Source organism: Dyadobacter sp. 22481 (assembly GCF_052044875.1).
Lineage (GTDB): Bacteria > Bacteroidota > Bacteroidia > Cytophagales > Spirosomataceae > Dyadobacter > Dyadobacter endophyticus.
Window position 1 is genome coordinate 980414 of the sequence record NZ_JBQENV010000001.1, and the last position, 57671, is coordinate 1038084.

The window sequence follows — 57671 nt, forward strand, 5'->3', positions numbered from 1 at the left end:
CGTGCTCGGCGCTGACGATATTTACTTTGGTGCCTCTCGTAAAAAACGGCCGTGCACCGTTCGGGCCCGGACGCTGCGATTGCTGGTCGAGGTTGTCGTTGATAATTCCTTCCATATGAGGTGGTTGTTTAAGGATCGAGGTAGTTCTACAAGTTAGCAACTATCCCCGATCTACTCAATCGTTTGTTATTTAGCGGTAGGCGTGTGCCCCGATGTGTGAATTATCGGCCGGAAATGGCAGGTTTGGCACACTTTTGGCTTAATAACCGGTATAACCATCCAAACACCAAAGATGAAAGCTGTTATTTCGATGTTATTTGCTGCCTCAGTGATGGTAGCCTGTAACACGCAGTCAGACAAGCAGGAAGCACTCTTGAAACAACAACAAAAAACCATCGATTCCATGCGCGTAGCCATGGAAAAGCAGGCTATTATAGATTCGATGAGTGCCCTGCAAGCGCAACGAGAAGAAGCGCAAAAGTGGGAAGAAATCGAGAAAAATGAGGCAACACACCACACCCAGGCCGTTGCAAGCGCTCCTGCGCAGGCAGCTCCCGCTAAAAAGAAATGGAGCCACACCGCCAAAGGGGCACTGGTAGGAGCAGGTACAGGGGCCATCACCGGGGCGATCGTGAATAAGAAGCGCGTCGAGGGTGCATTGATCGGTACCGTGATCGGTGCCGGCGTGGGTGCAGGTACCGGAGCAATTGTTGACCACAGTGTCAAAAAACGTAAGCAACAATAATCACATACGCTATATAGATTGGGATTGCCGGTTGAAAGACCGGCAATTTTTTTTGTGGCGACGATTTGAAAACTTGTCGCAAATGACCCTTTTCAAAGACGTTCCGACACCCGCTTCGAATACGTTGGCTGCTCTAAATTTGCATTAACGAAATCAAAAACTAACCAACCATTAACTTTTCGGAAATCATGAGAAAGATCATCACCAACACCTTCGTAACATTAGATGGCATTATCCAGGCACCGGGCGGCCCAGAGGAAGACCGCGCAGGCGGCTTCGAGTTCGGTGGGTGGTCGTTTCACTACTGGGACGATGTGATGGGCCAGGTAATGGGCGAGGGGATGAGCCAACCGTACGACCTGCTGCTGGGCCGCAAAACCTACGATATTTTCGCGGCGCACTGGCCATTCATCGAAAACGACCCGACCGCCGATCAGTTCAATGCCTGCACTAAATATGTGGCTACCCAAACGTTGAAAGACGCCACCTGGGAAAATACCGTGCTGCTCAACGCCGATACTGTCGCGCAGGTCAAAGCGCTCAAAGCGAGTGACGGCATCGATTTGCAGGTGCACGGAAGCTGCGATTTCATCCAGACGCTCCTGCGCCACAACCTGATCGACGAAATGAATATCTGGATCTTCCCGCTAGTGATTGGTCACGGTAAAAAGCTTTTCGCTGATGGTGTTGTGCCTTCAAATCTCAAATTAGCCAAACACACCGTGTCGGGTACGGGTGTGATTATTACCACCTACGTGCCTGATGGCGAAATCAAAACGGGTTCGTTTGCATTGGAGGAGCCGAACGAGCTCGAAGCGAAGCGGCGGGAGGGGATTGCTTAAACGACCGTTTACCGATGTTTTACCTTGTAAATCTAATATCGGTTGTTAGATTTACAAGGTAAAACTGGTTGAAACAAAGCATCGAATGGCCTGGAATCCAGACACGTATAATCAATTCAAAACGGAACGATCAGCACCTTTTTACGATCTGCTGGCATTGCTGAGCGTGCAATCGGGTTTAGAAGTGGTCGATCTTGGCTGTGGTACAGGCGAGCTTACGGCCAAACTGGCCGAAGCATTACCTGGCGCAAATGTTCTCGGAGTCGATTCGTCGGCGGAAATGCTGGCGGGCTCGCAGCAAAGCAATGGGAGTACATTGAATTTTGAAAATAGCTCCATCGAAAACCAGCTGAACAAGCCACAGCAGTGGGATGTCGTATTTTCCAATGCAGCCTTGCAATGGGTACCGGATCATGAAGCGCTATTTCCTCAAATTATCAATAAAATAAAGCCCGGCGGACAGCTATTGGTACAAATGCCGGCGCAGCACCACAACATTACCAACCGTTTGCTCAACGAACTTGCCACACAGGGGCCTTACGCGCCGGTCTACGCCGGTTGGAACCGGTTATCGCCCGTGCTCGACATTGATCGCTATGCCGAGCTTCTCTTCGAAAACGGCAGCAAATCCATGCAGGTTTTAGAGAAAATATACCCGCTTGTGCTCAACGACGTGAACGCGTTGCTGACCTGGGTCTCCGGCACGGCACTGATCCCTTACCTCGAACGCCTGCCCGAACCGTTAACCAGCCGCTTCCGGGACGACTACCGCGCATTACTGGGCCAGCAGTTCCCGAAAGCGCCTGTTTTTTATCCGTTTAAGAGGATATTGATCGCAGCCCGGTTTTGAATACTATCCCTGATATGCCCCTGCGAACCGTTTCGCGAAATATTCCAGTTTAAAATTGCCCTTGATTTCCCCACGGTTTTTCCAGTAATCTTCCTGCATTGTGCCGTTTTGCAGCGCCTGGCCCATGTCGCGGTAGAGGCCCGCGAAGCTTTCGTTCAGGCCGGCTTGCAGCATGCCGTTGTAGGCGTCTTCGTCCGAGAAAGTAATCCATGGAGTTCCTTCCTTACCCACGGCTGCGCCGAGTACCGCGGCGATTTCGGAAGGGTGGCGCTCGTCGCTGGAAATGTAGATGATGGTTTGTGCTTCGGTAAATGGTGCGAGCAATTGCTCGGTGGCCACTTTGGCGATGTCGTCGGTGTCTGTAAGCACTAGTTTTTCCTCGGTACCACCGAAGTTACTGCCGGCAATGCCGGCGTTTTTGATCAGGCCGATTTGCGCGTACAGATTATTGAAAAAATAGGAGGGGCGAAGGATTTTTACTTGTAAGCCCGGGATTTGAGCCAGTTTTTCTTCCAGATAACCCAATGCGTCGATAGGTCCCGCGCCTTTACGCAGGTGCGCGCCTATGCTGCTCAGGAGCACGATGCGCGTGATGCCGGCCGATTGAATGGCTTGCACATATTTGTCGGCTACTTCCCGCTGGAATGCGGCGTAATCGGCCAGTGAAAAATCGCTTGGGATCATCAGGTAAGCAACGTCGCCACCTTTAAAGGCCGATTGAAGGAATGCCACGTCCTGTACGGAGCCAATGGCGGCTTCTGCACCCAGGCCTTCGATCTGCTCCTTTTTATTTGCATTGTTGCTGATAACCACTACTTCATGACCAGCTTTTACGAGATTTTGGGTAACAGGCAGACTAATATTGCCGAGTGACCCTGTGATGATGTATTTCATGTCTTTTCAAATTGTTTTTTGATGGGACAAAGCTATATTTGTACTTACTTTTTGACAAGTACTTACCCGAGAGTATGTATGACTAAAGTTAAGGAAAATTCTACCTATAATGCGAACCGCGAGATCGTAATGCAGGAATGCCCGGTTACGTATGTGATGAACAAGATCGGAGGCCACTGGAAACCGATCATTCTGTTTCACCTTCTGGCGGGGAGCAAGCGTTATAGCGAAATAAAGAAGGCTATGCCGCACATTACGGAAAAGATGCTTATCCAGCATTTGAAACAGCTGGAAAACGATCGGTTGCTCATTCGTGAAGCCAAAGCCGTGGTACCGCCCTACGTTACCTATACGCTTACGGAAGGCGGTCGCGAGCTGGAACCGGTAATCAACGCCATGGCGGAATGGGCTTACAAGGATATGAAGCGGAGCAACCTGCCGGTGGCCGCAGAAATGGCGGCGTAATCCTTCTGGCAAAGTTTTTAGGCATTTAGCTTTGTCTGCTGACATACCGTTGTCATCCCTGGTATTATTTTGCGTCGAAAAAAGATCAGTCATGAAAGTACATACCACCAACTACGAAAACACCTTCATCGAAGTCGCCGACGATTGTCCGGCTTCCGGCGGCGAAATACCGCCGATGAAAGGCGAGGCGAAGACTGTGGCTGGCATCCAGTACGAAATGATCGCCAGAAATCCCTACAAATTCACGTCGGACGATGTGTTGTTCAAGGTTTTTGCGGAGCGAAAGGATCTGACCGAAAGCGAGCTGGAAGAGGCCCGGAAGCAGTTCTTTTCAAAAGGCCAGGCATGTATGCGGTGCTCACCTTTGACCAAACGGTACGGCTGGGGCGTTCACAACGACCAGGATGGAAAAATCGCGCTGTATGCGTGCGACAGTCCGGAGTACCAGAACTTCACAGAACAAAGCGAGCTGAAAACCGTAAAGGCGATGAAGTCGAGCCGGTAGCATTGGCTGGAGTTATTTGTTATATTTACAGTGCTCCTCTAACCTGCGCCCATGAAAAGTCTCGTCTGCACTATTCTATTGCTGATCGTGGCTATATCCGACGATTTCGCACAACTTCAACTCGCCATCGAACCGGTCACATCCGGGTTTACCAGGCCTGTGAAGGTTACGCACGCGTCTGATGGACGTCTTTTCGTGGCGGAGATCGGCGGGAAGATCAAAATTGTTAAAAACGGTGCAGTCCTCTCACAGCCTTTCCTCGATATTGGGACGAAAATCAATGATCCCGATTGGGCAGGTATATTCAGCATCGCATTTCCGCCTGATTATCAGGTATCGGGCTTTTTCTACGTCCTGTATGTGGTAAAAAGCAAAACCGAAGTCCAGATCTCGCGGTTCTCGCGGCAGGCGGGCAACGCCGATCTGGCGGATGCGAACTCGGAGGTGAAAATTCTGACGATTCCTTACGAAGATATCCTGGGTGGGCATCGGGGTGGGGATATGGCCTTTGGCAAAGACGGGTTTCTGTATATCTCCACAGGTGATAACGGCCCCGGCTCCCGAGGCGTCCCTGGCGATCCCAACAATAATTCCCAGAATATGAGCAAACTTTTTGGGAAGCTGCTGCGGCTTAATACCAGTGAGGCCTTGCCCGGCGATAATCCTTTGGGAAAGATATTTGCACTCGGATTGAGAAACCCCTGGCGGTTCGGTTTCGACCGGCAGACCGGCGACCTGTGGATCGGCGATAACGGGCAGGATGGTTGGGAAGAGATCAACTATTTGTCTTATCCTTTCGGCGGGCCCCTTTCAAACTTCGGCTGGAACTGCCTCGAAGGTACCCAAACCTACAATTCGTCGCATTGCGCTCCGGGGACAACCTACATTGCGCCCAAACTCACATACGCTGGCTATACCAACAATGGCGGCAAGGACGCATCGGTGATGGGGGGCTTCGTGTACCGAGGCTCGCGGTATCCGTCGATGAAAGGCCACTACTTTTTCGGCGACTATTCGGCCGGGAAAATCGGGTATGTGGATCCGTTAGGAGTTACTACGCCCGACGCCGGGCTTACCTATCCCTCGCTGATCTCTTTTGGCGAGGACCAGGCCGGTGAGCTCTACACGTTATCATTTCTGAATGGCACACTGTCTAAAATTACGAACCCCGGCGATCCCCTTCCGGTGAAATTGCTGTTTGTCAGACTTACCAAAACCGACAGCCGCTTCCTGATCCATTGGAAGACCATACAGGAAAGCAAATTCTCGCATTTTGATATACAGCGCAGCCGCGACGGTCGCACTTTCGTTACGCTGGGAACCGTGCATGGTGAAGGCGCGGGGAACTCTTATGCATTCGCGGACGGCGAACCATTGCACGATACGGGCTACTATCGCCTGAAAATGATCGACGCGGACGGCACCTTTCAATACAGCTCCGTCGTGACGGGCACATGGAACGCGCGTGACCAATCCTTTATTTTTCCCAACCCGGGAGGCAGCCAGATTACCATCGGAGGGCTTGTGAAGGGCGATGAAGTGCGCATCTATAACACTTCCGGGCTGCTGGTTTATAGCCGGGACATCGTTTCGAACGGCGATTGGAAAGTGAATATGGAAGGTAAACCCAAAGGCGCTTACACTGTATTTATCGACAACATAAGTTCCGGCTTCTCTCAAAAACTGAAAATGGCGTACAAATAGGTGCTTTTTCGGGATGCATTTCCTAATTTACGGGTTACCAGCCGTGGTAACGCCTGAGTATTTGTTTATATCTACACCAATACAAAAAATGAAGAAGTTAGGTCTCGTAGGCGGTATGAGCTGGGTCTCGACCGTCGATTATTACCGTTTTATCAATGAGGGCGTCAATGCAAGACTGGGAGGGCTGAACTATGCCGAATGCATTATCTATTCTGTAAATTTCAATGCATTTGTAAGTAACAACACGGCGGGTAAGTGGGATGATACTTTCCATATTTTGCTGGATGCCTGCCAGAATCTCGAAAAGGCGGGAGCCGAGGCCATTGTACTTTGCGCCAACACCGCCCACGCCGTTGCCGACCGCCTGGAAACTGAAATTAATCTTCCGATAATCCATATCGTGACCGAGACTGCCGCTGCCATCAAAGAGGCAGGACTTCGGAAAGTCGGGCTATTGGGCACGAAGTTCACGATGGAAATGGATTTTTACAAAGACAAACTAGTCAGCTCCGGTATTGAACCGATCGTTCCGGCTACGCAGGAAAGCCGTGATTTTATCCAAAATACACTGCGGGACGAGTTGGGGAAGGGTATTATCAGGGAAGAGACCCGAAAGGGCTATCTGGCGATTATAGATGAACTGATTCGCCAGGGGGCCGAGGGGATTATCCTGGGCTGTACCGAAATTCCGATGATCATCAGTCAGGCTGACGTGCCTGTGTCCGTTTTCGACACCACACAAATCCATTCCGATGCAGCCGTGGCATTTGCATTGGCGGAGTAAATGCGAGTGTAAATTTTATTCGGCGGCTGTCCGTTTACAGGAACAGCCGCCGAGGCTTTTTAAATAGCCTCAAATGGTGTCTGACGAAGGTACCAGCCTGGCCTTTAAATCAGGCTCTTTCATATCCTTGTCTAAGGGGAACATCGGGCGTTTAATGCGTTTGTAAGGCAACCGTTCCAAATCCTGATCCACGCCGCCGGGCGTGAGCGACAAAATCCAGTCGGCGCGCATATTGTAGAGCTCGGGTTCGAGGTAGCCGATTTTTACGACTACGATATCCGATTTGCGCGGGTTCAGGCCAAGCCTGGTAAAATCGGCTTCCTTGTGGTACGGTTTCCGTTTTTTGGTTACGATCACACGTACGCTGCCTACTTTCACCACCACCTCGGTTTCGGCATTGACATCGCCGTGATGGATCGCCTCCACCTTACCGACCAGATGGATCGGTGGCGCAAAACGGGCATCCACTTTCGCGCCCGCATATGCATCGATTTTACCGCCGACGCCCGCTTTCACAGCGGCTTCTACCAGTTCGGGGCCGGGAATGGACGCATAAATGAGTGATGGGCCGTTTTCCGCTTTGAATTCAGGACGTTTCAGGATTTCGGTGATTGTCCAGGTGACGTCGCCCGCACCGCCTGCGGTAGGGTTGTCGCCCGAATCGCTGATAAAGAACGGATGCCTGTCACTTGCGAGGGCCTTGTTCAATGCGCCCTTGAGGTCGTCGGTAGGTGCCACGAATGCGAATTCTTTACGCACATCCCAGAAGTTCTTCGCAAGCATTTCAGCGCTTTCCGTCACTTTGGTCTTATCGTCGCCGGTGACCATCACCACGGCATGGTTACGCGGTTCGTCTGCCCATGCGTAGCCTACCCACATGGCCGCGTCGATCACACCCGGCTGCGCCGAAGCGGGCGCTACCTTGGCGTACAGCGACTTTCCGGGCTCAATACGGGTACTCGTTTTTTCGCCTGGAAGCAGGATCGGCACGGGTATCCACGCCTTGTAAGCCGGCTTGCCTTTCCCACTTTCGAGGCGGGAGAGCAGGTTCGCGACGGCCCGACGTTTGGATTCCATAGCATCCTCGTGAGGCGCCATCCGGTAGCAGGTGATCAGGTCGGTATGCTGCGCCAGGCGCCACGACACATTGCCGTGCAAGTCCATACAAGTCGAAATGAGTACTTTCTTGCCAACTACCTCGCGGATGCGTGTGATGAGGTCGCCTTCGGGATCATCGAGCCCTTCGACACTCATCGCGCCGTGAATATCGAAATATAGCCCGTCGTAGGGGCCATTCTTTTTCAACAATTCGAGCGTCTGCTTCACCAGCGATTCATATGCGGCGCGCGTCACCATCCCGCCCGGCAGCGATTTGCCGACAAGCGCCGGCAGCCATTCAGCGCGTTTGCGCAAGCTGGAATCCGCCGCCATAAAAGGGTAGGAGGTAAATATCTGGTCGCCATATTTGGCCTTAAACGCAGGTTCTTCCGTTCGCGCCGGTGAAAACGTGCTCGACTCGATACCAAGCCCGGCAATGGCAATGCGCGGAAGCGCTTTGGATTTTTTTTCTCCATCTGCAAAACACAGCATTTGTGCTCCGGCCAAAAGGAAAGAAATGATCAGGGAAAGTGTAATTTTCATATATTTTGTTTTAACAAATGTGCCTAGGGGCTCTATTTTGTTTAAACATAATGAAAAATGACGGAATCGAATGAAACGGAGCATTTATGCAAGTGCCGCTTGCATAAATGCTCCGTCGAAACTCAATTACTTATGAGCCGGTTTCGTGACTCCATAACCAGTTTTTCCATGAAACCAATTCGCACCCTGCCCCACGAGCCACAGATAGTAGTCCGAAGGCAGATCGGTTTCAATACCCACAAATTTCCCATCCGCATTCAACGGCGTATCGCCTTCTTTCCTGGTTTTGAAAATGGCGGTGCCTTCGTCGACTTCGTCGAACATGGCGACATACAGCGCCTCGGCTCCCGACATTTTTGCGCCGGCGATCTGTTGCCAGAGGAACTCGCCTCTATTGCGTGGAATCTGGTTGTAGAGCGATTTGTCGTTTTTGAGGTTACCCCAGCTGAACCCCGGGAAAACCAACGGCGCATAGTCGATCTTGTTCGTTTTGCACCAGGCAATGTCGGCAGGCAAGTTCGGACCGGCTACATTCAGGTAGGTAGAAGCATTGTAGCGGCCGACGGCCCAGGGCATGATGATGTCGGCTTGTTTGATGACCGTATGCAGCAGCGGTGAATTTTCGGTATCACGACCGAGTTCACGCCAGTAGTACGGCACGCCGAGCAGGATCGAGGCCTTTTTAGTCGGGCCTTTTACCTCTTCCATCAGTTTTTGAATGTCCGCAATGGTGTATTTGCGGCCGTCGTTGAAACCCACTCCCCAGATGGCGAGCAACGGGCGGCCGTTATGCCGCAGGTAGGTGGGATTTTCCTGTCCGTCGAAAAGTTTGAACTGCTGTTGGAGTTCTTCCCAGTCCTTCGCGATGAAATCCATATCTGCCGAGGTGGACCCGCTGAGGTCGTACATGATGCTGATTGCCCGGCCGTATTTTTTAGCGGCTTTCAGTGCATTGGCCAGCACTTTGTTGAAATGCCGCTTGCCGCTTTCTCCCTTTACTTCCGACACAAACCTCTGCATGTATACGCCGTCGATACCGTGCTCTTTCATCCAGTTGAAATGCAGTTCCACACTCTCCTCGTCGTAAGGACTGTACACTTTGGCCGGTTCGCCGTTGGCGTATTTGAATGCGGTATTATAGGTTTTGGAATATTCCGTTACATCAGGCCAGAAGTCGATCGAAGCGAAGCCTGGCTCGAACTTGCCGGATTTCTGATAATGATGCCAGCCACGGCCCGCACCATCGCCTTCGGCCGTGAACCAACCCTGGTAACCCGCCATGACCAGGCCTTTGTAACTTTTGAAAAGGGAATGCGATTCGTCGTATTTAACCTCTTCGACGGGTTTAGGGTCGTCATTCTCAGGGGTATCATCGCTGCCTTTGCAACTGACTGAAACGATGGAAAGGAAGAACAGGAGTTTGAATAAGTTCATAGATGTCAAATTAGGTACGTAAAAGGGAGGTTTTCAGCGGGCCGCTACGCGGCCTTTTTTACAATGCAACCCTTACCGCTTTGGCATAATTAAACTTCGACTCAGGCGCATCGATAATCCCCCCCGCACGGAAGAAATATTGATTACCCGCCTTCAATACATTGCTGTTAGAGGGAATATCGATTTCCAGCTGGTACACCTTATTCGGGTCGATCGCGCCATTGATTTCCTGCTCCGCCAGCGCCACGCGCATAGGCTCGCCCACGGACGGTTCCGGGTGCGCATACAAGCCGATCTTTCTGACATTATTCATCACGGTTTGCTGTAATTTGAATTTGGCGATGACTTTTGTTCCTACCTTTTCAATGCTGGCTTCCTTCACGCGAATGTAAGGCTGAACCTTGAAATCCAGGTTTGTTTCGCCTTTGACGGTTACTTCCTGTGCCGCCACTGGCACGAAGTTCCCGCGTACGGGCGTGATCGTGTACGTGTTCGCGAAGATCAGGTTATTGCGGTAGGTGCCGTCGTTTTTAATGATCATCGTCTGCTTGGTCTGCGAGGCGTAACCATGTTCGATGTATTCGATGGTGCTGCCCCGGATGATGTCCTGCTCCACAGGCTCATTGGTTTCGGCATCCAGAAAAGTACCGTACAATTGCGAATCGGGCGCCGGGTAATTATCGACGCTGCATCCCACTACGCCAAAAAGCAGAAGCAGGGTGGAAGTATAGGTGATTATTTGTTTCATTGTTTAAATGGGGTTTTTGCTTTAAGCTGTATGCTGTAAGCTTTAAGCTTTTGGCTTTTTTCGTACACAAGCGTGAGCATATAGCCTATTGCTTAAAGCTTACAGCCTGTTAATACTGCGGATTCTGAACCAGACCGTTCGCCCCGATGCCCGGGATGGAGCGGTAATACTGGCGGTAATCGAATGTGGACGGGTTGCTGCGTGGCACATTGACGCGCACGAAAATATACTTTGCGGGCGTAACGCGCAGGTCGAGGATAGGCAGCAATGCATGGCGCATCGTGTTGTTGAACACCGTGTGGTACTCACGACGGCGGATCAGGTCCCAGAAACGCTTGTTCTCAAACGCCAGTTCAACCCTTCTTTCGCGGATCACATTGGTGATCGTGAGTTGAATTTCGGTCTTGTGGCCGGCCCTGCGACGAATGTCATTCAATGCTCTCGCGCCCTTTACTTTGTTGCCCGTGCCGCTTTCAGCGATCGCCTCGGCATAATTTAGCAGGATTTCGGCATAGCGGAAATCGGCGAAATCGGTCACGCATTGGTTCCAGCCCGGCGCAATATTCAATCCCTCATTCAAAAACTTCTTGAAACTCACGCCGGTGCGGGTATTATTACCGCCCCAGGTATCGAAGCCGGAGTATTTCGTTCGATCGGATGCGCCATAGGTGTAGTAAGTCGTGCCACCATGCGTGAACGGGTCGCCCCCCATGATCTGCGAAGAACCGTCAGGTTTGATGAAACCGGCCTGGATCACGATTTTCTGGCCTTTCCAGCTGGTACCGGGCAGAATCATCGTCGCCCACATGCGCGCGTCCTTTCCTTTGAAAATATCATTTTCAGTGTCAAACCTTTTGTATTGTTTGGACGCATTGAAACCGGTATAATCGGTCAGGTCGTTCGTGGTGGCTGAGGTGGCAAGCGGAGCGCTTTCGCCGGGCTTGTCGTAGCTTTCGTAAACGTCCATCAGTTCGAGCGTCGGGTTCATGCGGCCCGGGTGCGGCCAACCGTTGGCGGTCTGGTTGGGCTGGTACCAGATGCCGTAGTTGTGGCCGGTACCGGAGCCGGGTCTGGCATAACCCTTGATGAAAATCACCTCTTCCGGCGCATTGTTGGGGTCTTCGAAAAGCAGCCGGTAGTTGTTGGCAGCTTCCTCGGGCGTAGTAGGCGAGGGTTTGTATAAATTAAATTTACCCGAACTAATTATCGCTTCCGAAGCGTCGATGGCTGCTTTGTAAAACTCTGCCGCAGCTGCTTTGTCCAATCCAACCAGCTTTTGGTCTACGGCTGTTCCGGAGATCGGGGCGCGGTCTGCGTATTTGGCCAGGGAGGCTGCATGCAATGCCGCGCGTGATTTCAGGGCGTAGGCTACCCATTTGGTCGCGCGGCGCTCACCGGCCGGCCACGAGTCGCCAAGGTTGCCGATAGCCGTATCGCATTCTTTCAGTACAAAATCCCAGGTTTCCTTTTCGGTGCTGCGGGGTACTTTCAGGGCTTCCACGTTGCCGTCGTACTTCTGTACCGAGGTGATGAGCGGAACGCCGCCGTAGCGCTTCACCAGCGCGAAATAGGCATAGGCGCGGATGAATGAACTTTCCCCGATCAATGCTTTGCGCTCGTCGTCGGTAATGTCCAGGGTAGGGATAATGTCGATCAGGATATTTACGTCGCGGATGAGCTTATAGCCCTGGTCCCACCATTGAAAATCACCATCTCCAATAAAATCACCGAACTCGGTATGCACGGCCTCGTCGGTCGACATGGCCGGCGCGAACCCGCCGTTGTTCGGGTCGCCGGTGTTCCAGTTGAAGCCCTGCCGGAAGAATGTGAAATCCTCGATCGGCAGCTGGTAGTAGAGGTTGGCCATATATAGTTTCACGCCCTCGGGGTTGGAGAACAGGTTCTCTCCCTGCAACTTATCGAGGGGCTGCTTGTCGAGTACATCGCCGCAGCTCATCGCCACGAGCACTAACAACAGCGTTAGGGTCTTTTTTAAATAGCTCATTATCAAGTAATATTAAAATTTGACATTGATCCCGAAGTTGTAGCTTCTCGTCACCGGGTAGGTAAGCCCCGCTCCGAACAACCCCTCCACTTTCTCAGGATCGAAAGGCTTCACGAACGAATCGGCCCAGGTGAAGATGTTATGCGCATTGCCATACACCCGCACATCGTTGATCCCGATCTTTTTCAACCAGGGCAAATTGAATGTATAGCCCAGCTGCGCGCTCTTGAAACGCAGGTAGGAAGCATCCTTCCGCCACGCACCGCTTTCGGCGTACATCGCACCCACATTGTAATTGAAGCGGGAAGCAGGCCATTCGCCGGGGATCCACTGGCCGTCGGGCGACTGGTGCCATCTGTCATAGAAATACTCGGGCGTGTTGCCGCGGAATGCGAAGACTTCTGCATACACCTCCCGGAAGCGCACGCTGTACTTGCCCGATCCCTGGAACAATGCCGTGAAATCGAAACCTTTCCACGAAGCATTCAAAGTCACACCATAATACATTTTAGGATCGCCGCCGAAGAACAACGGTATCGCGTCGTTGCCATCGATAATGCCGTTGCCGTCCACATCCTTGTACTTGAAATCACCGGGAAGCTCCCGGGTATTGCCGAGGTCGCCGTTCTGGATGGGCGCATAAATGACTTCATCCTTGCTCTGGAACTGGCCTTCGAGCTGGTAAGCCCATACCACGTCGTTCCAGCGGTTGGTTGCGCCGCCGCGCCATTTGTCCATGCTGCTCAGGAACTCGCCGCGCTCCACATAGCGGTTCTGCGTGCGGGCGAAGTTGAAGTTACCCGAAATGCCGTATTTGAAATCGCGGATCTGGCCATTGTAAGCGGCCGAAAATTCGATTCCGCGCACGCGGTCGCTATTCAGGTTTTCTTCGGGTAATGTACCGCCGAATGTATTGGGCAGCGAAACATTCCTGCGCGCGAGCAGGCCTTTACGGTCGCGCTGGTAAATGTCGAAAGTTACATCGATTTTGTTATCCCAAAGACCGAGGTCGATACCAATGTCCTGGATGTTCGACTTGAACCAGGTCAGCTTTTCGTTCACGATCGCCGGGGAGGCCGCGCCGGTAGTGTAGTTGCCGTTGGTAAACTCATACCCGCCACCGCCGGTGAGTGAGAAGCCGGGTACATATTGGAATGGCGCACCGGCATCGGCACCCACGAGGCCATACGAAGCCCTCAGTTTCAGATTTGAAATGATGGGAATGCGTTTCAAAAATGCTTCCTCCGAAACCCGCCAACCCGCAGAAACTACCGGGAACAAGCCCCAGCGGCGGTCGGGATGGTAGCGGTATGAACCATCATAGCGCGCAGCGATTTCAAGCAGGTATTTTTCCTTGAAATCATAGTTCAATCGGCCTACATACGACTGGCTCGCATATTCCGACTCCGAGCCGCTGGTAGTCTGGTTGTTCAGTCCCGCCTGGTCGATCTGATCGTTGGTAAAGAATGCATATTCGCGGCCAAGTCCCGCCCAGCGGTTGTGCGATTCCTGCTGCTCGTACACCAGCGTTGCGCCGAGGTTATGGTTTTTGGCGATTACCGTATTATAAAACAGCTGCCCCTGGAAGGTAATGCGGTTGTTATCCGTGAAGTTGTTGCCGATCCGCGACGGGTTACGTTGCGCATGCGCGGTGTATTTGTCGGTCGCTGCGTCGTAGGTATAAAGGTTATAAGCCTTCGAAACCGATTTGGCGCGGTAGTTATTACTGTCGTAAGCGACCAAACCCTTGATACGCAATCCCGGAACGAATGGGACAGTGTAGGTTAATGCAAATGTCGACTGGAAGAACTTATTCACCTCCTGCGAGTAGCCGGTCAGACTCCTGTCGGCCAGCGCCACCGGGTTGTAGCCGCCGCTGAGTAATGCGGGGTATTTCGGGTTGTCGTTGGCATAGGGGCGCTCGGTAGGCAATGCAATGCGGGTTCCTTTATAGATGTTAAAAAAGTTATCACCCGGCTGCTCCCGTCTATCGAACAGCCCCGAGAGGATTAGGTCCGCTTTCAGGTTTTTGGTTAGATCAATGCCAATATTCGAGCGGAAGGTGTACTTCTGGTAACCCATATCGCCGCTTTTGAGCAAACCGTTTTCTTTCTGGTAGCCAAAACTGGTAAAGTAGTTTACCACGCCCTCGCCGCCGGATGCGGAAATGAAATGCTGCTGCTGGCCGGCCGATTTATTCAGCGTTTCCTTATACCAATCGGTACCCTGGTAACCTGGCGCGCCGCTACGGAATTTCTCGATTTCCTCGGGAGAGAACACCGGGTTTTCGCCCAGGTTCTTCGCTGCGTCGTTCCGCATTTCGGCCCATTGCAATGCGCTCGTCATTTTGGGAACATCGGTTGGGCTTTGGCGGCCATATACCATATTGTAGCTGAACTGTGGCTTACCTTGCTTGCCCTTTTTCGTGGTGACGATCACCACACCATTCCCCGCACGGATACCGAAAATCGCCGCCGAAGCATCTTTCAGCACCGAAATGCTTTCGATGTCGTCCGGATTGATCTTCTGGAACTCATACCCTCCATCGCGCGCCACACCGTCGACCACATACAACGGCTCTCCAAAGCCGCGTATATTGATGTTCGTGCTGAAAGAACCGGGTTCGCCAGAGTTCTGGCGGATCTGCACACCGGCCACTTTGCCTTGCAGGCTTTGTGCCAGGCTCGTGTGCGTCGTAGTTTTGATCTGCTCCGAAACGATGTTCGAAATAGCGCCGGTGAGCGTCTGCTTGCGCTGGGTACCGTAGCCGACTACGACCACTTCTTGTAACTCGTCCGTACTGAGTTCGAGTTGAACATCAAAGTTTGTCCGGCTACCGACAGCTATTTCCTGCCTTTTGTAACCCAAAAAACTCACAATAATAACCGAGCCCGATTTGGGAACGGAGAGCGAAAATTTTCCATTGGCATCAGTGGTGGTACCTTTCGTGGTGCCTTGCAACACAATGCTCGCGCCGGGAATGGCGTCGCTTTTCTCGTCCTTCACTTCGCCGCTAATGAGTGTTTCATCCGCGGCCGATTGTGCCAATGCGCCTGCCTGTACGAGCAGCATTACACATAATGCAATGCACCCGCGCCAGAGCGCCGTCCGGGCGCGGTGCCTGCACAGGGGGTTTGATAGAAGTTGTTTGTTCATACCGTAGGGTTAAGTTCCTGTTCGTTTAAATGCATGAAAAGCGGTCGGCCGAACCGTGGGGTCAAAGTAATCGGGGGCTAATTAAGAAATGGTTAACAAACCATTAATGGGGCGCTTAATCCGGCTGTTTTTTACATTATCCCGGTAAAATATTGGGGGATTTTGGGGTAGGGCAATAAAAAACGCCCTGTGGTGAGGCAGGGCGCTGAGGTTGCAAATGGGATTGTCTATGGTTTTGTTTCCACCGTCGCGGGATGGTCGTCACAATGCTCCCAATGCGCGTGGTGGCGAGCGTACCCTCCGCGGAACGACCCGGCACGAAAAGCAAAGATGTTCATCATGATAAATGCGAAGATGACCGCGATTGCTGCGACACGTGCTGCGATCGTGAGACCGCGGCGTTGGGAGAACGGTCCATAAATGTAGCCGATGATGAAAACCATACAGGCCACAAAAAGAATGCGTGCGAAAATCAATAATCCGAAAAACATGGTCTTTAAAGTTTAAGTGAAACAATGATGAAGTATGATAGCTACCGGAGCAGCGTCTCGCTTTCGGCCTTGCCCCAATGCGGCATTACACTGAATGTAGTTGCCGGGAGTTTCTGAATGGCTTTTCCGGCGAGTTCTTTGGCCAAATCCTTGTCGCCGCCCCACAATTTGGGCGTGTAGTACTTCGTCCAGGCTTCGAGGTAAATGGCGCGCGGGTTTTCGGCATCCAGTTTCTGGGCTTTCTTCAAAAACTGGTCGGAAAGCGGCCCGAATTGCCTGCCCATGGTCATAGGGCTGATAAAAACCTTGGTGCGGTAAATCATCGCCTGTACTACATAAATTTCTGCTAACGGCTTGCTGTCACCTTTTGCAAGCGACTCGCTTTTCTTAATCTGTGCTTCGCCCCGGACGCTGTAAGGTTCGATCTTTTCGCCGTCGTCTTGCAGGAGAAAGCCGATTTTGGCATTACAAAAAGCAGCATAGTAGTAAGGCAGCCATTCGGTTTTCTGCGTATTGCCGAGCTGTATGAACGTTTTTTCGAGGCCCTGGAAGTCGCTGACGGACCTGGCCTGATCGAGTTTCTTCACGGAGGCCTCCAATTGAGTGGCATAATCCCCGGTTTGCGCAAATGCGAATGCGGCGGTGCAAATGAGCAGGATGGTTGTGATGAGCGTTTTCATGATGTTTGTTAGTTGATAATGAATGATTGGTAATGGATAATTGAATGGTGTCAAGGATTTTGGTCGAGGAGGTCTTCGGTGCGGTCGATGCCGAGGCTCATGAACACGCCCACGAAGTAGAAGCGTGTGGCGGGGAGGGTAATGGGGGTTTTGAAACTGCCGTCGTACGCGTAGTTGTAGCCAAACACCTGTTTTGTGCCGAGAATATTGTTGGCGCCGAATGCGAACCCCGAATAATCCCTGAATTTCGATTTCTTGAAAAAAGACATCATTTTCGATACGTGCAGGTTAAGGACATTGTAAGCGCGGGCGGTGCCTGAATCGTAGATGCGCGTACCGGCGTCGTCTCCTGCTCGAATATCATAGTACGGTCGCCCGGCCGCGCAGGAGTACGAGACATTGACATTGGTGCTGATTTCCTGGAAAAACCGCTTGATTGCGATCGTGAATGTATGCGGGCTTGTGAACGACGGCCTGATGCGCTCGGGATAATCCAGGTAGTTGCGCTTCGTATCGAGGTAAGTGTAAGTCAGCCAATAGTCCAGGTTGCGAACGGTCTTTTTATCCCGCCAGAAAAGCTCCAATCCGCGCGCATAGCCGTCGCCTCCGAGGCGAATTCCGGGCAACGTCTTTACCAGGTCGTTGTATTTTTTATAATAAACCTCCGTCCTGAAAAACCGGTTATTGGCCTTTTTAGAATAGTTCAGCACATAGTGCTCCGCCCGTGAAAAGCCAAGTTGCCGATTTTGAAAAAGATACCTGTTTTCGGGTTTTTGATAAAAAATGCCGTAGGCCAGGTTCAGCTGACTGCCCGCGCCAAGCCGATAACCCAGGCTCGCGCGCGGAGCGAGTACCGCTTTGCGCAAGAGGCTCGAATACTCCCACCGCAAGCCTGGTCGGAATGCGACATGCCCGCCGATATGAATATCAGTTTCAACAAAAGCAGCCGATAGTTGATCGCGAAGCAGGTTTTGGGCACCATTATAGGTTTGGGTATCATCGAAATAAAACGTCTCCCCTCCGAACCGCAATGACTGGTTGCGCTCAAAGTGGCGCATGAGTACCGCACGTCCCTGCGCGAAATGCGAATTGCGGGTTACGTCGCTGTTTTTGGCTGAATATGGGGCATTGGGGATGGTTACGGGCTCGTTGTTGATGTTGAGCAGGCGGTTATGGATGGTGTTTTGGTCAAATGTGTACGCAATGCCTGCGTCAAGGCTCCAGTCGGTCCCGAGGTCTGTCCGGTAGCTTGCGGTTCCATAAATGTTCGGGTTCTTGATCCTGAAATCGGAGCGGAGCGACGCGCTGTCGGTATCGGGGTTACGCATACCGATGTTGCTTTCGGCATAGGCTACATACGCTTTCAACATTCCGCTTTTACCGGTTTTGAAGCGGGCATTCGCATTAACGCTGCGGTACTCAGGCCCGCGGTAATAATCGGGACGCTGCGGTACGACTTTGTTATACAAAGCCTGATTACTGTAAGCGACGCCTCCTCCGTAACTGTTCCGGCCCGATTTGGACAAATGCTGGAAACCGGCCCCGAGGTTTGAAGGAAACACGCTGAAATTGGCGGAGCTTTTTTCGGGCAGATCGATGCTTTCCAGGATCAATGCGCTGCTCATAGCCTGGCCGTACAATGCCGAATAGCCGCCGGTGTTGAACAGTACGCCTTTGAACAAAAACAGGTTAATGCGGGCCGGCTGCATGATGCCCGGCACGGAGGCGTAGTTGGGGTTTTTCATGAGTGTGCCGTCGACGAACATCCGGGTTTCCTCATTGGTACCACCGCGCACAAACAGCCCCTCGCGTTCGCCGACCTGCTGCGCGCCCGGGAGCGACCGCAATGCATTGGAAATGTCGCCGCCATTGCCGGCCACTGTGTATGCGTCGATGGGCGTGAGCGAAGCACCTTTGGCTTTGTCGCTGGCTTCGAAGCTGCCGGCACTGATGGTCACCGCTTCGAGGGTATTGGCTGCGTCGTCGAGGGTAATAGACAGCCTAACAGAACTGTCGGAGAGGCTTATCGGCTGCTGCTGCGTTTTGAAACCGAGTGAGGAGATGATTAATGTCTGTTTGCCACGCAAGGTAGTTTCGAAGCCGAACACGCCAAGCGAATCGGCCACTGCGCCCGATTGCGAGCCTTTAATGCGGATGTGGGCACCGGGGATAGCGTCACCAAGCGGACCGGCCACTTCTCCGGTGATGCGGGTCTGGGCCCGGGCGGAGAGCGCGAAAAGCAGGCTGCCCGCCATTAGGATGAGTCTGGATGTAAATGCATTGGAAATCATGGCTTTGTTTGTTTTTTGACCAAAGCTATGGTATGCCCCCATGCATTTCAGGGAGAGTAGACGACGCCGCTAATGCCTGCGACGAAACGGTAAAATCCTGCGACGACTATTCGGCCGAAATGTTCAGGATCTTTCGAAGGTTGTCTTTGTAGTGCTCGCTAACCGGAATTTCCGCAGCGCCGATCATGACAAAATCTCGCTTAACGACGGTGATTTTTTGGGTAGCTGCCAGGTACGATTTGTGGGTACGGACGAAGGCCGGCTCAGGGAGTTTTTCTTCCAGTGCTTTGAAAGTCATGCGGGTAATGACGGGCTTGGCGGCCGACGAAAGATGGATTTTAACATAATCCTTCAACCCCTCGACCCAGGCCACATCAGCCGCTACTATTTTGACCAGTGAGTATTCGACATTTACAAAGAAATCGGGCAATGCGGTTGGCGTCGAAGTGGCGACCGGCGTTTTTTGTCTGAGTTGAAACAATTCGAGGGCCCGGTTACAGGCTTTCATAAATCGCTCCATACTCACCGGTTTGAGCAAATAATCGACCACATTCAGTTCGAAGCCTTCCAGTGCATATTTGTCATAAGCCGTTACCAGGATCACCAAAGGAGGGTCCGGGAGGCTTTTCAGAAACTGTAATCCGCTGAGGCGCGGCATTTGAATATCCAGAAAAAGCAGGTCTATCGGTTCAGTTTGGAGTATTTCAATGGCTTCCATGGCATTACGAGCCGTTTTGACCAGCGTTAGGTACGGAACTTGCCGGATATTATCTACCAGCAGGTCCAGCACCAATTTTTCGTCATCGACGGCCAGGCATCGTATCATCGTAAATTCAGGTTAAATATGACCCGAAACACGGTGCCTTCATCACCGACAACAAGGCTATGGTTTCCGGGATAGATTAGTCTGAGGCGTGTCCTCACATTTTCGAGCCCAATGCCCGAATTGCCGTCCTTGTCATTAAACGGATCCGGATCGTACGTGTTTTCGAGGGATAACGTGAGCTTGCCGCCGGCCGCTTCAAGGCGGACATTAATAAAGGGATCTTCAAGCTCTGTCGCACCATATTTAAATGCATTCTCCACGAAAGGTATCAACAGCATCGGTTCGATGAGCAGCCCGGCGGTTTCATGATCCAACCGGATTTGAACATCAATGCGGACCGAGTCAGAAAAACGCAGTTTTTGCAACTCGATGTAATTTTTGAGATAATCCGCTTCCTGCTCCAAGGTCACCCGGGTGGCTTGCGATTCGTACGTCATGTAACGCATGAGGTCCGATAGGCGTAGTAAGGCGTCTTCCAGCAGGTCTGACTTTTGCCGGGCCAGTGCCACCATGCTTGTAAGTACGTTGAAGAGGAAATGCGGATTTATCTGCGACCGCAGGAATTTCAGCTCGGCCGCTACCTGCTGTGCCTCATATTCTTTCCGTGCCCGTTCTTTCCGGATTCCGTCGCTGACCCGCCGGTAAACCAGACTAGCGGCGAAAACCAATACTGATGGGCCAAATATCAAGCCGGCCGAGTTTTTGAGAACGACCTCGGGAAACAACTGGGCGACGATCTGGTATTTGAGGGGGAAAGAAGCCATAACCAACACCATCGAGCATGGGATATACAGCCACCAGCGCCAGCCATGTGCGAGTTTGGGATAGAGGTAAAAAGCATTGAAATAGAAGATCCCTGCGTGGATTATCCCTGCAAGAATAAAGTAAGCGGCCGGCAGCCCGCCGATTCTGTAACCTTCGTCAGCCGACGATACCAGGTAGGGCAGGAGCAGGACAGTTGCCCATATGCCGATATGGATCGCAATCTCCCGTTTCTGCTGCGTTTTCAAGGATGCCATTCGAAGTGTAAAAATTCAAATTTAGAGGAATACCCCTCTAATCAAAACAATAGGCTGCTATATAAAAAATCAGGCGGAGAGAAACTCCCCGCCTGATACAGTTAACCTAAACAACACATTCAGAACAAATTGGTGTCGTAATTATCGGTTGATAAGCACTTTCCGGTTGGTAACCTCACCGTTTTTGTGCGTGATCGTCAGAATGTACATGCCTACCGGCAGGTTCTTCACATCGATGGTTTTCGAAACAGCCTTGCCCGATTTGTAAACCGAAAGTCCGGTCAGGCTATGCATTTCTACCGATTTAACCTGGTTCCAATCCGTGCTTTTCAGGTTGAGGATGTCGGAAACCGGGTTTGGATAGAACTCGGATAGCAATGCGGCGGCGTCGAAACCGACTTTGATAATTTTGCTGTAAGCGAACGTCTTATCGGCATCGACCATTTTCAGGCGGTAGAAGTTATCACCTTGCGCAGGTTGTTTGTCAACCAACTCGTAGTTCACCAGCTTGTAGCTTTCACCCTGCGATTTTTTGGTACCGATCGTCGCCCAGTTCTTACCATCGCCGCTGCGCTGCACATCGAAATGGTCGCTATTGGTTTCCTCGGCCGTATTCCATTTCAGTGCAATGGTGTTTTCAACTCTTGCACCGCTGAAATCGATCAGGGTTACCGGAAGCGAGCAGTCTTTGAAAGCTGTGAGCGTATCCGTGCAACCGTTGAGGGTAGCAACAATGATCGCCGTCTGCTTGCTTGGAACATTGATAACGGTGTTGCCGCTAACGGTTCCTTTATCGGTGGTGATCACAGCACCCGGGGTAGCCGTGAAGAAAACCGTATAAGTCTGAGGATCCGCCGAGAATTGACACAGATATTGGGCACCGGTCAGGGCAATGGTCGGTTTCTCGTTGACATTTACGGTTGCTGTCTGTCCAACGATTGGGGTCGTAGCGCCGCCTGCGCCGCTGACATTGGTCAACGAATAAATAAATGTCCCGGTCGTAGTGGTTGGCACATTCACGGTCGCACTCGTATTGACACCTGTGGTTGTGACCTGCTGGTCGGAGCCGCCGTTGATTTTGTAGGTAAATGTAAACGGCGCGATACCATTGACAGCTGTAAAGGTAATCACAGGCTGAGTGTCGTTCTGGCAGGCTGTCGTGCTGCCCGAAATGTTCGCCGTGAGGTTGTTGGCAACGGTCACAGTAGCAGTTTGAGCCGAAGGCGGTGTCAGCGTACAGTTCTGCGCGTCCGTTACAGTCACGAGCTCGTACGTGAACACGCCGACGGTGGTAGTCGGCTGGCTAACCGTAGCAGAGGTGTTCACACCCGTTGTGCTTACAGTCAGGTTCGATCCGTTGTTGATCTTATACGTAAACGTGTAAGGCAATGTACCGCCGGTAGCACCGAATGTAACAAGTGGTGCCGCTGCTCCCTGGTTCACAGTAGTAGTTCCCGCGATGCTCGAACCGGTGATCTGGTTCACGGTCAATACAGCTGCCGCGGAAGTACTGTTGTTGCAAGGGTTGGTAATGATACAGCGGTATTCCGAAAGGTTATCCGAAGCCGGTACGTTGGTCAGCGTCAGCGTTGCGTCGTCGGCAGTCGGGTTTGTACCGGTTGAAATGTTCGCAAATGAGCCGCCGAATGGTTTTTTCTGCCATTGGTAGGTTACACCTGTCTGCGAAGTGGCCACGGTGAACGACGTGCCTGAGCCCGCGCAGATGGTCGCCGCATCAGGCTCGTCGGTGATCGGCGGTGCCGGGGTAGGGGTTACCGTTACGGTGAACGAGCAGGTAGGTGCTGTTCCGATGCCATTCGAAGCCGTTACCAGTACAGTCGTCGGGCCGGCAGGGAATGCGTACGGGAATGTGATCGGGTTGCCGCCTACCGAGTAAGTAATGGTAGGTGCCGGACATCCGTCTGCGGTGGCCGCGAATGTTTGTGTAGACGTACAAGTTCCCGGGTCTGGAGATAGCGTTTGGTTGCCCGGGCAGAATGTGATCACCGGCGTCGATGTTACCGTCGTGACAGTCGGATTGTTCGATCCTCCCACGTCCGGGTCGTCTGTGAGTACATTGGCGAAATTGCTGCCCGAAACGGTACCCTGTGTCGAAAGCTGGCAAATCGAAGCCGGAATGTTATTGTTGATAGTGACCCTGAACTTGATGGTCGTGCTCTTGCCGCTTGGAATGGTAAAGCCACTTCCGGTACCATTTACGGTTACCGTCTCACCGGCCTGGGTTGCCTCGGTTCTGGCAGGGCTTGGAGAAACAGGCTCGGTTACCTCATCGATAGCCGGCCCGGCCGTGGGTGTTGCGATTGCGACCTCAGGTTTTGGTTCTTGAGCGGCGGGAGTGGCGATGGCGACCTCAGGTTCTGCCGCAGGCGCGGTTACAGGCTCAGCCAATGTAGTTTGGTTCGATGCTTTGTCAGCTTCTTCTTTTTCTGCCAACACTTCTACAACGCCTTCGCGGGAGAAGACGAGCGCTCCCGGCTGCACACAAGTTGCATTGAAAGTGAATGTTCCCGCTCCGCTTTGAAGGGCCCGGCCTGCCGGCGTATTACCGCCATTATCCCACACACTGACAATCGAAGCTCCGTTTCCCTGCGAACGGACTGTGGAACTGGTATTCCCGGCCCTGGCACGATACGCAAAGTTGGAAGCGGACGACATATTGATAATGTTGCCGCTTACCTTGGAACAAATGATGGCATTGTTAAGCGCAACTAACGGATCAAGAGCGGCCGCGGTTACGTCGATACCATAGAATGCGATGGCTGAAACCAGCTGAACATTATTGTTGACAAGCGAAAAGTTGCTTGTTGAACCGCCTGTGACCGTGGCGCCTGTGCTGATACCATGCACGTTCTGTACATTTTTAACGGTGTTGCCCTGGATGAGAACGGTGGCTTTGGCCTGGTTGGAGCCGGCAGTGATACCTTCTACCGAAGCGACAATACCGGATACCGCATTAGATAGCAACGGATTGTCTGTCGTATTGTTCAAAATTGTTCCGTCAATGGTGCCATTACCGGAGCCAAACGAGTTGATTCCGGGACCGCCGTTATGTTTGACGTTGTTGCTTTCGATGTTAAACTTCACCGTGCCATTGTTGAAAGCGGAAATATCGATCCCCCGGCCTACACCGCTGCCCGGATCGACTGTTGAGTTTATGATTTCGGCAGTCATCAATGAATTGTCATTGGCTTGTACTTCAAAACCGGCGGACCGGCAGTTCAGGAATTTTGAGTTATTCTGAACCTTCACTTGCACATTGGAAGTACCGTAGCCCATCACCTGAAGACCTGTGGCTCCGTCGGCATCCTGGAAGGTGGAGTTATCGACGGTCAGCAATGTCATGTTGGTGCTGAAATTCGCGAAATAAGCAGCACGACCTCCGGGATCAGTGAAGGTTGAATTCGTGATCGTGTTCGTACCACTCGTATTTACGGCAAAAAGACAGCCTTCAAACGAATTGCCGGACGAGCCCGATGAGCCGACCGAACCATTGGTAAAGTGGAAATTGCTGGTACCCCGCAGGTTGATACCTTCTTGTGCCACCGTTCCGCTGATGATAATGCGGTCCATTGTCAGGCCGTTAGTATTCAGCGCATGTACCGCCGCATTGGCATTCGCATTAGCCATATCGGTTGGAGTGCCGGATGGTGTCGTGCCGTCGGTCGTGTTGGCGTTGGTCAGGTTTATGTTTTTGAGGGTGATGCCGGTCGTATTCAGCAATTCGATCCCGCGCTGGCTGATATTCTGGATCGTTCCTCCACTTCCCAGGGTAGTCCCGCTACCGGATACCTGGAAAGTACCGGCGGTACCGGAAATGATCATCCCTTTATTGCCTCCGTTTGCGTTTACCGCCGTCAGGTTTACGGCAAGGGTAATCCCGCCCGAAATGTCCAAAGCCGGTATATTGGTACTGTTGTTCGCTGTCAGGGTTCCGGAACTGATTGTAAGGCTACCGGTAACATTTGAAAGTTTGATCGGACTGGTAGTGCCGCTGGAAACGGTGGACGATACCTGGCCGAAAGTAGCAGCCAGTTGTTTGTTTGAAATATTAAGCGCGGAACCGGTGCCGGTCAGATCGATCTGGCTTGCAGTGAACAATCCGGCAGCGCTACTCTGGAATTTGGCACCGGAGCTGTTGCCTATGTTTAGCCCCTGTACGGTAGCTATGCCGGATAAGCTGAACACGTTACCGCTGTTATTGGTAAGGTCTGGGCGGGTGCCGTTAACGGTAGGGAAGGGAACCGAGGGGCTGCCGCTTGGCGCAGGAAGGCCGGTAAGTGTGAGCAGCGTGGATCCGGCGGTACCGGCTCCTTGTCCGAATACGGTCTGGTTATTACGGACGGTAATACCGCCGTTGTAGGTCCCGGCGTAAATGAATATAAAATGCCCGTCTTTAGCATTGTTTCCGCCCCCACTATTGATCGCTTGGAATGCGGCCAGGCTATTGAATGGCTTCGCCAGCGTTCCCGTACCGCCAGGCGCGGCACTGTCATCGATGAACCAGATGGCATTGGCTATGGTAATGCTTACGGTAGCCGTGGAAGTCATGCCGGAGCCATTCTGGATTGTATATGTGAATGTGTCGGTACCAATGTAACCTGCCGCAGGTTCGTAGGTGAACGCGCCGGTAGCGGCTGTAACGGTGGCGGTTCCGCCATTAACACTCGTGATGGTCGTGGAGCCGCTCAGGCTCAGCGCTGTACCGCCCGGACTCACGTCGTTAGCGAAAAGGCCCGAGCCTGCGTCAATATTAATCCCGACGTTCCCGATCGTCGAATAGCTGTCGTTAACAGCAATAGGGCTTGCTACCAACGATCCCGGAACCAGCGTGGTGTTGATGTCGATGGTTTCGGTAAATGTGGTCCCATTGGCAGGATCCGGGCCGCCATTGGCGATCACCACCGTGTATTCCAGCACGCCGCCTGCGGTAGCTCCGCCACTGATAACGGCATCGGTATTGGTAGCGGTAATGCTAGGTGCGAGAAATGCTTTGGCGCCCGATTTTTTCCGCGCGCGTGCAAACGGTACTTTTTCTTGTGATTTTTTGTCGGACTTGGTTTCCGGTTTCGCCACCCATTCCTGGGAAGCTGGCTTGTCACCAGAAAGCTTGCTGACCATTTCGGCCCCCGACGCCAGCAGGGCAATGCCCGCCAGATAGTAGTAGAAAGTTTTCATGGTTTCAGTTTGAAGAATAGTTTTTGAATCATAGGATTGGAAGTTGAGATGGCCCGGACAGTCCGGTTAAGAAAAAATAGCTTCGTAGCGCGTGCCCAGCGGATCCTGAGCTATGGGAACTAAAAAAATGTCGAGGTATTTTCCGTCCGGATGAACGACCCTGAAAATCCCCTGTGCAATGACCCTGTGATCGCCATTGGTCTGAAATTCCACTGAAAATGAACTCCGTTCGAGAGGAGTATAACCGTTGAGCTCGTTAACAGCCGCAATCGTAGCCGGCAGGGAAAAATTTTCTGCGAAATGGATGATCACCGGTTCGCCGGTTAGCGCTTTAAATTCTGCTGCAGTTATTTGGCTTAAATCGTATGTTTCCATTCCATTAAATGATAAACTCCATTGGTTTCACTGATTTTTTTAAATCCAAGGCGGGTATACAGATTTTTGGCCGGATTAAAAGCTTCTACATGGATCGTGAGCGGCCTTTCCAGGTCTGCTGCCCGGTTCATGAGATCTTTAAAAATAGCCTGGCCGAATCCCCGGTTCCGGTAATCGGGCAGGATACTGATGTCAATAATCCGCATACCCAAGCCTTGAAAGTTTTCGTGGAGGTAAAGCCTCCCGATGGTTTTGTTTTCAAATTCAATCACCCAGAAATAAGCACCGATATAATTTTTCTGATAGTATTCGTGCTGCGCTTCGAACTGACTGGTCAGGAATTCTTTCTTCATAAGATCAGTCCAGAACGGAACTCTCTCCATCTCTGCTTCTCTTGTACTGGCATAGACTTCCCTTAAAAAAGAGGCATCCTTGGGCGTAATAGGCCTGAGTGCAAGAGCGGTATTGGTAAGCTTCATCTTCTACAATAAATCAGAAAAATATTAACAATGCTTATCAGTGCCTGCTAAGGGCGCTGCGGGAAAATGCCTTGTAATGCGATACAGAAGTTCACAGTAATATACGGCATCATATTATTATGCGGAAGCGTGGCCCCTATTACCGATGTTGCCTGGAAGTGCATCTGCGCATTGGGCGATCCCGTGCCGTAGATACTTCCCTGGGTCGAAAATGCAAGGGCACCGCTCGGGCTTGGCGTTTTGAGTTCGCCCGCTTCCGGCGCTGCATTCATGGTGTGGGTATGGAACGGGATTTCGCTTGTGAGCAATGTCACATTTTCCACCCCCGACTGCTCTCCAAGGTCTCGGAGCGAAAGTCCGGGCCCCTGCCCGGGCTGCATGGGTGAACTGCCCTGAAGGTCGGGCAATGAGAATGTGGATTTGCCATCGCCGCCGTAAGTGGTTCCCAATAGTGAAAACAAGGCCGTGTTTTGCGAAATGGGCATGAGCTGACCGTTACAAAATGCCCAACCGGTGGGAGGGAAGTTGAAAGGGAATATTCTTATCTCTGCTACGAATTGATCTGCCATTGGATTGATAGGTTTTGAGGTTCTACAATTGCCTGTCGCCGAAAACTAGGTTTGCGACGGGAATACCCCGAACAGGGAAATGATGAAGTTGATACATAAAAACGGCTGCACGTTCGTATGCGGCTGACTGCCACCGACCGGCGCGATAGCTTGTGCCGCCATTGGCTGGGCAGGTGTGCTGATAATGAAGGCGTTTACCGTGCTCGACGTCCCGAGAACGGCGTTCTTGGGACTGGCCACATCGGCACCGCCGGTATTGGCCATGAAACCGTGCGTGTGCTGGGGAATCTGCTGTATGGTGAGCGTTACCTCTTCGGTTCCGCCACTTTCTCCGATCGTGTAGGTGCTGCCACCCCCGAGCGTACCCATGTGAACGGGCAGGCGTCCCTGCATATCCGGTAAGCGGAAAGTCTCCTCGCCGTCGCCGCCGTATGTCGTTCCTATCAATTGGAAAAGGACTTCGTTTTCAGATATCGGGAGTGTTTGCCCTTCACAGAACAACCACCCGTTGGGCGCGAAGTTGCCTGCAAATAGTCTGATCTCTCCTACGTAAGGTTGTCCCATATACTTTTGAGGTTTTGTGTTTTGATTTGGATGATTGGAAATAGCTGCCTGACGCTAGTTTTGGCTTGGGAAAATCCCTTGCAACGCAATGCAAAAGGTGATCACCAGGAAGGGCTGCAGGTTGTTGTGTGCCTGGCTGCCGCCTACGTTGGAGAGAGTGCCCGGATTGATCGCTGTAAGCGCATTGGGAACTGTCGAATAAACGTTGTTCGGCAAAGTGTTGGCCAGAAACGCACCCGTAGGGTCATTCGAATTGGAAGGGCCTGAGTCGATGGCGTTCACAATGTGATTGTGCGCAGGCATTTCGTTCATCGTTACCGTGTGCGCTTCCTGTCCTCCCTTTTCTCCGAGGTCGTGCCCGCCTCCGAAGTGAATCGGTACCCTGCCGCGGAAATCAGGCAAAGCGAAGTTGGTCTGCCCGTTGCCACCATAAGTAGTTCCCAAAAGGGCAAATAAAGCCTGGTTTTGGTTGATAGGGAGAAGTTGTCCATTGGCAAGCGCCCAGCCTTTCGGCGCGAAATTGAAACTTACCATCCGGATCTCAGATAGAAATGGTTCAGCCATAAAATGAAATGGGTTAATTGATGGATAATGTAAAAATATTGACGTTGCTCCGCCGGCTATGGGCAGTATCGATGAAGTGCAGTCGAAATGGATGTTGATGAGCAGTATATAACGGGTCGGAAACTATCCTGATCAGGAGGATGCCCGTAAAATAGCAATGACAACAGCGGAAGATGTAGAAATTCTTTTCATCAGGAGGTACGTTCAGGTTAGGATTTTGTAAAAATAGTACTTCAATATTAGTGATATATCGCCATTTCGATGAAATAAATTACTAAACGGTAATAATTATTCTACGTATAATCATACAAAAATCTGAAATTATTTTTGGTAAGACATTGAAAATGAGAAACTTATGATTATCTACCGGCTGAAAATTATTTTCGAACGGTCTATTTCACTGAAACAGACCTCTATAAGCCGGGTCGCTCATTTTTTTGTTAGATTATTCAAATACTGGATATTAAGAATCGGTTGTTTTCGGCTTTATCGATTGATCATACTCAGCTAAATCCGGTATTCCGATGAAATCAAACAGCCTCCTGATACTGGCAGTCCTCTGCTGTACGCTCACGAGTGTACGCGCACAACACTATACGGTAAGTGAAAACAAACGTTTTTTACTCAAAGAAGGCAAACCATTTTTCTGGCTGGGCGACACCGCGTGGGAGCTTTTTCATCGCCTCGACCGTTCCGATGCCGATTACTACCTCCAAAAACGCGCCGAACAAGGCTTTACCGTAATTCAGGCAGTTGCATTGGCGGAATTCGATGGCCTGGCAGAGCCTAATCCCTATGGCGAAAAACCGCTGGTGAATAACGACCCGACGCAGCCGAACGAGAACTATTTCAAACATGTCGACTATATCATCGACAAAGCGGCAGCTTATGGATTGACAATCGCCTTCCTACCTACCTGGGGAGACAAGGTTTTTAAAAATACCTGGGGCAAGGGCCCGGAGATTTTCAATGAAAACAACGCGAAAACGTACGGAAAGTGGCTGGGCGACCGCTACAAAACCAGGCCGAACATCATATGGGTACTGGGCGGCGACCGCCAGCCTCGGAAAGACAGCCGCGATGTAGAAATCTGGCGTGCCATGGCCGCCGGAATTGCCGAAGGGGCAGGGGGCTATGATAAGGCATTGATGACCTACCACCCGCAACCGAACAAGGAAGGGTCCAGCGAATGGTTCCACGACGACGAGTGGTTCGATTTCAATATGTTCCAAACCGGCCACTGCCGCGATACGCCGGTTTATGACAATATCCAGCGCTCGTACAACCGCACGCTCGTGAAGCCGGTAATCGACGCGGAACCTATTTATGAAGACCACCCGGTGTGTTTCAATGCGAAGGAAAACGGGACGTCGAGCGCGTATGATGTGCGCAAATCGGCCTACCTCGATCTTTTTGCGGGCGCATTCGGACATACGTATGGCTGCCACGATATCTGGCAAATGTACTCGCCTAACCGCGAGGCGGTGAATGGCCCGCATATCTTCTGGCAGCAGGCTCTCGACCTACCTGGCGCTTTGGAAATGAAGCACGTGCGGAAATTGATGGAGTCTCGCCCGATTACGGACCGCATTCCTGACCAATCGATTGTCGCTGAAAATGCACTGCCCGCGGCCGAGCGCGTGCAGGCTACGCGGGGGAAGGATTACCTGTTTGTATATACGGCTGCCGGAAAGTCTTTTTCTGTCAACCCCGGAAAGATTTCCGGCACGCACCTGGAAGCATTCTGGTTCGACCCTCGAAACGGGAAGGTTCGGGATGCGGGCAAATTCGAGAACAATACAGTCAACAAGTTCGTCCCGCCTACGACAGGATACGGGCATGACTGGGTACTGGTCGTGGACGATGCGGCGAAAGGATATAAGAAGCCCTGAGCCATTGCAATTGGCCTTAGCCAACTAGAAATGGATTAATTTGATTAAATTAGGATTAAGAAGATAGAGAATGGGACTGATCGTTGCTTTGTTATCTGTTATCACAAATAAACTGCCCGCTGATTATCATATTGAATAATGTTGAATTCGTGGTTTAAATATTGCTTTTTGGTCCCTGCTGCCGGATTCTTCTTAATGTCTTGTGACAAAAAGGTCGATCTGCCGGACGATGTGGCCGCCGAAATAAATACCCTGGTTGCTCCCGTGGACTATACCTACGACGTAAAGCCGATCCTTTCCGACCGATGCTTTGCTTGCCACGGGCCGGATGCCAACCACCAGAAGGCCGATTTACGCCTTGATATGGCCGAAGTGGCTTATAAAAAGGAAGCGGAAAGCGGTTTGAAGGCCATTAAACCCGGGAAACCGGGAAGCAGCGAACTGGTACACCGCATTCTCTCGGCCGATCCAGACATCGTGATGCCCACACCTGAATCGCATTTGTCACTTACTGCCCGTGAAAAGGCCATTCTGATCCGCTGGGTGGAGGAAGGCGCCGAGTATAAGCCGCATTGGGCATTTACCAAAGTCGAAAAACCCGAGCTGCCGGAAGTGAAGAACGAGGCCTGGGTGCGCAACGATATCGACCGGTTCATCCTTAAAAAACTGGAAGATAAGCACATCAAACCTTCACCGGAGGCCAGCAAAACCACATTACTGCGCCGCGTTTCGCTGGACCTGACGGGCTTGCCGCCGACTCCGGATGAGGTAAGCGCATTTTTAAACGATAAATCGCCGGATGCCTACGAAAAGGCCGTTGACAGGCTGCTCGCCTCGCCGCATTATGGCGAGCACATGGCCGTGCCCTGGCTCGATGCCGCGCGTTATGCGGATACGCACGGGTACCAGGACGATGGTTTGCGCACGGCATGGCCGTTCCGTGACTGGGTGATCAACTCATTTAACAGAAACCAGCCTTACGACCAGTTCGTGACCTGGCAGCTCGCCGGCGACATGCTGCCCAACCCGACCCGCGACATGATGGTCGCTACGGCGTTCAACCGCATGCACCAGCAGAGCCAGGAAGGCGGTATTATCCCCGAAGAATATCGCACGGCTTATGTTTCCGATCGGGTGGATACGTTTGGCAAGACATTCCTGGGGCTTACCGTAGAATGCGCACGCTGCCACGATCACAAATATGACCCGATCAGCCATAAGGACTATTATTCATTGTATGCGTTTTTCAATAATAATGACGAAAACGGCCAGATCCCGTACAACGGCGAGGCAAGCCCGGCCATTACGCTGCCCACGCCGGAGGCCGATGCGAAATTGAAATACATTCACGACAACCTGGCGAAGGAGCGATCGGCTATGACGGCTAACGCGGCTGTTTACGAACGCGGTTTCCAGCAATGGCTTGCTGCTGCCCGCACCGCGCCGGAAAAAGCATTGCTGCCGGAAAAAACCGATTTGCTGGGGCATTTTACATTCGATGAGCCAAACGGCAAGGAATTCGCGAACCTGGCCGACCCGAAACACAAGGCCAACGCGGAAGGCGACGACAGCCTCTCCAATGTGGCCTCGCGCAACGGTCGCATCGGTAGGGCGCGTTATATTTTTGGAGAAAACGCGGTGAGCTTCGGCGATAAATTTGCATTCTTCGAGCGCAACCAGCCATTCAGTATCAGCATTTGGCTTAACCTGCATGACCCTGCTGTGAGCGGCTCGCTGCTGCACAAGTCCAATGGGGTCATGAACGGTTACCGCGGTTGGAATGTGTTCCGGGAGAAAGATGGGCGCATCCGGTTAACGATCAGCCATGTTTGGCCGGAAAATGCCATTGAAATACAAACCATTGGCAAGTTCCCGATGAACAAATGGACGCAGCTGGGCTTTACCTACGATGGTTTGAGCAAGGCGGCGGGCCTGAAACTCTTCATAAACGGGCAGCCGGTGAAGGTTACCGTGCATAATGACCACCTGACTGAGAGTATTTTGTATGGAAAGAATAAAACGAACTGGTATGTAGATAAGCTGAACATCGGCCGGTTATCGGATCAGCGGACGAAGAATTTCGAGGTGGACGAATTCCGGATTTATGCTCGGGCCGTTAGTCCGCTGGAAATGCAGGGTTTGTTTACGCTCCATAATGAGCTGGTAGCCGCCTTAAAAACGCCGGCGGCGCAACTGAAACCGACACAGCTAGCTTCTCTGAGAGAATATTATCTGACCAATATCGACGCCGGCTACAAAAAAGAACTGGCGGCGAGCCGTGCGTTGATCGGCGAAGAGACAGAAATTATGGATAAGCAGATCGACGTAATGGTGATGAAGGAGCGTAAGTATCCGCGTAAATCCTTCATTCTCAATCGCGGGGCTTACGACGCACCTGGAAAGCCCGTGACGTCGGATACCCCGGATGCATTTTTTAAAATACCTAAAGAATACCCCAAAAACCGCCTGGGACTGGCTAAGTGGCTGGTGAACAAAGACCATCCGCTTTTCACCCGTGTGACCGTTAACCGGTTCTGGATGATGTATTTTGGGAAAGGGATTGTGATTTCCAGCGACGATTACGGGAACCAGGGCGAATTGCCGACGCACCCGGAATTACTCGATTACCTTGCGGCGCGCTTCCGTGAGTCGGGTTGGAATGTGAAGGCCATGCAAAAGCTGATCGTGACTTCGGCTACTTACCGGCAATCGTCCAGAATGGAGCCGGGGATGAAGGACGTCGATCCAGACAACCGGCTTTACGCGCGCGGCCCGAGCTACCGCATGAGTGCGGAGCAAATCCGCGACAATGCATTGGCATCCAGCGGATTGCTTACGCGCAGGGTAGGGGGTAAGAGCGCATACCCGTACCAGCCGGCGGGCTTGTGGGAAGCGCTCGCGACCCGTAACGAGGTGACCTATAAGCAGCAGCATGGCGATTCGCTTTACCGCCGCAGCCTCTACACCATCTGGAAACGCAGCTCGCCGCCGCCGATGATGCTCAACTTCGATGCTGCTGAAAGGCATTTCTGCATTACCAAAAGGCAGAAAACCAGTACGCCATTGCAGGCGTTGGTGGTTATGAACGACCCGCAATTTATAGAAGCATCCCGCGTGCTGGCCCAACATATGCTGAAAAACGGCAAGTCTATCGACGAGCAAATCGACTATGCGTTTACAGCACTGACGAGCCGCCTGCCCGATCCGAAGGAAAAGATGGTGCTGAAAGGGTTGTATGACGAGGAGTTGAAGGATTTTACCCATAATCCGAAAAGGATGAAATCGATTCTGGCGGTGGGCGAATATCCCCTCGATAAGGCGCTGAACCCGGCGCAGCTGGCAGCCGGTACCATTGTGGCGAGCACAGTTATGAATTTTGATGAATTTTTGATCAAGCGATAACAAGCAAAGCTATGAGCTTTTACAGAGAACTTGAAAACCATGTGCATGAGCAGTTGAGCAGGCGTAACTTCCTGTCGAAAACCAGCCTTGGCCTGGGTGCGGCGGCGATGGCATCGCTTTTGAGTGCAGACAATTCACTCGCTAAAAAGATAGGCGAAAAGGGCGCCGAAGCTGTCGGCTTGCCGATCGGGCATCCGCATTTCCCGCCGAAGGCCAAGCGGGTAATCTATTTGTTCCAAAGCGGTGCGCCGTCGCAGCTCGAACTGTTCGATTACAAGCCGAAACTGGAAGAAATGTGGGGCAAAGATCTCCCCGAATCAGTGCGGAAGGGACAGCGCCTGACGGGCATGACCGCCGGACAAAGCAGTTTTCCGCTGGCCGCTTCGAAATACAAATTCCAGCGATATGGGGATAATGATATGATGATCAGCGAGTTGATGCCCTATACATCGGGTATTGTCAACGATGTCACATTCATTCGCTCGATGTTCACGGAAGCCATTAACCACGATCCGGCTGTTACCTTCTTCCAAACGGGTAGTCAGCAGGGCGGTCGGCCTTCGTGGGGTTCGTGGGTGAGCTACGGCCTTGGTTCCGACAACCAGAATATGCCATCATTCGTGGTGTTGCTCTCCAAGGGCCGTGGTGGTGACCAGCCATTGTATGCCAAACTTTGGAGCAACGGATTTTTGCCGTCTATTCACCAGGGGGTGGTGTTCCGCTCCGGCCCGGACCCTGTATTTTACCTCAATAACCCCGAGGGGATCGATCGGACCAGCCGCAGGCGCATGCTGAACTCGCTCGCGAAATTGCAGCAGGGCCAGTTCGAAAAGCTGCTCGACCCGGAGATCAATTACCGGATGGCGCAGTACGAAATGGCTTATCGCATGCAGACGGCCGTGCCCGAAACAATGGATATTTCCAAGGAGCCAGACTACATTTTCGACATGTACGGGGAGGATTCGCGCAAGCCGGGCACATTCGCAGCGAATTGTGTGCTGGCCCGGAAGCTGATCGAAAAGGACGTCAAATTCGTGCAGCTGTACCACCAGGGCTGGGACCAGCACGGTAATTTGCCAAATGATATTAAAACGATGGCCAAAAGCGTCGACCAGGCGTCGGCTGCATTGATCAACGACTTAAAGCAACGCGGCTTGCTGGACGAGACGCTGGTGGTTTGGGGTGGAGAGTTCGGCCGCGGGGCGTATTCACAGGGCAAGCTCACCCGGGACAACTACGGTCGCGACCACCATCCGCGCAGCTTCACGATCTGGATGGCCGGTGCGGGTGTCAAAAAAGGCTTTGTTTACGGGCAAACAGACGATTTTGGTTATAATATCATCAAAGATCCCGTGCATGTCCATGACTTCCAGGCGACGGTAATGCATTTGATGGGGATCGATCATGAGCAACTCATATTCAAGCACCAGGGCCGCCGCTACCGGCTTACCGATGTGCACGGCAAGGTGGTGAAACCGCTTTTGGCATGACCTCCTTTTGCGCTCTATGAATATTTTTTTTCTTGTAATATGTATATACATTTGAACAAATTAATTGTGTTTGTTTGCTAAAACCTGATAGCCCCGTCAGGACGATGAAAAAATTTGCAAGACGTATGAGACCGACTTTCCTAGCCCTTTTTTTTCTATTTAATTGTTTTACAGGCTTTACCCAAACTCGTAGGGCGGCAGCTTCGGCGGTATCTTCCTTTCATAATAGCTGGTCAAAACCGATGGTATCCACGCCAAGTAATAATAAGGTGGATGCCCCGCTGATGGGTAACGGCGATCTGACGATGTGTCTGGGTTACAAGGGCGAAGTGCTTAGTTACTATCTTTCTAAAAATGATTTTTGGCGGTTGGTATCGCCGGAAACGCTCACCAGAAAAGACGATGTGTCCGGACCCCGGACCGCCGGTTCTGCCGACATTCGAATCGAAGGCATCGGGAATGCCGGCTTTGCTGCCGACCAGCGGCTCGCCGATGGAGTTACAACCTGCAACATTGCAACAGGTGGTGGGAAAGTAGTTCTGAAATCATGGGTATCGGCCGTCAGCAACCGCGCCTTCATCGAGATTAGCGCGATCGGTAAGGCCCGCAGGATATCGGTAAGTTTGAATGCGCCAAACAACCGCCAGGCCAGATTAAAGAAAGGTGCAGAAGGCAATGTCTTATGGATGACGCGGGCATTTGCGGATAGTGTCGACATCGCCACTGAGGTGGCCGTTGCATTAAAGGTTATCGATCGTAACGATGGCACATTTACGATTGAGCCGGGAGAAAAAGTAGTCGTATCCATCGCGGTTGAGAGCAATTTTAAGCGGCCGGAGCCATTGGAATTTGCATTGGCTCAAATAAAAAAGACAGACAAAAGCACTGCCGGTTTAGAGATGGCGAAACATGAGGCATGGTGGAGGACTTATTGGGGGAAATCTTCCATAAGCATCGAAGACACGGTTTTAATGAAGGCCTATTATCAGGGATTGTACACCATGGCAGCATGCAGCCGCGATCCCCGTTTTCCGCCCGGCCTTTTTGGGTGGGTTACCAGCGACGACCCGCAATGGGCAGGTGACTATCATTTGAACTATAACCACCAGGCCCCGTTTTATTCGCTTTACTCGGCCAATCGCCTGGAACAAGGCGAGCCCCATGATGCTCCGCTCATCGATTTTATGCAAAGAGGGCAGTGGTACGCGAAAAATGTGGCGGGTACCCGGGGCATACTCTATCCGGTAGGAATCGGTCCCCTGGGAATTGAAGTAACGAGAAATCATCCGAGGTATCCGAAAACCAACAACGAAGAGCGGGGCGGCCTTTTCTTCGGGCAGCGTTCTAATGCGGCCTATGGTCTGCTGAATATGGCGCAGTATTGGCGGTGTACGTACGACGACCGCTATGGGAAAAAGATATACCCATATGCATTAGCGGTAGCCGATTTTTGGGAAGATTACCTGAAATATGAAGAGGGACGGTATGTTATTTATAATGACGCCATTCATGAAGGGTCCGGGGCCGATATGAATCCTATCCTTACGCTCGGGTTGGTTCGCAACACTTTCAATCTCATGCTTGATCTAACTTCCACTTTGAAAGTAGATCAGGAAAGGCAGGCCAAGTGGCGGGACATTCTGGATAAACTAAGCCTGTTCCCAGTCCAGGAGCGAAACGGCAGGAAGGTATTCCGTTATACAGAAAAAGGCGTTGACTGGTGGGAGAATAATGGTTTGGGTATCCAACATATTTATCCTGCTAATGCAATCACGCTCGATAGCGGGGACGAGTTGCTGACTTTGTCCCGCAATACAATCGACGATATGAAGCGGTTTCAGGATGCCAATACAAGCAGCAGTTTTTTTATGGCGGCAATACGCGTAGGTTATGATCCGGGGATTGTCTTTAAAGAATTGCGGAAATATGCTTTGCATACTTACCCGAATGGTTTCCAGCTGGACAACCCGCATGGGATAGAAAACAGCTGTACGGTTGCCAATGCCCTGAACGAAATGTTGTGCATGAGCGTGGGGAATGTGATTCGTCTGTTTACTGGACTACCGGAAGGGCAAAGTGCAGAGTTCAAAGACCTGAGGGCCTGGGGCGCATTTCTCATTTCATCCCGGCAGGTAAAAGGGAACGTTTCTGAGGTCCGGATCAAAAGCGAAAAAGGAAAAGTTTGCACGATTGTGAATCCGTGGCCAGGCAGAACGGTCCGGGTAGTTCGCAATGGAAAGCAAGCTGGGTCGGTTACCGGCGAACGGCTTACTTTTCGTACGGATGCGGGCGAGCTTATTGATTTACGGGTAGAATAGTTTCTGTTTTCAGCCGAAAAGCCATTGAAATACCGCTTTCACGGCTCCTCCGACGTACCAGATTGAGAACAACCAGAACATGGCACCCATTCCGGCAAACACATAAACGAACAGGTAATTACCTTTCAAATGCACATTGTCGGGATCGGAGGGGTCGTAGTACAACGTCACTTCTTCGCCGATCTGGTATTCAGGCGGGTTGCGTGCTTCCGAACTGTGAAAAACGTGTTCGGTACCATCTTTTTTTAAATATCTGATTGATGGTGCAAGCGGATATTCACGCGGCTTCAAGCGATGCAGGTCTATGACGACACCTTTCGTTTCGACACCGTTTTCGATCAGGTTACGGCTGTTACGATAGATGGTATACGAAATAATAGCAAAAACCGACCCGATAGTGAAAAAGAGCAGAATGAACAAGTCGCCCGCTGGTACTCCCTTGCTTGTTTCCATGGTTTTCTGATATTAAAGCCAGCGATATATTTCCTGTAAGCTGCCTTCGAAATGCTTCGGAGGCCTGCCCATTGAATTCGCAAACGGGTAACTCCCTCTTACTGCCGTTCCGGTGCCAGCTTTGAGGTTGAGCACGAGGTCGCAATACTCGCGGCCCGGGTATAGCCGTGTTTTGAGCTCGACGGTATTATCGTCAAGCCATTTAGCCTCGTCGCAGCTCCAGGTGGAGGGCATTTCGAATACCATCTGGTTATTTGCGACCCGTAAAATAATGGGTTCATTGATCCAATGGCTCATGCGCACTTCGTAGGCGCCGAAACGGACGGTATAGGTATTTTGAGGGGAAGGAACTTCGTCGACCATCGTTTTTAAGATTAAGGCCTGAATTTGAGATAGAGACTCACGCCGATCATGCCCACGAAAAGGAAGATGACCCCGAAAATTACCAGCATAATCCATAACGTGCCTACGCCCGAATTGCGCGAATCATGGTAGTCGATAGCGCCGCAAAATGCGGTAGCAAGGGAGGTGATGCCGATCAAACCGGCGATCCCTATACGCAGCATCCACCAGCCGAGCCCGCCTTGCGACCAGTACAAAGGAGCGAAGGAGAGAATGATCGCCGCAAACAGCACATACCAGGCAAGACTTTCAAGCCGGACGTTACCGGCCTCGGTGGGAGGTTGGTTGGGCGCTACGAGCAGCAGCGCCAGGCCGTACATGATAAGCCAGGAAAGTTCAGGACCGAGAAGAAACGTAGTAATACGGTTGGTGTTCATTGTCAGAACGGCTTGTAATCCTTCACGTTGGACTGCAAATCGGCGAGTAATGCTTTGAGTTTGGCTTCGAGCTCAGTAGCAGCGGTTTTGTTCTCGTTTTTCTGGCTGAAAACCTCCAATGGTACAGATCGGCCGCCGCTTCCTTCCTGATATTCCACATTGGCCAGCGATGCGCGGTATTTGCGGTTAGCACATTCAACGGAAAGCACATAGCTGAACTTGTAAACACCGCCCGCACTGTTTTCGGACCTTGGAACGGTGATGGTAATATGGCCCTGCGTGACGAGGTCGCCGGTTTCTTTATCGTCCACGAGCGTCTTGTTATCCGGCGCGGACTGGCTTACCCACAGGCGGGCACGTCTGAAAATGTCGATCAGGGAAACGCTGCCGCAGTCGACGGTTTCGGTGTAGGCGATTTTACTGCTCATAACTGGTTGAATGGAATGCGCGTGAGCGGAACCTATCATGCATGCGAGCACGACGATCAAAATGGATTTTGACATGACAATAAATTGGTTCGATTTTTTGAGATAGCGGTGCAAAATTGCGCATTTGGAAAGGAGGGTGCAAATAAAATGAGCTACCGGTAAATCATACTTTTCGTTGAAAGACAATTGATTAGTGCAATGCCATTCGATAAAAAAAGCGGCCATCGGGCCGCTTTTAGTTGTCTTTGCTGTATTTGTTCCGGTATTCGATGGGCGTCAGGCCGGTAACTTTTTTGAAAACGTCCCTGAATGCCTTGGTATCGGTATAACCCACGTCGTACATCACCTCGGTCACGTTCTTGCGCGATACCTCGAAGCTCCGTTTGGCCGCTTCCACGCGCACGCGGCGCACATATTCGTTGATCGTGTTGTTGGTCGCATTCTTGAAACGCCGCTCGAAACTCCGGCGGCTTACGCTGGCAATATCGGCGAGTTCTGTAATCGTCAGTTTTTCGGTGTAGTTCTGTTCAATGTAGTCCTGGGCAGCGAGAATGCCGTCGTCGTTGTGGTTTTTCTGGCCTTTGAAAATCGTGAATGCACGCTGGTTATCGCGGTCGATGTCGATGGCGAAATACTTGGCGGCCAGGATGGCGATGTCGCGGCTGGTGTATTTTTCAAGAATGTAGATCAACAGATTCCAGATCGAGTTGGCACCGCCGCTGGAATAGACTTTTCCTTCGTCGGTAATAATAGTACCATCCACCACTTCGATCTGCGGATAAATTTCTTTAAACTCTTCATAGTAAGCCCAGTGCGTCGAACATTTCTTGCCGTCGAGCAATCCGGTAGCGCCCAGCAGGAATGCGCCGAGGCAAAGGGAGGCGATTTCCGAACCCTTTTCGCGCATTTCAAGCATCCACGGGATGGCCGGGCGGTCGAGTTCGACCGAATCGCGCAGGTTGCCGCACAATGCGGGGATTACCACGAGGTCGGTTCGGGTCACTTCACTGAGCAGCTTGTTGATGCGGATGGTGTATTCGCCGTCCTGCGCCTTGATATCGTGGTTGAGACCTACAAATTCAACATGGAATTTAGGCTCTTTTCCGGAGGCCCTCAGAAAGTCATTAGCCGTGTTGAAAAGCCGGTAAGCAGGCGAAACTGCTTCGATGTAGGAAGATTGGGGGACATATACCGAAATATGCTTCATGGCGATTTTGGATTTAGATGTCGTAAATATAGAAAAATATTCAGTTGGCATTTTTACCCCTTTGGTTAGGCGTATTTACACCCCATTTATTTCTCCCTGACCTGCCAAATTTGTAATGTCAATCATCGGCAAACTAAAAACCAACTTCATCTTAAACGACCATCCCATGAAAGCCTTTCGAACATCTACCATTTTATTCATCGCGCTGCTCGCGTCGGGAGCGCTATCCCCGCGCATAACCATGGCACAGGAAATTACTTCACCCAAACCTTTGAAATCAGGTTATGCGCCCGTAAACGGATTGAAATTGTATTATGAAATCCACGGGCAAGGACAGCCATTATTATTACTGCATGGCAGTTTTATGACCATCAGCCTCAATTGGGGCCAGATTATCCCCGAGCTGGCCAAAACCCGCCAGGTGATCGCCGTCGAAATGCAGGGCCACGGGCATACTGCCGACATCGACAGGCCCATTTCCTATCAGGCCATGGCCGAAGACGCCGCTGCATTGCTGGGCTATCTCAAAATAGACAGTACGGAAGTGCTCGGTTACAGCCTCGGCGCGACGATCGGTCTTCAAATGGCGGTGGAACATCCCAAGCTGGTTAAGAAGCTGATATTCATATCTTCCGCCTACAAAACCGAGGGCTGGACCAAGGCTACCCGCGATCAAATCGCGATGCTGAAACCCGAATTTTTGGTAAATACCCCATTAAAGACCGAGTACGACAAGTTTGCACCGGACCCGAAGCATTGGAATGCATTCATTTCCAAAATGCTGGTGTTTGAAAATCAGCACTTTGATGTCGGTATTGAAAAGATCAGAAAGCTTAAATTTCCTATCCTGATGATCAACGGCGACAACGATGGGGTCGAATTCGAGCATTCAGCGGAATTGTACAGGGCATTCGGCGGCGGTGTGATGGCCGATATAGTGGCTCCGCCCCGGTCGCAGTATGCCATTTTGCCGGGCAAATCACATGTTACCCTCATGATGGATACGCCGGCACTTACTTCAATTATCCTGCCTTTTTTGAAATAAACCATTCACCTTTCAACATCCAAAACAATGAGCGAATTAGCAACGACACAAGGTATTACACCGTTTCTCTGGTACAATGGCGGTGCAGAGGAAGCGATGAACCTGTACACCCGCATTTTCCCGAATTCACAGATCAAATTGTTGAAAACATGGGGCGAAGGCACTCATATGCCGGCCGACCAGGTGATGATGGGAGTCATCGAGATCAACGGACTGACTTTGCACCTGTTCGATGCCGGGCCGATGTTCAAGTTCACCGAGGCTGTTTCGTTTTTTGTTTCCTGCAAAGACCAGGAGGAAATCGACTATTACTGGAACGCGCTCACTTCCGATGGCGGCGAGGAAAGCCAGTGCGGCTGGCTGAAAGACAAATTCGGGTTGTCGTGGCAAATTGTACCTGCTATGCTGAACGAGCGGTTATCCAGCGGTGACCCAAAGCGGGCCGGGCAGATGTTTCAGGCTGTAATGGGCATGCGAAAACTCGACATTGCTGAAATGGAACGCGCTTACAACGAATAATATACCCAATGGCGATTTACCCCTTCCTTACATTCAACGGCAATTGCAAAGAGGCGATGCGCTTCTACCAGTCTTGCTTCGGCGGCGAACTGCATTTTACCTACCTGGGCGATACGCCCGGCGGGAAGCGGTTCCCCCACGAGATCAGGCAGCTGGTATTGCATGCAAGCCTGGTGTCGGAGCACATCCGGCTCTACGCGTCCGACCTGGGAGGTGAGGAAGGGGTAGCGTCAGGCAACAGTATTTCGCTGTGGATCAGCATTACCGCGCCCAGGCAGCTAAAATCGGTATTCCAGAAATTGGCGAAAGAAGGGGAGGTTACTGCGCCGCTTTCGCCCGAGGTTCTCAAAGGCCAATGGGCCACACTCACAGACCGTTACGCGGTTCAGTGGATTTTTTCAGCGGCAAGCGCGTCGTGATAGGGAGGGGTTTGGTTATGTTTGTAGCGGGAAGGAATTCTTTTCATACTTCACGTCCTCCCGACTATTAGCCAACTTCAAATCAATCATCATGAGCCAACAGGAATACATCCGCATCCGCGGAGCAAGAGAAAACAATCTCAAAAATGTTTCACTCGACATTCCCAAACGCAAAATCACCATCTTCACCGGCGTCTCCGGTTCGGGAAAATCTTCCATCGTTTTTGACACGATCGGAGCAGAGGCACAGCGGCAGCTGAACGAAACTTTCAGCATGTTTATCCGTAACAGGCTGCCGCGCATCAGTCAGCCTGAGGCCGATGCCATTGAAAACCTTTCCACTTCCATTGTCATCGATCAGAAGCGCCTGGGAGGCAATTCGCGGTCCACAATGGGCACTATCACCGACATTTCAGCGGTATTGCGCCTGCTATTCTCGCGCCTCGGTCAGCCGCATGCCGGGTTTTCCAATGCATTCTCCTTCAACGACCCGGCGGGAATGTGCCCGGAGTGCAATGGGTTGGGCAAAAAGGTGGAAATCGACCTAGAAAAATTTCTGGATCCGACGAAATCCCTTAACGAAGGGGCCATTCTCTTTCCGCTGTATGCTGTGGGAACCTGGTATTGGAAGGCTTACACTTTCTCGGGCATGCTCGATAATGACAAGAAGCTGGAAGATTACTCCGATGAGGAAATGCATACGCTGCTGTACGGAAAGGGGACCTACGAGTCCAATTATAATGGAATGGTGTTCGATACGAAATATGAAGGGCTGGTCGATAAGTTCAACCGGCTTTATATTCAGAAAGATAGCAGTGAAATTTCTGAGAAGACGGTCAAAAAAGTCGAGCGTTTCCTGAAAATGGGCGACTGCCCCGCATGTAAGGGCGCCCGCCTGAACGAGAAGGCGCTCGCATGCCGGATCGGCGGCCGAAATATCGCCGAAATGTCGGCTATGGAGGTGTCGGAACTGGTCACGATCATCCAAGAGATTCACGATCCCATTTCGAAACCGATGATCGATACTCTGACCGAGCGTCTGCAACATTTGGTAGACATCGGCCTGGGTTACCTGAGCCTCGACCGTGAAACCGGCACACTATCCGGCGGTGAATCGCAGCGGATTAAGATGGTGAAGCATCTGAACAGCAGCCTGATCGACATCACTTACATTTTCGACGAACCAAGCATCGGCCTGCACCCGCGGGACGTTCACAGGCTGAATGAGTTGCTGCAAAAGCTGCGTGACAAGGGTAATACGATTCTGGTCGTCGAACACGACCCGGACGTTATTCGTGTGGCTGATTATATTGTTGACGTTGGCCCGAAGGCCGGAAGCGGAGGTGGCGAAATCGTCTATTCTGGCAACTACCAGGGCCTTCTGCAAGCCCAAACGCTTACGGGCCAATTTATTAACAGGGATTTAAAGGTCAAACCCTACTTCCGAGAGCCAACCGGTGCATTGAAAATAAAGAATGCCAAACGACACAACCTCAAAAATGTATCCGTGGACATTCCTACGGGCGTTTTTACGGTAGTAACGGGCGTAGCGGGTTCGGGGAAGAGTTCGTTGATCAACGGTGTTTTCCTCTCCCAGCATCCCGGAGCGGTAGTGATCGACCAGTCGGCGGTAGGCGCCTCGATCCGTTCCAATCCGGCGACTTATACGGGCATTATGGACGATATTCGCAAGTTGTTTGGTAAAACCAATAAGGTGAGCCCCTCGCTGTTCAGCTTCAACTCGGATGGTGCCTGTCCTGAATGCCAGGGACTTGGCTTTATATTCACGGATCTGGCGTTTTTGGAACCCGTCAAAACAGTGTGCGAGACTTGCGAAGGCAAGCGTTTCAAACCTGAGGTACTGGAATATAAGGTCAATGGGAAATCGATCACCGAAGTGTTGGACATGCCGGTAGAGGAGGCTTTGCTGTTTTTTAAAACCAAAGACATTGTCCATAAACTGACGGCCATGAACCAGGTGGGGCTCAACTACCTCACACTCGGTCAGCCGCTGAGCACCTTGTCCGGCGGTGAATGCCAGCGCATTAAGCTCGCCGGTGAGTTGCACAAAAACGGTACGATTTACGTCATGGACGAGCCAACGACCGGTCTGCATATGTCGGACACCGGCCGTTTGCTGGAAATCATCGATCACCTTGTCGACCAGGGCAACTCCGTGATCGTCATTGAGCATAACACCGAAGTAATGAAGCACGCCGACTGGATCATCGACCTCGGCCCGGAAGGCGGGCATAAGGGAGGCCAGGTATTATTTGAAGGTACGCCTGCCGATTTGTTGAAATCGAAAGAGTCGCTGACGGCGGAGTATATGCGGGGCGGGGTTGCGGTTGGATGAGTTAGGGAAAGTTTAGATAACCATTATCTCCCAGCCAGTCGGCCATTCGCTGCGGCCAGGATTTGATGCTTTGAAGCGGGGAGCGGTCACCCATGTTGAAACCGTGATCGCCTTTGGTGTAGAGATGCGCCTCCACGGGGCGCTTTGCTTCGCGGTATTTGACGAGCAAACTGGCCGTCGTGACGCCGCAACAGGGATCGTCGTTCGCGGCAAGCAGGAATGCAGGCGGGGCGTCGGCGGGGACGGTTTCGGGAATGCCGAGCGGCCCCGGGTAGATCAGCATTTGAAAATCCGGCTTTCCATCAAGACGGTCGATAGGGTCTTTGGCGTTGGCATCGCCTTTGCCGGAAACATATGCCACCGATGCGACTACCTCGCCCCCAGCCGAGAAGCCGAGCATTCCTACACGGCCGGGATCGATACCATATTCCTTCGCGCGGCTGCGTACTTGCCTGATCGCCCGCAATGCGTCCTCGCGCGGGTGCTTTTCGAGTGAATAGGGCGAACCTTCTTCGCGTGGAAGGCGGTATTTTAAAACAAAGACAGTAATACCCAGTTTTACAAGATATTCAGCCGGTTGCACGCCCTCAGCATTGTAGACGAGCAGCCTGAAACCTCCGCCCGGACAGACGACCACCGCAGTGCCATTTGCCTTACCCGCTGGCGGTGCAAACACTTGCAAGGACGGGTTATGGATGTTTTTGACCCAATAATCCTTAGCCGACTCGGGTTCGTTGCGCTTGTTTTCGAAGCCCGGCGCGCCGTTTTCCCAAAGCGGGATTATTTTACGGGCGGTTTGTGCGAGAACAATGGTCTGAACGAAACAATAAGCGACAGCAGTAATGCAGAGCGTTTTGAAAAAGACGACAGGAGTTTTCAGGATCTTCATAAGTCCGCAGGTTAGTGGCCACGCACATTCGGGCCATTGCATAGTAAAGCAAGAAACTGACGTCTCTACCTGCCTAAAATCCCAGCCGCACACCGATCCCGGCCTTCACTACTTCCCGGACCCGCAGCGATCCTGCGTTCAAAAAGTAGCTGATCATATACAGATCGTTGGTGTTGAATTCAAGATAAGCGCTGAATGTGCGGAGTCCCGCGTTCGCAGGCAATTTGTAAGTAACGGACGATTCGGTGGCCAAATGCAGACGGAACGCGGGTTTCCACCAGTAATAATTGGGCGGGTAGCGGGAAGGGAGTTTGAAAAAATAGTCGTTCCCGAATTGATAACTGCCTTTAAGCCCAAAGTCTACCGGATTGATCTGGAACCTGGTTCCAAGCTGGAAACGTACCGGCTGATAAAAAACCGCGCCGGAGAATAAATGCAAAGGCCCGCCCTTCGCTGGCGGCACATACCCGTATTGGAAGTGGGTGCGCAAACGCCGGTGAAAAAACGCATACCCGGCACCAACGCCCATCCAGCCGTTGCTGCCAGCATATTGAATTTGTGCAAAATCCGGGACCAGTTTCCCGGCGAATTGGGCATAGGAGTTGCTGGCTGCTCCCGTTGCGAGGAGCGCCGCGATAGCGAAGATTCGTTTCATGTCAGTAGTTGATGATGGATTTCAGCACTTTGCCGTCGACGATTTGGAGTAGGACAAATGCGCTTTGTTTGAAAGAAAAACTCGTGATATAGTGCACCCTGTCGCCGAACGGATAAAAGTCCTGGTGCTCATGAACATGACCGTGTAGGGAGAGTAGCAAATTGGGAGCGTTTCGCAGCAAATCGGTGTACGGTTTCACAGCAGCGGGGCCGAATTCCAGCGCATTGAAGGGAGGTACATGCGAAACGGTAATCATATACGAAGCACCCTCCATGTTCCTCAGTTCGCGTGAGAGCCAGCCCAGGTCGGGGATATTTTCACCCGGAGCTTCCAGTCCGTTGGTATTGTGCGCGATGAATTTGATGCCCCCGTACACAAATGAATAGTTCAACGGCCCGAACATTTGCCGGAAGATTTGCCTGCCGTTAGCCACCATGTCGTGATTGCCTATTATACCGAAATAAGGCGCGCGTAAAGCGGAAAGCCGCTTTTGAACCCATTTAAATTCTTGCAATAACCCAAAATCTGAAATATCGCCCGCCAGCAGTACGAGGTCGACGTTCGTGAGGCTGTTTACCTTTTTGACAAACCTTTCCTGCTCGTCATACCATCGCTGGGTGTCACCGGCAAAGACAATCGTCACGGTGTCATCTTCTGCGTTTTGCCGGAGCCGGGCGAGATTTTGCGCATTCAGGTTGGATGGGCTCGAATGGTCGAACGACTGGTTGGGGCTGAATTCGAATTGGTCGCAGGAAGTCAGGAGTGCGAGCAGGGTCAGGAAGGTCAGCGTGGTCAGGTGTTGTTTGGCATTGTGCAGTAGTTTGAGAACATTCCTTTTGTTTTTCATGGCTTCGATGGCTAGTCTGTATCATTGATTCTTTCAATTCGTTCAATTTCCCTGAGAACGGTTGGTAAGGATGCCTGGCGGTCGATCAGCCTTTCCAGCTTGATGAGACTGTCGGACTGGAAACGACTTTTCCGGCCATTTAGAGCACTGTAAAGCACATCCCGGTCATCCCAGAGCATTCGTATTTCAAGGGCAGTGTTTTGTGAAACATTTATTTGTTTCGTCCCCAATTCGTGTCGGAGGTTCATGAGCTGCCGGCCGATATGCATTCGGGTGCGATGGTAGTTCGCTTGCAAGTCATTTTGCGCAGGTGTATTTCCGAGCCTGTACCGAATCAGCATCGACAAGACGACGATGATGGGCAAAGCGATGCCAACCCACTTTTTTGCGGTGCGTGTCATGGAGTTATGTGCTTAATTACCGGGAGTTGTGGGCGTCAGAAGGCCAGGCCTAGCGTGATATTGGTACGAAATCCAAAGTCTGTTTGGGTACTTTTTAAATAATCCTGAAAATTGTACGATGTGTTACAGTCGAAATAGCCGTGGTTGAACAAACGCAGCTGGAAACCTATAAGTGGACCGGCGTTGATGATACTGTCTTCACTTCGAAGATTATCATACACCGCGTGCCCATGGCTGCCTTTGTAATAATAATATTCGGTGTTAACCCCTGCATACAGGCCGGACAGCCCATTGCGGCTCCTCCCTTTGAGTTGCTGGGCTTTTGTGAAAGCGTAATACCTGGGCTGAATAGAGAATGAGACAATCTTCTCGCGGGAATAAACATTCTTGTAATCTGTTTCATAGCCATAGATATTGTTTTTTACCCTAATTAAATTGAACCCATTGTTCATAGCAGCGTCCAGCTGGAAATTTAAACTAAGCGGCCAGTCGGACAACTTTTGCTCAAATGCGACGCCAGCTTTCAGTCTGTTCAAATAGTAGCCTACCGTTATTTCCGGCAGCCGAACTTTCCATTGATTCCGGATTTGTTCGTCGCAAAAGAGAATGTCGCAAAGCGGCGCCCTGTTTATCCTTTTCCAGTCCCCGAAAGCAATGCCCAGAATGGCCTGGGTTGAGCATTCTACCTTATCGACTCGTTTATGTACTGAAAAATTAAAATCCATGAAGCCGCGGTTCAGAAACCTTCTCTGAATACCCAATCTTAACCCTATTTTGGGATTGTAATGGTCGACGGTCCCTGGGACATTGTAAAAGACACCAATGTAATTTCCGCTGAAATTGTTGGCACTCAGGCCTTTTTTGATCCGTCTCCGCATTCCCACAAACCATCTGAGCTGCGCATCCATTACCGTGTACTGAACAAGTCCCTTTAACGGAATATTCAGGTCCAGGAAAGGCATATGGCCCGCCAGGGCGATTGAAAATGCGGGCAGAAACTTGAACTCGTACCCGAGCTGCAAGGATGTATTGTTCAATATTTTGTCGTCCTGTAATGGAAATGCAATCGCCTGATAGTATTGCGACAGCCCGATCTTCACGATATGTCTCGTTGCCACTTTGGTCATAAATACATTTTCATACCGGTCGATGAATCGCTGTTTGACCAGTGTGTCAGCTTCTTCGGAATAGGATACGCTGACGGTGTCCTGCGCGTGTGCGACGAGGGAGACGAGCAGGGACAGGACGAACAATACGCCTTTTTGCATTAAACAACAGTTGGGTTCAGGTTAAAAGTTGTAAATGTGTTGTCGATAGGCCGTTGTTTGTCAGTATTTTAAATTGTTAAGAGGAGGGTTATTTTACTTTCATGACTAATAGTTAAGCACCCGTTTTTATTTAATCGTAACCCTTCCGAACTCGGCGTTGATATCGACGCTGGCGAGCTGGTTGCGGGAAAAAAAAGCTTCTTTGAAATCGGCGGTGTTGCGTTTCCACTTGAAACCGTTGGGGAGTTTCATAGTGGCGTAAGCGCCGTTGATGGTGTAGTCGAAATGCTGCCAGTTCTTTGTCAGGAGCATTACTTCGGCCTTTTTGGAGTGTATCCCAAGGCTTGTAAGCCCCACGGTCGGGTATATTTCGACGTTGCCATAGGCCGCATCGATGCGAATGGCCCCGGCGATCTGTTCCAGGCGGACGTTGGTATGGTCGCTCGAAAAGGTAAATGTGCCCGCGAGCTCGTTGCCCGAAAGTTCGCCGAATGTGGTTTGCAGGGCCCCTTTTCCACTTAATCCGGTCAGGCTCGTCGTGCAGAAATCGGCTTTCAGGTTCAGCTGGTTGGTCAACCCGCGCAGTGTAATGGTGCCGAACGAGTTTTTTAGGTCTACGGCACACGAAGCGGGCAAATGGATCGTATACCGGGCTTTGAGGTTCGAGACAGGTTTGCTTTCTCCTTCTTTTAGTACAATATAATTGCGCAGAAAATAGTCCCTGCCGTTGCGGTCGGCGATATACTGCAATTTGGAAAGGTCCTGCGTAGCCGTGGCGCGGTCGGGATGGCGGGCGGAAAGCTCCATGATCACGGCAATATCGGCGTTGTCCCACGTCACAATCTCGATGTCGGCCTTTTCCGCGCTGATATAGAGTGTGCGCACGGCCGGTGCGCTGACCGTCCTTTCGATCCTTTTGGTAGCGACCTGCAATTTTCCCTGCGCGTAAGCAGGCAAGCTCCCGGACGCCCACGCAAGGAGCGCGAGCAAGGGTAGTTTTCGGATTTTATTAAGAAGTATATTCATGATTAAGGTGCTTAAATCATCTTGGCCATCGCATTCAGAATGTCCGTTTTTTGTCTTTCAATTTCATTGTATTGCCTCAAAAGCTCCGGCTCGGTGTTGTAATTGCCGATGGCGTGGACCAGTTGGTCGGCGGCGGAACTTAACCGCTCGTACTCTTGCCGCAACGATCGGTATTCGCTGCTGTTGCAAACCAGCGTTTCCGTTTCGCAATACGTTTTCAATAACCGGTATTGCCGATCGGTCTTAATGTCGGCTTCCATTTGCAGCCGCTCGTCAACCGGCTCCTGCGAGTAGGCAACACGTGGCCCATCGGCCGGCAGCATCAGCCAGGCGATCCCTGCGCCGATCAGGAGCATTGCGGCTGCATAACCCCATTTCAAGCGCTGTTGCCGTACACTTTTCCGGTCGATCAGGTCCCAAAGCTTCTCGTCCGGTTCGTAGGCGGGCATTTCGGAAAGCGCCTGGCGAAGCGGCTGCGCCAGCAGATTTTCGTTCAGGGCATTCCATACCTCTTCTCCCGGTTCATATGCAGGAAAGCGTCGGAGCGCATTTTGAAGGCTTGTATGGTTCTTTTCCATTCGAATCGGTGTCAGTTGGCCGAAAGCATCGCGCGGAGCTTTCTTTTGGCATGAAACAATTGTGATTTAGAGGTGCCTTCCGAAATGTTAAGCATTACCGCAATTTCGCGGTGCGTGTAACCTTCTACTTCGGCAAGTACGAAAATGGTGCGGAAACCATCCGGCAGCGATAATACCGCCGTTTCAAGATGTGCTGTATTGATTTCCGATTCGCCCCAGTCAATCCCTTCGCCCATATATTCGTCCACATTTTGCCAGATCACCAGCCGTTTCTTCTTCGTCGATTTCCGTACAACGATCTGTTTCACCCACGCCCCGAGTGTGGACTCGCCCCGGAATTGATTCAAATGCTTAAATACTTCCATGAAAGCATCCTGCAAAACATCATTGGCATCGTCGAAATCACCGGTAATGCGGTAGGCGAGCGTGTACATCGCTTTTTTGTAGCGGTCGTACAGCTGTCGCTGGGCAATGCGATCATTTAAAAGACAACCACTTATCAAATCGGCTTCCGAGGTCATGCAGGGATTTTTAGCGTATTCGTGTCAAAGAGGCAGCAAGATCAGGAAATGGTTGTATGGGAGGGGGAAAATATTGTGGAAGTTTTTGGCGGTCAATGGTCGGCCGTCAGCCTTGCATTTCTAAGCCTGTACACAAACCAATACCGGGCCACGCGGCTGTTGCGCCTTTGTGTGATCGTCCCGGCCTTTTCGAACCGCTCAAACTGACCTGCAAATTGCTCTGCGGGATCGGTGAAATTGTTGGATGGGGTAATGTACCACGCGTCCGAGCCGGCTGGTACCTGTCCGTAAAGTTTGTTCAGCCAGGCGAACTGGTGAAGGTCTTCCAGCTTCCCGATACCCACCGTACGCATTCCGAGCGGATACGCTACGTGATAGTAAATGTGCGAGCCCGGAAACCATTTATGAACGACCATTGGCGCGTCGCGCTTCATGCTGCCGCTGGCAATATCGTCGTTGCGGAGTTTTTCGAAAGCGGGCAACAGCTGTTCCCAGCCGGTAATGTCCAGCGTAGCGTCGCCCTCGCCCGTGTGAGGGAAGGATTTAGGGCTCATCGTGCCCGGGTAACAGCGGATGAGGATGGGGCCGGCCGCGAAAACGAATAGAATGAGTCCTACTGAACCTGCCAGCAGCTTTTTGGGAAGATTATTAAGGTCTGGGAATATAAACTTGTCTGCCCAGGCCGCGCCCAATAGCATGAGTCCCAGAAAACCGGGCCCGCTCCAATGCGGCAAGGTGTCGCGAAAAAGCGAAACGAGCGTGGTACAGGCGATGATGGGCAAGCTGCACCATAACAGCAATGCCGCCGAGGTGGCATCGACCAACGTGGTAATGGCCAACGTGGTAATGGCCGACGTGGTAACGGCCGACGTGGTGATCGAAAGCCTGCGCACGAGCGTTTTTCCGGTTAGCAGGTAGATGACGACCTGGAATGGATTGGCATACAGAACCTGACCGATGCTTGTCCGCAAAAAGGATCTGATGTTAATGCCGCTATCGCCGAAGGTCACGCGTTCGCTATGGAATCGCCAGGTAATGAAGTCGTTGCCAAAATTCCAGAACAAAACCGGCGAGACGAGCAATGCGGTAATGGCTATGGAAATATACAAATAAGGACTTTTGAGCAAGCCGCGGCGGTCGAAAGCGATGAATCCCAGAAAACCGAACCAGAGGAACACGCCATGTATTTTGCTCATCGTCGCAAGGCCGATGAAGAGCCCGGTAAGCAGCAAATAGCGGTGAATATCGGACAGGCCGGTAGCCTTGATACAGCGTAGCATCGCATACAATGCAGCCAGCCAGAATGTGAGCTGTACCGAATCGGGGAGGATGAAAATGCCGCACAGAATGCTGCTGTAAACAGAGGTGTTATAAAGTAAAGCTGCAATGAGGCCCGTGTCCCGGTTCTTGATCAGGTTACCTAAATGTGCTATTAGACAGGTATTTACGGCCGCTGCGACAATGCCCGGCATCCGCACGAATACTTCGGAATTGCAGTTCAGATTGAAGGTGAAAATGCGTATGAGGATGCCCACCAGTGGCGGATGATCGAAATGGTTCCAGTCGGGTAGGACGGCGTAGGTGAAATAGTACACTTCGTCGTTGCCGAGGTTGATCAGGTTGGCGATGAGCAGCCGGATGATCGTAAAAATGATCACTAGCAGGGTTACGGGATATTTTTCGATGTATTCTATCGCCATGACAGTCTGCGTCGTCCGTAACGTTGAGGTCGTTGTCCGGGCAAGAGCCGAACGAAGAGCAGCAGCCAGCCACCCAGAATGCATGAGCCCACGCTCCGGAAGAACATCGTTTCGTTGAAATTCTCATAAACCGGCATCGGTCGATAGCCGTTTTTGGGCGTAAAGAATACCGGGTTCAGCAAAATCTCGGTTCCGTTTGCATATTTGAATGTCGCCCGGGCATAACGTTCTTCGGGAACGATGCGGTGGCTGATGCGATCGGTGTCGCAAGCCATGGCGAGCACCTTCCCGTTTTGGCCCGTGATGGTTACTTCACGGGCTTTCCGCGTCATGATGGCAATGATCGTGTCATGTCGAACGGTAAGGCTTTTCAGTTGTGGAATGGAATCGTGGTGCTGGCTTTCTCCGACGATTACCCCGTAGCTCTGCCCGGTTTTCAAGGCATGAATTACCTCTCCGGCAGAGTTGTTCCTGACATTCACGAAAGTACATCGTATACCGAGCCGATTTTTGGAAATGACGTCGTGAATATCGTCATCGCCCACAATAAATACCCGCTTGCCGGCCGATAATGCCGCGTCCCATTGGGCTGTGGATGTTACCGATGGGTTTAGCACCTCCATGCAATCGTAATGCGTAAGCTGGGCCAGATCTTCTCCCGTATAGCCGTTTTTGAGCGCCGGATGGTTCAGGATGACTACATTGTCGGGACCTGCGAGATGGCTCAGTACATGTTGCTTATTGTGAGTGGTTTGCGGAAAAAGGTAGTCGAGCCACTGCACTTCGTTGCTCCCGAGCACGAGCTGATGCGTCTTCCGGATATTATAACCGTGCTCATACGCCGAAAGATAATTGCCGCGGGTAGAATGGGTTGTGTCGATGTGGTGATAGTTTGAGACACAATGCACGCCATAATGCAATGCTTTGTAGGCATTATGAATGTCGGATGCTGTTCCGTGCCCGTTCGTCACACCCTCCCATGCGCGGCTGTGCGCGTGAAAGTTGCATTTCACCCATTGTGCTGCGACGACCGAGTCGTATGGATTGTACACTACAGGGCCTTCGAAAGGAATGGGCGCGTTGAGCTGGTAACGAGGGCAGAAGAAGAACTGGGATACCAATAGCCAGATTACCCACGAGGAAAAAGCGAGCAGTATGATGCGGAGTATCTTCATAAGTGCCGCAAAGATGCCTCGCGGGTGTTAAGTCATTATTAGGGGAATGAGAAGTTTTGATTTGTTCTCAAATACTTCACAATCGCCGGTGGTATCGGAGGCGGCGAGAGTTCATCGCGTAAAGAAGATCCGGAGAAGATCTAAAAGTTAAATATTAATTAACATTAAGATAAATTGCTTCTGAGGAGTACAGAATATCTTTGTATCGGAAGGTTGAAATATAGAGTATTTGTAAACCTATAAAGATGTGATCGAGCACATAATGTTAAATTTTTAGATAAATATTGCCAAATGCTTTTAGATTGTTTAATTATACTTTACTTTTAGGTTTCAGCCGCAGAATGTTTTGAAGTAGTGCTAATCCAAAGACTGTTTAGTATTTGTTCACAAGCCTGACTGTACATGAAATAACCGCAAACCTTAATTTTTGAACGACCGGTGGCCGGGCTTTTGTCGCCCGGTGGTCAGCGCTCCGGCCCGGTGTTGAAACCGGTGTTTTCGCCCGCGCACACCATGCGCATGTCTGCAAGAAGGCTTCTAGCCTTTGATGAATCCTTATTGACCTTGAAATACCAGCTAATTAACAATTACTTATGAAAAAAAAGATTACGTTTTTAGAACGGAAGCTCCCCAGCGGGTGCTGGTCTGTTGCGCTCATGCTGTGCCTGGGGCTTTCGGCGGTGCTTCCCGGCGAAACCTGCGCCCACGGGACCTCGCCCGCGACAGGAAAAACGCTTGCCAAAGCGTATACGTATAAACTTGTGCGTTCGACAATTAATGCGTCTGTCAACGAAAGGACCGTCAGTGGAAAGGTGACCGAGGGAACGGGCAAGGAAGGCCTCGTGGGGGTGAATATCCTCATCAAAGGAACGTCGCGGGGGACGGTTACCGATGCGACCGGCAGGTATGTATTGCGGGTTGATAATGAGAAAGATACCCTGGTTTTTTCTTTTCTGGGCTTCTTGTCGCAGGAAATGGCGGTGGGAAACAGGACGGTGATCGACGTCGCGCTAAGCGCCGACCAGCGGCAGCTTAATGAAGTGGTAGTCACGGCTTTGGGTATCAAGAAGGAAAAGAAGGCCGTCGGGTATTCAGTTTCGGAGGTGAAAGGCGCTACCATGGTGAAGGCACGGGAGCCGAATGCGATCAGCTCGCTGACGGGGAAAGTAGCCGGCCTTACAATTGCGCAGAGCCCCGATTTGCTTTCCAGCCCGCAGGTGACGTTGCGTGGCAGGAGCGGGGTTTTGTATGTGGTTGATGGCGTGCCTATTAACACCGATTCGTGGAATCTGAGCCCGGACGATATCGAAACCTATTCGGTGCTGAAAGGCGCCAGCGCGGCGGCATTATATGGTAACCGCGGCCAGAACGGGGCGATTATCATTACCACCAAAAAGGGCAGCGGCGCAAAGAAAGGCTTTACAGTCGATTTCAATTCCAGTACCCAGTTGCAGACGGGCTTTAATGCGATTCCCAAATACCAGACGGAATACGGCCCGGGCAGCGATTACGAATACGCGTTCAAGGACGGCCGCGGCGGCGGGATCAACGACAACGACTACAATATCTGGGGCCCGCGTTTCGAGGGGCAGCTGATCACCCAGTACAATAGTCCCAAAGACCCCAAAACGGGCGAACTGATGCCTATTCCGTGGCTGGCAAGAGGGAAGGATAACCTCACCAACTTCCTCCGGAACGGCTTACTGAGCACCAATAACCTGGCCATTTCCAGCAAGAACGAGTTCGGCGACTTCCGCCTCTCACTTTCGCAGACATTCCAGCGCGGCCAGATGCCCAATACCAAGCTCGGTGGCACGAATGTGAATATCTCTGGGGGTATTAATGCAGGCAAAAAAGTGCGCTTCGATGCGAGTATCAATTATAACCGCCAGTATTCACCCAACTACCCGACGCTCGATTATGGTCCGGCAAGCCCTATCTACATTTTTACCGTGTGGGGCGGTGTGGATTACGATGTGAACGACCTGCGCAACTACTGGCAGCCGGGCAAGGAGAATGCCCAGCAGTTCAACCGGGAGTATACCATTTACGATAACCCTTGGCTGACCGCCTATGAAGCATTGAAAACCTACTATAAGAATGATGTGTACGGCTTTGCTCAGATGAATTACAAGATCAACGACAAGCTGACATTCAATGCCCGCACGAATGTGAGTACCTGGAACCGCAACCGCAGCACGCGCGCTCCGATCTCGTCGAATCTTTACAATTTCGGCTTCCCGAACCAGGCAGGTGGTTATTCCGAAACCTATGACACTTTCTGGGAAAACAATACCGAAGGCTCTTTCAAATACGAGGATCGTTTCGGCAAGGATTTCGGGCTGAATGCATCGGTTTACGGTAACCTGCGTTCGGTGAAAGTGACTTCGCTGACGGGTAAAACAACCAAGGGCCTCCTTGTACCCGGTGTATACGACCTTTCCAATTCGGTACAACCTTCGACATCGGCCAACGATTTTGCAAAACGCTGGGTAGGAAGTGTTTATGGTTTTGTGGATATGGATTACAAAGATTTCCTCTTCCTGAGCCTTACGGGCCGGGTCGACCGTTCGAGTACGATGCCGAAGAAGAACAATACCTATTTCTATCCGTCGGCTTCGTTGAGCGCAGTGCTTTCGGAGGTGGTCGATTTGCCCCAGGCGATTTCATTTGCGAAGCTGCGCGGCTCCTATGCCAACGTGGCCAGCGATTTTGTGGATGAGAATTTCCAGTACGACATTTACAAGCTGCTTCCGACCTACACGAGCTCAGCACCCTGGAACAATTCCTACACCGGCGTGAGCTACACCGGCACGCTGTACAGCGACAACCTCCAAGCGGCACGGGTAAAAACACTCGAACTCGGTCTGGAAATGCGATTTCTGCATAACAGGCTCGGTTTTGATGCGGCAGTGTTCCGCAACGTCGAAGGGCCCGGCATCGTGAGCGTGCCTACCTCGGTTACCTCGGGCGTGTCGGGCGTGCAGCGCAATGCATTCACATATATACGCAAGGGCGTCGAGCTGGGTATCGACGGAACGGCTGTGAAGAACGAGAACCTTACCTGGAATGTGTCGGCCAACTGGTCGATGAACCACAAATGGCTCGACAAGATCGACGGCGTGCAGCAACGCGATGGTAATATCCACGTCGGCGAACGCGCGGATGCCTATTATATCAGGGATTTCCAGCGCGACGAAACCGGCAATATCATCGTCGGCTCGAACGGCATGCCGGCCTACAATCCGTATAATTCGCGGATTGGGTACTACGACAACAATTTCACCGCGGGAATCAATAACACATTCACGCACAAGTCGTTCACACTGAGCTTCCAGGTAGATGGCCGCTTTGGCGGAAAGGTTAACAACTACATGTATACCAAGCAGTTCGGGAGCGGAACGGCACCGGAGTCGGCGAATGAATTCCGCCTGAAAGACTGGCAGAACCGCGACAATCCGGATTACAAAGGCTCG

49 protein-coding genes (2 of these 49 running past the window's edge) are annotated in these 57671 nt (G+C 51.6%); 16 read left to right on the plus strand and 33 right to left on the minus strand.

All coding sequences use genetic code 11. The features are described 5' to 3' along the window. A protein-coding gene (locus ACTJJJ_RS03600) for an alpha/beta hydrolase (protein ID WP_440701458.1) crosses the window boundary here: on the minus strand, positions 1–115 show its 5' portion. Its footprint begins 1253 nt before the window's first position; 115 of the gene's 1368 nt are visible here — the first part of the coding sequence; the start codon lies at positions 113–115; its stop codon lies beyond the left edge, outside the window. Between the two features lie 177 nt (positions 116–292). Between ACTJJJ_RS03600 and ACTJJJ_RS03605 the strand changes: the two genes are divergently transcribed. The 3 genes from ACTJJJ_RS03605 (at position 293) to ACTJJJ_RS03615 (ending at position 2437) form a co-directional block, all read left to right on the plus strand. Further along, positions 293–745, plus strand: a complete 453-nt coding sequence (locus ACTJJJ_RS03605) for a glycine zipper family protein (RefSeq protein ID WP_188930557.1) — start codon at positions 293–295, stop codon at positions 743–745. Positions 746–933: 188 nt separating this feature from the next. Continuing rightward, positions 934–1587 (plus strand): dihydrofolate reductase family protein, encoded by a 654-nt coding sequence (locus ACTJJJ_RS03610; protein WP_440701459.1) that lies wholly within the window; start codon positions 934–936, stop codon positions 1585–1587. 85 nt (positions 1588–1672) lie between these two features. After that, entirely contained in the window at positions 1673–2437 is a 765-nt protein-coding gene (locus ACTJJJ_RS03615; protein WP_440701460.1) for a methyltransferase domain-containing protein, read from the plus strand. A gap of 3 nt (positions 2438–2440) precedes the next feature. Here the strand turns inward: ACTJJJ_RS03615 and ACTJJJ_RS03620 are convergent, their stop codons facing one another. After that, entirely contained in the window at positions 2441–3331 is an 891-nt protein-coding gene (locus tag ACTJJJ_RS03620) for an SDR family oxidoreductase (protein WP_440701461.1), read from the minus strand. Between the two features lie 78 nt (positions 3332–3409). Between ACTJJJ_RS03620 and ACTJJJ_RS03625 the strand changes: the two genes are divergently transcribed. The 4 genes from ACTJJJ_RS03625 (at position 3410) to ACTJJJ_RS03640 (ending at position 6789) form a co-directional block, all read left to right on the plus strand. Next, positions 3410–3796: a winged helix-turn-helix transcriptional regulator gene (locus ACTJJJ_RS03625; RefSeq protein ID WP_188930548.1), complete on the plus strand. Its 387-nt coding sequence runs from the start codon at positions 3410–3412 to the stop codon at positions 3794–3796. A gap of 91 nt (positions 3797–3887) precedes the next feature. Then, the gene (locus tag ACTJJJ_RS03630; RefSeq protein ID WP_440701462.1) at positions 3888–4301 is read left to right on the plus strand and encodes a DUF6157 family protein; all 414 of its coding nucleotides are present in this window, start codon (positions 3888–3890) and stop codon (positions 4299–4301) included. A 51-nt stretch (positions 4302–4352) separates the two neighbouring features. Beyond that, positions 4353–6005 (plus strand): PQQ-dependent sugar dehydrogenase, encoded by a 1653-nt coding sequence (locus tag ACTJJJ_RS03635; RefSeq protein ID WP_440701463.1) that lies wholly within the window; start codon positions 4353–4355, stop codon positions 6003–6005. Between the two features lie 88 nt (positions 6006–6093). Continuing rightward, the gene (locus ACTJJJ_RS03640; protein ID WP_440701464.1) at positions 6094–6789 is read left to right on the plus strand and encodes an aspartate/glutamate racemase family protein; all 696 of its coding nucleotides are present in this window, start codon (positions 6094–6096) and stop codon (positions 6787–6789) included. Between the two features lie 69 nt (positions 6790–6858). On the opposite strand, the gene ACTJJJ_RS03645 is transcribed toward ACTJJJ_RS03640, so the two are convergent. From ACTJJJ_RS03645 to ACTJJJ_RS03720, 16 genes are all read right to left on the minus strand, one after another. After that, complete coding sequence (locus ACTJJJ_RS03645; protein WP_440701465.1) at positions 6859–8430, minus strand: M81 family metallopeptidase; 1572 nt, start codon at positions 8428–8430, stop codon at positions 6859–6861. Positions 8431–8556: 126 nt separating this feature from the next. After that, entirely contained in the window at positions 8557–9864 is a 1308-nt protein-coding gene (locus tag ACTJJJ_RS03650) for a glycoside hydrolase family 71/99-like protein (RefSeq protein WP_440701466.1), read from the minus strand. Positions 9865–9922: 58 nt separating this feature from the next. Further along, entirely contained in the window at positions 9923–10612 is a 690-nt protein-coding gene (locus ACTJJJ_RS03655; protein WP_440701467.1) for a DUF3823 domain-containing protein, read from the minus strand. A 109-nt stretch (positions 10613–10721) separates the two neighbouring features. Beyond that, positions 10722–12617 (minus strand): RagB/SusD family nutrient uptake outer membrane protein, encoded by a 1896-nt coding sequence (locus ACTJJJ_RS03660; protein ID WP_440701468.1) that lies wholly within the window; start codon positions 12615–12617, stop codon positions 10722–10724. Positions 12618–12629: 12 nt separating this feature from the next. Next, positions 12630–15773 (minus strand): SusC/RagA family TonB-linked outer membrane protein, encoded by a 3144-nt coding sequence (locus ACTJJJ_RS03665; RefSeq protein WP_440701469.1) that lies wholly within the window; start codon positions 15771–15773, stop codon positions 12630–12632. Between the two features lie 227 nt (positions 15774–16000). Beyond that, complete coding sequence (locus ACTJJJ_RS03670) at positions 16001–16264, minus strand: hypothetical protein (RefSeq protein WP_188930528.1); 264 nt, start codon at positions 16262–16264, stop codon at positions 16001–16003. Between the two features lie 41 nt (positions 16265–16305). Then, on the minus strand, positions 16306–16944 hold the full coding sequence (locus tag ACTJJJ_RS03675; RefSeq protein ID WP_440701470.1) for a hypothetical protein: 639 nt from the start codon (positions 16942–16944) through the stop codon (positions 16306–16308). Positions 16945–16994: 50 nt separating this feature from the next. Then, entirely contained in the window at positions 16995–19235 is a 2241-nt protein-coding gene (locus tag ACTJJJ_RS03680) for a TonB-dependent receptor (protein ID WP_440701471.1), read from the minus strand. A 106-nt stretch (positions 19236–19341) separates the two neighbouring features. Next, the gene (locus ACTJJJ_RS03685; protein WP_440701472.1) at positions 19342–20061 is read right to left on the minus strand and encodes a LytR/AlgR family response regulator transcription factor; all 720 of its coding nucleotides are present in this window, start codon (positions 20059–20061) and stop codon (positions 19342–19344) included. Beyond that, positions 20058–21080: a sensor histidine kinase gene (locus ACTJJJ_RS03690; protein ID WP_440701473.1), complete on the minus strand. Its 1023-nt coding sequence runs from the start codon at positions 21078–21080 to the stop codon at positions 20058–20060. Before ACTJJJ_RS03690 ends, ACTJJJ_RS03685 begins: the two co-directional genes overlap by 4 nt. A gap of 141 nt (positions 21081–21221) precedes the next feature. Continuing rightward, positions 21222–26276, minus strand: a complete 5055-nt coding sequence (locus ACTJJJ_RS03695; protein ID WP_440701474.1) for an Ig-like domain-containing protein — start codon at positions 26274–26276, stop codon at positions 21222–21224. A 66-nt stretch (positions 26277–26342) separates the two neighbouring features. Next, the gene (locus tag ACTJJJ_RS03700) at positions 26343–26651 is read right to left on the minus strand and encodes a DUF6916 family protein (protein WP_440701475.1); all 309 of its coding nucleotides are present in this window, start codon (positions 26649–26651) and stop codon (positions 26343–26345) included. Beyond that, positions 26633–27130 (minus strand): GNAT family N-acetyltransferase, encoded by a 498-nt coding sequence (locus tag ACTJJJ_RS03705; RefSeq protein WP_426294744.1) that lies wholly within the window; start codon positions 27128–27130, stop codon positions 26633–26635. Before ACTJJJ_RS03705 ends, ACTJJJ_RS03700 begins: the two co-directional genes overlap by 19 nt. A 47-nt stretch (positions 27131–27177) precedes the next feature. Further along, complete coding sequence (locus tag ACTJJJ_RS03710) at positions 27178–27699, minus strand: phage tail protein (protein WP_426294743.1); 522 nt, start codon at positions 27697–27699, stop codon at positions 27178–27180. 45 nt (positions 27700–27744) lie between these two features. After that, entirely contained in the window at positions 27745–28263 is a 519-nt protein-coding gene (locus ACTJJJ_RS03715; RefSeq protein ID WP_426294742.1) for a phage tail protein, read from the minus strand. A gap of 54 nt (positions 28264–28317) precedes the next feature. Next, positions 28318–28827 (minus strand): phage tail protein, encoded by a 510-nt coding sequence (locus tag ACTJJJ_RS03720; RefSeq protein WP_426294741.1) that lies wholly within the window; start codon positions 28825–28827, stop codon positions 28318–28320. A gap of 524 nt (positions 28828–29351) precedes the next feature. Here ACTJJJ_RS03720 and ACTJJJ_RS03725 point away from each other — a divergent pair. The 4 genes from ACTJJJ_RS03725 (at position 29352) to ACTJJJ_RS03740 (ending at position 37929) form a co-directional block, all read left to right on the plus strand. Next, positions 29352–30719, plus strand: coding sequence for a glycoside hydrolase family 140 protein (locus ACTJJJ_RS03725; RefSeq protein WP_440701476.1), 1368 nt, complete (start codon positions 29352–29354; stop codon positions 30717–30719). A gap of 195 nt (positions 30720–30914) precedes the next feature. Further along, positions 30915–34121, plus strand: a complete 3207-nt coding sequence (locus tag ACTJJJ_RS03730) for a DUF1553 domain-containing protein (RefSeq protein WP_440701477.1) — start codon at positions 30915–30917, stop codon at positions 34119–34121. Positions 34122–34132: 11 nt separating this feature from the next. Next, positions 34133–35611, plus strand: coding sequence for a DUF1501 domain-containing protein (locus ACTJJJ_RS03735; RefSeq protein WP_440701478.1), 1479 nt, complete (start codon positions 34133–34135; stop codon positions 35609–35611). Positions 35612–35853: 242 nt separating this feature from the next. Next, complete coding sequence (locus ACTJJJ_RS03740) at positions 35854–37929, plus strand: glycosyl hydrolase family 95 catalytic domain-containing protein (RefSeq protein ID WP_440701479.1); 2076 nt, start codon at positions 35854–35856, stop codon at positions 37927–37929. Between the two features lie 9 nt (positions 37930–37938). Here the strand turns inward: ACTJJJ_RS03740 and ACTJJJ_RS03745 are convergent, their stop codons facing one another. The 5 genes from ACTJJJ_RS03745 to ACTJJJ_RS03765 all read right to left on the minus strand — a co-directional run bounded on the left by ACTJJJ_RS03745 (position 37939) and on the right by ACTJJJ_RS03765 (position 40796). Continuing rightward, positions 37939–38382, minus strand: coding sequence for a DUF3592 domain-containing protein (locus ACTJJJ_RS03745; RefSeq protein WP_440701480.1), 444 nt, complete (start codon positions 38380–38382; stop codon positions 37939–37941). Between the two features lie 12 nt (positions 38383–38394). Next, a complete protein-coding gene (locus ACTJJJ_RS03750) occupies positions 38395–38745 on the minus strand; it encodes a hypothetical protein (protein ID WP_426294736.1) in 351 nt (116 codons plus the stop codon). An 11-nt stretch (positions 38746–38756) separates the two neighbouring features. Next, positions 38757–39161 carry a hypothetical protein gene (locus ACTJJJ_RS03755; protein ID WP_440701481.1) on the minus strand — a complete coding sequence of 135 codons (405 nt, stop codon included), beginning with the start codon at positions 39159–39161 and terminating at the stop codon, positions 38757–38759. 2 nt (positions 39162–39163) lie between these two features. After that, a complete protein-coding gene (locus ACTJJJ_RS03760) occupies positions 39164–39664 on the minus strand; it encodes a DUF4468 domain-containing protein (protein WP_188930493.1) in 501 nt (166 codons plus the stop codon). 160 nt (positions 39665–39824) lie between these two features. Further along, positions 39825–40796 (minus strand): GlxA family transcriptional regulator, encoded by a 972-nt coding sequence (locus ACTJJJ_RS03765; RefSeq protein WP_188930491.1) that lies wholly within the window; start codon positions 40794–40796, stop codon positions 39825–39827. Positions 40797–40962: 166 nt separating this feature from the next. Here ACTJJJ_RS03765 and ACTJJJ_RS03770 point away from each other — a divergent pair, with 166 nt between their 5' ends. The 4 genes from ACTJJJ_RS03770 to ACTJJJ_RS03785 all read left to right on the plus strand — a co-directional run bounded on the left by ACTJJJ_RS03770 (position 40963) and on the right by ACTJJJ_RS03785 (position 45135). Continuing rightward, entirely contained in the window at positions 40963–41841 is an 879-nt protein-coding gene (locus ACTJJJ_RS03770; RefSeq protein WP_440701482.1) for an alpha/beta fold hydrolase, read from the plus strand. Positions 41842–41868: 27 nt separating this feature from the next. Next, positions 41869–42360, plus strand: coding sequence for a VOC family protein (locus tag ACTJJJ_RS03775; RefSeq protein WP_188930487.1), 492 nt, complete (start codon positions 41869–41871; stop codon positions 42358–42360). An 8-nt stretch (positions 42361–42368) separates the two neighbouring features. Beyond that, on the plus strand, positions 42369–42779 hold the full coding sequence (locus tag ACTJJJ_RS03780) for a VOC family protein (protein WP_188930485.1): 411 nt from the start codon (positions 42369–42371) through the stop codon (positions 42777–42779). Between the two features lie 91 nt (positions 42780–42870). Further along, positions 42871–45135 (plus strand): ATP-binding cassette domain-containing protein, encoded by a 2265-nt coding sequence (locus ACTJJJ_RS03785; protein ID WP_440701483.1) that lies wholly within the window; start codon positions 42871–42873, stop codon positions 45133–45135. 1 nt (position 45136) lies between these two features. Here ACTJJJ_RS03785 and ACTJJJ_RS03790 read toward each other — a convergent pair whose 3' ends face one another. The 10 genes from ACTJJJ_RS03790 to ACTJJJ_RS03835 all read right to left on the minus strand — a co-directional run bounded on the left by ACTJJJ_RS03790 (position 45137) and on the right by ACTJJJ_RS03835 (position 54195). Beyond that, the gene (locus ACTJJJ_RS03790; protein WP_440701484.1) at positions 45137–46024 is read right to left on the minus strand and encodes an alpha/beta hydrolase; all 888 of its coding nucleotides are present in this window, start codon (positions 46022–46024) and stop codon (positions 45137–45139) included. 73 nt (positions 46025–46097) lie between these two features. Further along, on the minus strand, positions 46098–46679 hold the full coding sequence (locus ACTJJJ_RS03795; protein WP_440701485.1) for a hypothetical protein: 582 nt from the start codon (positions 46677–46679) through the stop codon (positions 46098–46100). A 1-nt stretch (position 46680) separates the two neighbouring features. After that, entirely contained in the window at positions 46681–47526 is an 846-nt protein-coding gene (locus ACTJJJ_RS03800; protein WP_440701486.1) for a metallophosphoesterase family protein, read from the minus strand. A gap of 11 nt (positions 47527–47537) precedes the next feature. After that, positions 47538–47927 carry a hypothetical protein gene (locus ACTJJJ_RS03805; protein WP_188930470.1) on the minus strand — a complete coding sequence of 130 codons (390 nt, stop codon included), beginning with the start codon at positions 47925–47927 and terminating at the stop codon, positions 47538–47540. Between the two features lie 35 nt (positions 47928–47962). Beyond that, positions 47963–49195, minus strand: coding sequence for a hypothetical protein (locus ACTJJJ_RS03810; RefSeq protein WP_440701487.1), 1233 nt, complete (start codon positions 49193–49195; stop codon positions 47963–47965). Positions 49196–49321: 126 nt separating this feature from the next. Next, on the minus strand, positions 49322–50221 hold the full coding sequence (locus ACTJJJ_RS03815) for a hypothetical protein (protein WP_188930467.1): 900 nt from the start codon (positions 50219–50221) through the stop codon (positions 49322–49324). An 11-nt stretch (positions 50222–50232) separates the two neighbouring features. After that, positions 50233–50799, minus strand: a complete 567-nt coding sequence (locus ACTJJJ_RS03820) for a hypothetical protein (protein ID WP_440701488.1) — start codon at positions 50797–50799, stop codon at positions 50233–50235. An 11-nt stretch (positions 50800–50810) separates the two neighbouring features. Continuing rightward, positions 50811–51320 carry an RNA polymerase sigma factor gene (locus ACTJJJ_RS03825; protein WP_188930463.1) on the minus strand — a complete coding sequence of 170 codons (510 nt, stop codon included), beginning with the start codon at positions 51318–51320 and terminating at the stop codon, positions 50811–50813. A 92-nt stretch (positions 51321–51412) separates the two neighbouring features. After that, positions 51413–53020: an ArnT family glycosyltransferase gene (locus tag ACTJJJ_RS03830; protein WP_440701489.1), complete on the minus strand. Its 1608-nt coding sequence runs from the start codon at positions 53018–53020 to the stop codon at positions 51413–51415. Further along, the gene (locus ACTJJJ_RS03835; RefSeq protein ID WP_440701490.1) at positions 53011–54195 is read right to left on the minus strand and encodes a hypothetical protein; all 1185 of its coding nucleotides are present in this window, start codon (positions 54193–54195) and stop codon (positions 53011–53013) included. Before ACTJJJ_RS03835 ends, ACTJJJ_RS03830 begins: the two co-directional genes overlap by 10 nt. A gap of 593 nt (positions 54196–54788) precedes the next feature. On the opposite strand from ACTJJJ_RS03835, the gene ACTJJJ_RS03840 reads away from it, so the two are divergent. After that, on the plus strand, positions 54789–57671 hold the 5' portion of the coding sequence (locus tag ACTJJJ_RS03840; protein WP_440701491.1) for a SusC/RagA family TonB-linked outer membrane protein. Its footprint extends 396 nt past the window's final position; 2883 of the gene's 3279 nt are visible here — the first part of the coding sequence; its start codon is at positions 54789–54791; its stop codon lies beyond the right edge, outside the window.

Coding starts and splice junctions, on each gene's coding strand:
- ACTJJJ_RS03720 (WP_426294741.1), bottom strand. CDS start 28,827: ATGGCTGAACCATTTCTATCTGAGATCCGGATGGTAAGTTTCAATTTC.
- ACTJJJ_RS03670 (WP_188930528.1), bottom strand. CDS start 16,264: ATGTTTTTCGGATTATTGATTTTCGCACGCATTCTTTTTGTGGCCTGT.
- ACTJJJ_RS03630 (WP_440701462.1), top strand. CDS start 3,888: ATGAAAGTACATACCACCAACTACGAAAACACCTTCATCGAAGTCGCC.
- ACTJJJ_RS03640 (WP_440701464.1), top strand. CDS start 6,094: ATGAAGAAGTTAGGTCTCGTAGGCGGTATGAGCTGGGTCTCGACCGTC.
- ACTJJJ_RS03750 (WP_426294736.1), bottom strand. CDS start 38,745: ATGGTCGACGAAGTTCCTTCCCCTCAAAATACCTATACCGTCCGTTTC.
- ACTJJJ_RS03800 (WP_440701486.1), bottom strand. CDS start 47,526: ATGAAAAACAAAAGGAATGTTCTCAAACTACTGCACAATGCCAAACAA.
- ACTJJJ_RS03805 (WP_188930470.1), bottom strand. CDS start 47,927: ATGACACGCACCGCAAAAAAGTGGGTTGGCATCGCTTTGCCCATCATC.
- ACTJJJ_RS03715 (WP_426294742.1), bottom strand. CDS start 28,263: ATGGGACAACCTTACGTAGGAGAGATCAGACTATTTGCAGGCAACTTC.
- ACTJJJ_RS03730 (WP_440701477.1), top strand. CDS start 30,915: ATGTCTTGTGACAAAAAGGTCGATCTGCCGGACGATGTGGCCGCCGAA.
- ACTJJJ_RS03645 (WP_440701465.1), bottom strand. CDS start 8,430: ATGAAAATTACACTTTCCCTGATCATTTCTTTCCTTTTGGCCGGAGCA.
- ACTJJJ_RS03615 (WP_440701460.1), top strand. CDS start 1,673: ATGGCCTGGAATCCAGACACGTATAATCAATTCAAAACGGAACGATCA.
- ACTJJJ_RS03740 (WP_440701479.1), top strand. CDS start 35,854: ATGGTATCCACGCCAAGTAATAATAAGGTGGATGCCCCGCTGATGGGT.
- ACTJJJ_RS03785 (WP_440701483.1), top strand. CDS start 42,871: ATGAGCCAACAGGAATACATCCGCATCCGCGGAGCAAGAGAAAACAAT.
- ACTJJJ_RS03745 (WP_440701480.1), bottom strand. CDS start 38,382: ATGGAAACAAGCAAGGGAGTACCAGCGGGCGACTTGTTCATTCTGCTC.
- ACTJJJ_RS03820 (WP_440701488.1), bottom strand. CDS start 50,799: ATGGAAAAGAACCATACAAGCCTTCAAAATGCGCTCCGACGCTTTCCT.
- ACTJJJ_RS03780 (WP_188930485.1), top strand. CDS start 42,369: ATGGCGATTTACCCCTTCCTTACATTCAACGGCAATTGCAAAGAGGCG.
- ACTJJJ_RS03710 (WP_426294743.1), bottom strand. CDS start 27,699: ATGGCAGATCAATTCGTAGCAGAGATAAGAATATTCCCTTTCAACTTC.
- ACTJJJ_RS03815 (WP_188930467.1), bottom strand. CDS start 50,221: ATGAATATACTTCTTAATAAAATCCGAAAACTACCCTTGCTCGCGCTC.
- ACTJJJ_RS03755 (WP_440701481.1), bottom strand. CDS start 39,161: ATGAACACCAACCGTATTACTACGTTTCTTCTCGGTCCTGAACTTTCC.
- ACTJJJ_RS03655 (WP_440701467.1), bottom strand. CDS start 10,612: ATGAAACAAATAATCACCTATACTTCCACCCTGCTTCTGCTTTTTGGC.
- ACTJJJ_RS03725 (WP_440701476.1), top strand. CDS start 29,352: ATGAAATCAAACAGCCTCCTGATACTGGCAGTCCTCTGCTGTACGCTC.
- ACTJJJ_RS03830 (WP_440701489.1), bottom strand. CDS start 53,020: ATGGCGATAGAATACATCGAAAAATATCCCGTAACCCTGCTAGTGATC.
- ACTJJJ_RS03775 (WP_188930487.1), top strand. CDS start 41,869: ATGAGCGAATTAGCAACGACACAAGGTATTACACCGTTTCTCTGGTAC.
- ACTJJJ_RS03605 (WP_188930557.1), top strand. CDS start 293: ATGAAAGCTGTTATTTCGATGTTATTTGCTGCCTCAGTGATGGTAGCC.
- ACTJJJ_RS03620 (WP_440701461.1), bottom strand. CDS start 3,331: ATGAAATACATCATCACAGGGTCACTCGGCAATATTAGTCTGCCTGTT.
- ACTJJJ_RS03760 (WP_188930493.1), bottom strand. CDS start 39,664: ATGTCAAAATCCATTTTGATCGTCGTGCTCGCATGCATGATAGGTTCC.
- ACTJJJ_RS03810 (WP_440701487.1), bottom strand. CDS start 49,195: ATGCAAAAAGGCGTATTGTTCGTCCTGTCCCTGCTCGTCTCCCTCGTC.
- ACTJJJ_RS03705 (WP_426294744.1), bottom strand. CDS start 27,130: ATGAAGCTTACCAATACCGCTCTTGCACTCAGGCCTATTACGCCCAAG.
- ACTJJJ_RS03635 (WP_440701463.1), top strand. CDS start 4,353: ATGAAAAGTCTCGTCTGCACTATTCTATTGCTGATCGTGGCTATATCC.
- ACTJJJ_RS03650 (WP_440701466.1), bottom strand. CDS start 9,864: ATGAACTTATTCAAACTCCTGTTCTTCCTTTCCATCGTTTCAGTCAGT.
- ACTJJJ_RS03610 (WP_440701459.1), top strand. CDS start 934: ATGAGAAAGATCATCACCAACACCTTCGTAACATTAGATGGCATTATC.
- ACTJJJ_RS03625 (WP_188930548.1), top strand. CDS start 3,410: ATGACTAAAGTTAAGGAAAATTCTACCTATAATGCGAACCGCGAGATC.
- ACTJJJ_RS03700 (WP_440701475.1), bottom strand. CDS start 26,651: ATGGAAACATACGATTTAAGCCAAATAACTGCAGCAGAATTTAAAGCG.
- ACTJJJ_RS03770 (WP_440701482.1), top strand. CDS start 40,963: ATGAAAGCCTTTCGAACATCTACCATTTTATTCATCGCGCTGCTCGCG.
- ACTJJJ_RS03790 (WP_440701484.1), bottom strand. CDS start 46,024: ATGAAGATCCTGAAAACTCCTGTCGTCTTTTTCAAAACGCTCTGCATT.
- ACTJJJ_RS03665 (WP_440701469.1), bottom strand. CDS start 15,773: ATGAACAAACAACTTCTATCAAACCCCCTGTGCAGGCACCGCGCCCGG.
- ACTJJJ_RS03675 (WP_440701470.1), bottom strand. CDS start 16,944: ATGAAAACGCTCATCACAACCATCCTGCTCATTTGCACCGCCGCATTC.
- ACTJJJ_RS03690 (WP_440701473.1), bottom strand. CDS start 21,080: ATGGCATCCTTGAAAACGCAGCAGAAACGGGAGATTGCGATCCATATC.
- ACTJJJ_RS03825 (WP_188930463.1), bottom strand. CDS start 51,320: ATGACCTCGGAAGCCGATTTGATAAGTGGTTGTCTTTTAAATGATCGC.
- ACTJJJ_RS03835 (WP_440701490.1), bottom strand. CDS start 54,195: ATGAAGATACTCCGCATCATACTGCTCGCTTTTTCCTCGTGGGTAATC.
- ACTJJJ_RS03680 (WP_440701471.1), bottom strand. CDS start 19,235: ATGATTTCCAATGCATTTACATCCAGACTCATCCTAATGGCGGGCAGC.
- ACTJJJ_RS03735 (WP_440701478.1), top strand. CDS start 34,133: ATGAGCTTTTACAGAGAACTTGAAAACCATGTGCATGAGCAGTTGAGC.
- ACTJJJ_RS03695 (WP_440701474.1), bottom strand. CDS start 26,276: ATGAAAACTTTCTACTACTATCTGGCGGGCATTGCCCTGCTGGCGTCG.
- ACTJJJ_RS03660 (WP_440701468.1), bottom strand. CDS start 12,617: ATGAGCTATTTAAAAAAGACCCTAACGCTGTTGTTAGTGCTCGTGGCG.
- ACTJJJ_RS03795 (WP_440701485.1), bottom strand. CDS start 46,679: ATGAAACGAATCTTCGCTATCGCGGCGCTCCTCGCAACGGGAGCAGCC.
- ACTJJJ_RS03765 (WP_188930491.1), bottom strand. CDS start 40,796: ATGAAGCATATTTCGGTATATGTCCCCCAATCTTCCTACATCGAAGCA.
- ACTJJJ_RS03685 (WP_440701472.1), bottom strand. CDS start 20,061: ATGATACGATGCCTGGCCGTCGATGACGAAAAATTGGTGCTGGACCTG.